The organism is Micromonospora sp. NPDC006766, assembly GCF_040636055.1.
Lineage (GTDB): Bacteria > Actinomycetota > Actinomycetes > Mycobacteriales > Micromonosporaceae > Micromonospora.
This window is the reverse complement of record NZ_JBEYIX010000035.1, coordinates 1-57,671: the sequence shown is the minus strand read 5'-3', so window position 1 is coordinate 57,671 and position 57,671 is coordinate 1. Positions and strand designations below refer to the sequence as shown.

Genomic DNA, 57,671 nt, shown 5'->3' with positions numbered 1-57,671 from the left:
ACCGGCCGACAGCCGCCCGTCCGGTCACGACACGCCCACCTGTTCCAGCCTCTTTTCGAGCCCCGGACAGTGCTTCGCCGTGTACTCCGACACCGGCGGCATCCCCGTGTCGAGCTTTTCCTTGACCCCCGCCCAGCGTGCAAAAGCCATGGGATCATCGGCCGGGCTCTTGCCGGCGGTGTCGATGACCACGGCGAAGAACTCGCTGACCGCCGCCACCTGCGTCTTGATCTCGGCCGGCGCCGCCGCCTTCAGGTCCTTCAGTCGGGCACGTGCCCGGTCCTGGTCGGCCTTCTCGACCTTGCCCGTCCCGATCAACGCCAGGGTTGCGTCACTCCACGCCTCAACCGCCTCACACCAGCGACCGCCGCCACCCGAGTTGCCCTGGCTTGTGCCGTCCCCGCCGCCGGCCTGGGCTGTCGCCTTCCCGCCGTCGGGCTGAGTGGTCGCGCCGGCCGAGCCGGCGCCGCTCGTCGCTGGTGCCGAGTCATCCGGCCCGCAGCCCGCCAACAGGAGCCCGACCGCCAGTGCGGCAACACTCCCCCGAATTCGTGTCATCGATCCCCCTCTGACGAGCGCGAACCGACCGCCGCGCATACGTCCGACCGCCATGACGATCCGCGGCCCCTGCCGGCAATGACCGGCAACGCGGCCCGCGTCCGTCCACTTGATCAGTCTGATCGGCCGGTTTCGGGAGCCGTTCAGGAATTGTTCAGGCGGACGGGCGCGCCCCGCTCGGGGAGGGAAACGGGGCGGGCTCAACGTCCATCTCGCGCATCCGCGCGACGTACTCGTGGTAGCGGCGGCTGGCCTCGCCGTGCCGCCCAGCAGCCGACAACGCGCCGATCAGCCCCAGGTGGGCCGGTTCGTCGTAGCCGTCCTCGGCGGTGAGTCGCAGATACCACCCGATCGCCGCCTCGGTGCGGCCCAGTTGCCGACACCGCCTCGCCAGCCGGTGGATCGCTTCCCGGTGCAGGTCGACCAGGACGGCACGGGGCCGCCGCACCCAGTCCGCGGCGGCCTCGCCGTCGTCGCAGAAATCGCCGGCGTACATGGTCACCACCGCCTCCAGGCGGCTCAGCAGCCGGACATCGCCGTCGTCGAGGGCGGCCCCGCCACCGGGCGCGGCACCTGCCGGGGTCGGGCTGCCGCTCGGCCGGACCCTCGTCGGGCTCGCGCCGTCTGCCGCGATGGCCGCGCGGGCCGCCTCGTAGAAACGCAGCGCGTCCACCGCGACGTGCGCCGGGTTGATCCGCACGGTGGCCGGGTCGGTCGCGAGGTAGCGGTCCGCCGGATGCCGCCGATCCGGATCGAGTACGCCCCGAACCGTCGAGATCAGCACCGACAGGCGGCGCAGCGCCACCTCGGTGCGCGCCTCCGGCCACAGCGCGGTGGCCAGGGACTCGCGAGCGACCGGCTTTCCGAGCTGCCCGACCACCATCTTGAGCAGGTCCCGCGCCTTGCGGGACTGCCAGCTGGCCACCGGCACGGGCACCCCGGCCAGCCGTACGGTGAACTGACCCAAGGTCTGCACCTCGACCTCGGGGACGGGCGTCGGCCCGATCGCCGCCAACGGACCGGCGACCTGCCAGGCTCCTTCCTGCACGCCGATCTGGCTGAGCCGTTCGTATGCCAGTTCCTCCGCCACCTGGTCGCCGCCCAGGCGCGCCTGCAGGAGGGCGTTGGTGGCGAGGGCGAACTCGTTGCCGAGTTCAGCCCAGATGGCCGCTGCCTCGACCAGGCTGGCGAGGAGACGACGCACCGCCCGGGTGGCGGCCTCCTCAGGGCCGGCCCGGTGGGAGGCGAGCACGGCGAGTTCCATGGCCTCGGCCAGCCCGGCGGCGTCCCGGCGGCGGCCGGCCTCCGCCCGGACCCGTTCGGCGTACCGCAGGGCGGTCTGTGGGTCACCGGAGCAGAGGGCGACCCAGCCCGCGGCCAGTTCGGCAACGGTGGGCCCGCCGGCGCTGGGCATGGCCAGGGCCCGCTCCGCGTACTGCGCCGCCGCCACCGGGTTGTCGGTGTAGCTGATCCGCGCGAGCCCCGCGCACGCCTCGACCAACACCTGGGCGTTGCCGTCCGGCTCTCCCATCGCCAGCGCCGCCTGGTAGGCGGCCATCGCCTGGCGAGCCGCGCCGCGCACCCGGTGCACCCGGGCGGTCAGCGTCAGCCCGAAGGCCGCCAGCGGCGATCCGACCCGCTGCCACCGGGCCAGGGCCTCGTCCGCGTCGCTACGCGCGCGGCGCAACTCGCCCAACCCCAACCAGGCCTCCGCCCGGTTGTGCAGCGCCAGCGCCAGCAGCGTCTGATGGCCGAGCAACTCGCCGAGGCGGACCGCCTCTTGGAGTTCCTCGACCGCCGGCCGGTAACGCCCCTCCTCCACCAGCCGTGAGCCGATGTTGCACCGGATGCGGAGCTGCTGGCCGAAGTCACCGGCTCGCTCGGCCGCCGCCAGCGCCCGGGCGTACGCGTACTCGTTGTCGGCCCGGTCGCCGTCGCCGAACGCGGCCAACGCCTGGGCCACGTACGCCGCCGCCACCGCGGCGTCGTCCCCGCTCTGCTCCGCGACGCGGACGGCCTCCTCGGCGAGTTGCCGGGCCGGCGCCTGGTCGCCTCTCGCCCAGCGGGTCGCCGCCCACCCGGCGAGCACCTGGGCCCGGTCCGCCAGCGCGGACGCCTGCTGGGCTGCCCCGTCGAGGGCCGCGCGTCGGTAGCAGGCGTCGGCCGCGTCGAACCGCCCCCGTTGATGCAGCAGCACGCCGAGACGCCAGGCCAGTGCCGCCGGCAGCGGCGCGTCCGCCGGCACCGCCGCGAGGTGGCGCAGGGCCTCGTCGTAACGCCCGTCCCGTACGGCCGCCTCAACCGGCCCGAGAACCCCGAGCATGTCAGGTCCACCCGTGTCGGTGGGCCTGGCACCGACGCCGCTCACCTGTCACTGGTCCTCGTCATCCGATCCGGGGTGAGGGTCTGACGCCCGCAGGGCGTCGCAAGCGATCGCAGGTCCCAGATGTCCGCGTGAATTCAAGCACGAAGTCGACATCCTTTCGCACCGACGGCGGAGCCATCGACCGCACCGACGCCATCTTCCGAACGTACTCCGCTTCGTCAAGCTGTCCGCGGGCACCGGTGACGGACACAAGGTGCGCGTATGCGGCATCGAGTTATATATCAGCTGTCCGTCGTGGATCGTGATCGACACGCTAGCCTCTCGACTGAAGCCGGGGGCCCGCGCGCTCCGTCACACCGGGGGAGAGAGATCAGGATGCGCGATGCCGCGACGACTCAGGTGAGTGAGCCGGTCCCGCCGCGACGCCGGGGCCGACATCGCGCACGCGGCCCGTGGAGGCTGATCAGTAGCCTGCTGACGCTGCTGCTGGCCGCCGCCGTGCTGGTGGCGGTCGCGCCGCTGCGCCATTCGCTGCCCGCTCCGACGGTCACGCGGACCGTGCCCGCGTCGATGGTCATTCCCGGCACGGCCCCGGCGATACCGTGGCCGAAGGACGGGCAGGCCGCCCTCATGGTCGAGGGGGTCGGCTCGCTGGGCACGTCGGGTGGACGCAAGCCGGTGCCGATCGCGAGCGTGACCAAGGTGATGACGGCGTACGTCATCCTGACCGGGCATCCCCTCCACCGGGGTGAGCAGGGGCCGAAGCTCACCGTCAGCGCGCAGCAGGCCGCCGCGTACCCGGCGGAGCTGGCCCGCGAGGAGTCGCTCGTGCCGGTCGTCGCGGGCGCGGTCTTCACCGAACGCCAGGCGCTCCAGGCGGTGCTGCTGCCGTCGGCGAACAACATGGCGCGGATCCTCGCCGCCTGGGATGCCGGCAGCATCGAGGCATTCGTCGCCAAGATGAACGACACCGCCGCCGCGCTCGGCATGACCAACACCCACTACACCGATCCGTCCGGGTACGACCCGGGCACCGTGAGCACCGCCGTCGACCAGGTGACCCTGGCCCGCGAGGCGATGAAACTGCCGGCGTTCGCGGAGATCGTGGCACAGAAGGAGGCGACCCTGCCGGTCGCCGGCACCGTGCGGAACTACAACTCGCTGGTCGGCCACGACGGTGTCGTGGGGATCAAGACCGGGTCCACCGACGAGGCCGGTGGCTGTCTCGTCTTCGCCGCCGTTGTCAAGGTGGCCGGTCGGAAGCTCACCGTCGTGGGCGCCGTCCTGGGACAGCCCGGTGCCGACACCCCCGTACAGCTGGACCGGGTGTTCCGGGCGACGCGGCCGCTGGTCCGCACCGCCGCCACCGCGATCGGGGTGCATCCGGTCGTCCGGGCCGGCGATCAGGTCGCCACGGTGCGGGGGCCACTCGGCGCCGGCACGACGCTCAACGCCGCGCAGGACCTGACGGTGGTGGGCTGGCCTGGCATGCGGGTACGGCTGGACCTCGACATTCCCACCGTGCCGCCGCGGCTGCCGGCCGAGGCCGAACACGGTCGGGTCACCGCGGTCGCCGGCGGCAGCGCCCCGGTCGCCACCGCGCTACGCACCGATGTAGGGCTGGAGCCGCCGCGCACCTGGGAGCGCATCCGGCGGCACCGGTGAACCGGCGGCACCGGCCGTGAGCTGGAGGAACGCGGCACGGGCGAAGGTTACGACTGGCTCCGCGCCGGCTTGCGGACAATGTTCCAGCGCACCAGGCTGCCGCCCTCTGGCGGGTCGTTGGGCGTGACGATGCCCCGAACATTTCCGAGCAACTGCCAGGAGGGCATGTCGTAACCGCAGCTGAGCCCGTCACGGCCGTAGATCAACGGGGTCGGTGCCACCGACCAGTTCACGGCGTCGGCGCTACGGGCGATGCCGACCACCGTCTGGGTGTCCGTACGGCCGCACGCGCCGCTGGCGCCCGAGAAGGCCTCGAAGGCGATGTACCAGTCGCCGTCGGGCTCGCGGGTCATGTCCGCCTTGCCCACCCCGAAATTGGCCCAGTCCGGGGTTGGCGACAGGTTGATCTTCTGGCGGGCGCCGGTGTACTCGCCGTTCAGCGCGTCGAGCCGAATCACCCCGCGCGTCTGCTTCATACGCCCCGTCGCGTCGTGGCCGTGGAACGTCAGAATGTAGCCGGTCCCGTCCTTTTCGATATCGGGTGTCCCGACCTCGTCGTCCCAATCGCCGACCGCGCCAGGTGCGAGCAGAAGCGTGCTGTTCGACCAGTTACGCCCGTCCGGGCTGGTGACATACCGAATGGAGTGCAGGCTGCGGCCCTGCCCGGGCGCGACGTAGTTCGGGTCGTGGTCACGCTGCTCGAACACCATGACGAGGCGGGATCCGTCGGCGATGACGTCCGGCGAGTAGACCCAGGTGCCTTCGACGCTGTCGTCGAAGCGGCAACTCTGCCCCCGCTGGACCGTCTGCAGGCCGGGCAACGGACGTCCGCCGTTGTCCGGTGTCCAGGTGGCGCCGCCGTCGCTCGATGTCGCCAACGCCACGCCCTGCGGAATGGAACAGGTTTCTCCCGTGAGGCTGATGAAGGTCCGGTAGTACATCAGGTATTGCCCGTTCCAGCTCACCGAGGTGCTCTCGGCGTGGCTCCCGATCGCGTCGGGAAACGGGGATCCGGCCGCCAGGGCCAGGGTCGCCGTCCCGTCGAAAAGATCAGCCGGCGTGGCCGGGGGCCCGTCGTGGTACGCGAAATCCGGGTCGGACACAGATTCGATTCTGGGCCACGCTGCCGCCATATTGATGCCGAACGGACGCGCACCCGTGATTCGGCCCACGATCGTCGTCGCGAGAAGCGCAACGAGCAGGAGAGCGACCGCGCCTCGCAACTTCCTGATCATGTGATTTCACACCGGGTCGGCCTTCGGGACATGGCGTGAAGGGTAGTGCGCGTACCCCTGGACCTGCGAGCGGGCGATTTCACCTGCGGGGGCCGTCACTCGACGATGGGTAGGGTGATGGTGAAGGTGGTTCCGACGTCGATCTGGCTGGCGACCTCGATGGTCCCACCGTGGTCGGTGACGATCTGCCGAGCGATCGCGAGCCCGAGCCCGCCACCACCGGTGTGCCGGCCACGAGCCGGGTCGGCCCGCCAGAACCGGTCGAATATGCGCGGCAACGCCGAAGGCTCGATACCGCTGCCGGTGTCGGCCACTCGGATCACGGCCGCCCCGCCGGTCCGGGTGACGTGCAGCGAGATGCTGCCGCCGGGCGCTGTTGCCCGCACCGCGTTCGTGATCAGGTTGCCGAGGACCTGCCGCAGCCGGTCCGGGTCGGCGCTCACCAACGGCGGCTCGGCAGGCGCGTCCGGAGCGGCCGGCGACTCGACGTGGACGGCCAGGGTCACTCCGACAGCCTCCGCCCGCGCCCGGTGCGCGGTCCGGCAGGTCTCCAGGAGTTCGGCCACGTCGACCGTCACCCGGTGGTAGGCGAGTGTCCCCGCTTCGGCCAGCGCCAAGACCTGAAGATCGTCGACTATCCGCTGCTGGAGCACGGCTTCCTCGTGCAGAGAGGCGAAAAGCTCAGGGTCGGGGGCGATCACACCGTCGGCGAGTGCTTCGAGGTAGCCGCGCAGATTGGCCAAGGGGGTACGTAGCTCGTGCGCCACGTCGGCGATCAGCCGCCGCTGTCGTTCCTCGCCGCGTTGCAGAGAGTCGGCCATCCGGTTGAACGAGCGGCCGAGGTTGGCCAGTTCGTCGTTGCCGTGCACCGGGACCCGGCTGTCCAGGTCGCCTCGGCCGAGATGCTGGGCCACGGTGGTCAGGGTCCGGATCGGGCGCAGCACCCGATGGCTCAACAGGGTGGTGACCAGGATGACCACGAGGGCCACGCCGGCGGTGGCGGCGAGCAGCGGACCGGTCGCCAGGGGGCGAGCCGTCTCGCCGCGGTTGCCGAAGTAGACCCGGATCGGCTCGGGCGACACGTCACGGATCCCCTCGGTGAACGCGCCGGCCAGGCAGCGTCGCTGATCCCCCATGATCGTTGGATCGACAAACGGTGCCCGCGGATGGAGCGGTAGGGGCGCTGCGACACCGTCCCCGGCATCCTGGGCCGGGAGGCAGGATCGCACCCGCTGGATCGCCTCGGCTTCGTCGCCGGGGACGGTGGCGTCCTGCTCGCAGCTGATCAGGGCTTGTTTGAGGTCCGGTGACGTCTGTGGCTCGGCGGTGAACTTCGGCAGGCCCAACTGGTCGGTCGAGCGGTCCAGCCGGATTTTCCAGGTGGTCAGGCAGGCCGCGTACCGTGCGGTGTGGCGGTAGTCGGCGATCGCTTGGGCGGTGACCTTCGGAGCGTCCCATCCCACGTCGATGAGCGGCAAGGTCGGCCGGGGATCGACGATGGCCCTGCTGCTTCCGACGGGGCGGGCCGTGCGGCCTTCCTCAGTGTCGGTATCGACCAACACCACACCGGACTCGGTCACCACGTGGATCCGTTGGCCGGTCTTGGTTCGCAGATCCCGTACCAGGTCGACCACCCCCGCCCACGTCCCGTGCTCCTGGCCGTAGCGGGACAACTGGTCGGTGACCAGGTCGACCTGCGTCTGATCGGCCGCCGCCGAGTCGAGGACCTGTTGGGACGCTTGGCGCAGGGTCAGCCAGGCGGTCGCTACGGTCGCGGTCACCGCGACGAGGACGACCAGCAGCAGTAGTCGCAGCCGGAAACTCACGACCGACGATCCGACCGCGGCCGAACCGACGGGCCACCGAGGTCGGCCGACGACAACTGCGGGTCGGGGCGCGGCGTCAGACCCGCCGAGCCGGAGTGGTCGGACCCCGACCGGGCAGCGACGAGCCGGTAGCCACGGCCGAAGACGGTCTGCACGTAGCGCGGCGACGAGGGGTCGGTCTCGATCTTGCGGCGAAGGTTCACCACGTGGGCGTCGACCGTGCGTTCCAGCACGAAATGGTCGAAGCCGAATGCTCGATCGATGATCTGGGCCCGGGTGAACGCCCGCCCCGGCTCCGTGGCGAGCACCTCAAGGATCCCGAACTCCTTGGCGGTCAGCGTGACCGGTCGGCCCGCCACCCGTACCTCGAAGCGGCCCGGGTCGACCTCCAGGTCACCCACTCGCAGCACCGCCTGGTTCCCTGCGGTGACGACACCGGCCCGGCGCAGCAGGGCACGCACCCGGGCGGTGAGCTCGCGCGGGCTGTACGGCTTGGCGATGTAGTCGTCGGCGCCGATGTCGAGGCCGAGCAGGACGTCGTCCTCCGTGCTGCGGGCGGTCAGCAGCAGGATGGCCACGTCCGATTCGGCGCGTAGGATCCGGCACACGTCGAGTCCGTCGACGATCGGCATCATCACATCGAGGATCACCAGGTCGGGACGGCGGGTCCGGGCGTGGTCGAGGGCGGTTCGCCCATCGTTGACCAGCAACACGGTATGTCCCTCGCGCTCCAGGTAGAGGCGAATCAGGTTGGCCTGCTTGGGGTCATCCTCGGCGACCAGAATCCGTCCGCCCATGTGTCACTCCTCCCGTCGGCCCCCTGAGATGGCCGGCTCGCCCGGGCGAGCCGGCCACCTGATCGTCACCGATGTGGCGCCGCTGCTGGTGTTCCGCGAGGCCGTCGCGCGGCCCTCGCGGCAGAGGGTAACCGTGCCTGCGACGTCAGCGGAGCCAGGGAATCTCCCGGTCGAGCAGCTGCCGTTGCTTGAGTTCGTGGCGCAGGGGAATCCCGTCGTCCACCTGGCCGTCCCAGTTGATGCCCCAGTAGTTGGCCGTGTGCTTCCCTTCGCCCAGCAACTGGCGCTGTACGGGCGTACGGGCCGCCCACCACGACCCCTCCCGGTCGACGTGCAGGTCGTCGAGAGGGCGGATCCAGCGGTACGTGTAGCCGACGAAGAGCATCTTGCGGGTGACGGCGGAGCGGTTGGTCGATCGGGAGTGCCACAGCCGGCGGTCGAAAACGAACGCGTCGCCGGGTTCGGCGGTGATCTCGACCGTGCCATCAGGGTCCGGATGGTGCACCGACACGTCGTCCGGCCGAGGCAGGGTGTTCCGCACGTGACTGCCGGGAAGAATCTTCGTGGCGCCGCGACCCGTCTCGGTGAGGTCGGACAGAACGTACGCCACCTTGAGCGAGAACATCGGCCGTGGCAGCTCCGGATCCAGCGTTTCCGGGTCGGAATTCTGCCGATAGCCGTCCTGATGCCATCCCCAGTACGGGCGCTCCGGCTCCCGCGCCGGTGGGGTCACGTCCAGATGATTGTGATGCGTGTAGATGTTCCAGCCGAGCAGCCCCCACACATAGGGAAACGTGATGGGATGGGTGAGCAGGTCACCGAAGAGGTCGTCACGCTCCAGAAACCCGAGCAGGTGCAGGGCCCCGTCCGCGCTGGTGCTGCCGGCGGCGGTCGCCCGCACGTGAATCCGGTCCACCGCCTCCTCCAGCGCCGCTCGATGTTCCTCGGTCAGCACGCGACGCAGCAGCAGGAAGCCCTGCTCGTGGAACTCCTTGCGGTCGACGTCGCTGATCGGCTCGTACCCCGTACGGCCGTCGTAGTCAAACATCCGGCTATCCCCATCGGCGTGGTTCCTGACTTGATGATCAGGAGCTAACCGGTTGGGTGTGAAGAAGTTGTGTGATTCGGATGGGTAAGCCGTGCCACCGCGACTTTGCGGACCCTGACCGGGTGACCGCAGGCGCGGGCGGACTGCCTCCGGTCACCGGGTGGGCGAGGTGAGCCGGTAGGCGCCGCAGGGATCCCAGCCGGCCTGCCACCCGGAGGCGAGCGCCTCCCGCAGCACGCCGCCGACGGCGTGCTGCCAGGCGCTGGCCGTGGCCGGGTCGTCCCGACGCAGCGTGGAGATGTCGGCCGGCAAGGCGACCAGCGCGGCGGGAGCGAGGGCCCAGGCAGGGTCGAGCACCGGCAGCCCATCGGCGGAGGCGACCGCCCACACCGGCTCGGCGTCGCCGTCGACGGGTACGGCGGAAGTGCCGGCGAGGTGCCAGGCGACGAGCAACCGGTCGTAGGGCAACGGGGTGGGGCTGGTGGCGTCGCGGAGGCCTTCGTAGCCGGGTAGGAACGCCTCCACGGTCGCACCGAGCCGGCGCAGGTTGAGGTTGGCGTTGACCGGGGCCATCGCGTCGAACGTCCAGCGGATCTCGGTCACGCCCCGCTCAAGCGCCCAGGCCCGCTGGGCGAGCTTCAACGCGATCGACACGCCGCGGCCGCGAGCGGTGGGCAGCACCGCCATCGGACCGGACTGCACCATCGGCCGACCGTTGGCGGTCCACCCCACCAACCCGAGCACCACGCCAACGGGCGTCTCGCCGTCCCAGGCCAGCAGCACCGGCGCGCCGGCCGCGAGCAGGTGACGCAGCAAGCTCGGCGGATAGAAGTGGTGTCCCGCCCCCGGGGCGAAGACCCCGTCGAGGACGCTGACGGCGGCGGCGACGTCGAGGTGCGTGTCGACCGGACGGATGTCGACGCCGGCGCGGGCGACGGCCGCGGCGGCCGGATCAGCCGGCTGCGGTGCGGGCGCCGGGCAGGTGAGGGCCGCGACCGGATCGGCCAGCGGGTCCGGTGCGAACACCTGCCGGGTCGCCGCCTCGACCAACTCGGTGATGACGGCTTCCGGCGCGTACGTGGGAAGGACGTCGGCGACGATCTCGGCGAGCGTGCCGGTGACGGGCTCGGACACGGCGGCCTGCCTTTGGCGTGCGACGGGACGATGTGGCGACGCCGGTGTCCGTGGGCCGGGCGTCGGACGGTCACTGTCCCGGTGCCAGACGCCGAGACCGTAACCGGCCGATGACGCCGCGATGAAGCTTTCGCCACCGGACGAACGTGGTACCGCGCTACGGCCGACTGCCGACAAACGTGCCGTTGGCTGCCTCCGTGGGGCAGCGGAGCCGAAACCGGCGTCCGGGCCCGGACTCCGCGCCAGCGGCCGGGTATACGTCGACACGATCCGGGGATATCAGGCGAAACTACGGACAAGGCTGGTTGGTGCAGGCAGTGGCGCACAGGGCGATACGAAGGGTGCTCGTCGTTGGTGCGCCCTTCGGCGACGGCCACATGCGGGCGGCCGAGGCCGTCGGCCGGCTGCTCCGTCAGTGCAATTCCGACCTCGACGTGGCGGTCGAGGACATCTGCGTCCACCTCTTCCGACCGTTACGCCTCGACCGGGCTCTTCGTGCCGCCTATCGATGGTCCACGAGCCGCTTGCGCGGTCATCCGCACCGCGGGCTCTACCGGGTGGCGAGCAGGTGGCCCGGCATCGTCTGCCGGCTGTCGGACCTCGCGGTCGGCAGATCGGCGGCACGCTGGCTACGGCGGATGTCGCCGGATCTCGTGATCGCCACCCATCCGGTGGCGGGTTACCTGTGCGTACGGCGACGAGCCGCCACCGACGTGCCGGTTGTTCAGCTGGTAACGGACAGCGGGCCGGTCAACACGATCTGGTTCCACGGCCGCTACGACCGACTGCTGCTGACCGATCCGGGCACCCGGGAGCACGCCGTCCGGCTGCTCGGGCCCGCGTCCCACGTCCGGGTCGTCGGCGCACCCGTCCTGCCTGCGCTACGGGCGCGTCGCCAGCAGGCCGAATGCCGGGACATGCTCGGCCTCGGCCAGCGGTTCACGGTGTTGCTCACGGCAGGCGGCGCGGGATTGGGACAAGGGGTGCTCGCGGCGGCCCGGCAGCTGGCCGGCAGTGACCTGGACGTGCAGTTGATCCTCAACGCGGGAGACAACAAGGCACTGCTGGCCCGGTTCCACGACCTCGCCGCCCATCGGCAATGGTTGGTGCGGGGGGCGTCCGACGACTTCGAGGTGCTGTTGGCGGCCTGCGACCTGGTCATCGGCAAGGCCGGGTGGTTCACCCTCAACGAGGCGGCCTTCAGCGGCCGGCCGACCCTCATCGTCGATGTGGTTCCTGGTCAGGAGGAATGGAACGCCGGCGCGGCCGAAGCGTTGGGGGTGGCCCGGCGCGTGCGGCCGTCCGAGGTCGTCTCGTGGGTACGCAAATACGCGGAGACACCTGCCCTGTTGCGCACCGACTTCGCCGTGGACGAGCCCGCCGAGTTCGTCGCCGGTTGGCCGCTGCGTCTGGCGCACGCACTCGGCGACCTGGTGTCGATCGCCGGTCCTACCACCGGCCTGGGCAGCAGTGCCGGGTAGTGAGGACGGCGTGCTGCAGAACCCGGCCGGCCGTCAGGAACCGACGGACTCGGGCTCGCGAGTCAGGCCGCGCCCCTTCATCACGTGCTGAAGCAGAGCGATGAGGACTTCCTTGCTGGACTCGCGTTTCCGGGCATCGCACAGCATGACGGGCACCTCCGGGTCGAGGTTCAACGCCATCTTCACCTCGTCGAGGCTGTATTTCCGAGAGCCGTCGAAGCAGTTCACGGCGACGATGAACGGCAGACCTTGGCCCTCGAAGTAGTCGATGGACGGAAAGCAGTCGGCCAGGCGACGCGTGTCGGCAAGCACCACGGCACCGAGAGCGCCCAGCGCCAGCTCGTCCCAGATGAACCAGAAACGGTCCTGCCCCGGGGTGCCGAAGAGATAGAGGACCAGGTCGTCGCCGAAGCTGATGCGCCCGAAGTCCATGGCCACCGTGGTGGTGGCCTTCGTCTCCACGCCGGAGATGTCGTCGACGCCGATGCCTTGCTCGGAGAGGACCTCTTCGGTGCGCAGCGGCTGGGTTTCGCTGACCGATCCGACGAGGGTGGTCTTGCCTACGCCGAAGCCACCCGCAATAAGGATCTTGACTGCGGTGGGCAGGATCGTCTGATCCCCCCGGTCAGAGTTCTCGTAGTCCATGGATGAGCGCCTCGAATACGCTGTCGTCGGGAAGAGTGGCAGGCGGACGGGGTTCGGAGATCTGCACCAGTTGGCGCGCGACCAGGTCGTCAAGCAGAACACGAACCGTGTTCAGCGGCAGTCGGAGATAGGCGGCGACCTCTGCCAACGCCAGCGGCTGCTGGCACATCTCGATGATCCGAGCGTGCTCGGGCACCAGCCCGACGTCGATGGGCAGCGCCGCCCGGGTTGCGGTCACGAGTGAGATCACGTTGAAGCCGTTCCTCGGTCTGGCCCGCCCGCGGGTCATGGCGTAGGGCCGCACCACCGGTCCGGCCTCGTCATCGACCCACAGCGGTTCTGCTTCAGGCCTCGTCATGGACGGCTTCTACCTCCTGGTGAGCTGGACGTCGCCCCGAGCTGGGGAAGCCAGGTACTTGCCCGCCCTCGTGACGACCATGGCCATCTCGTAGGCGACCAGACCGACGTCGGCGTCCTCGGCCGCGAGGACGGCCAGGCAGGCACCATGGCCAGCCGCCGTGACGAACAGGAACGACGACTGCAATTCGATCACGGTCTGTCGTACGGGCCCGCCGCCGAAGTGGCGTCCGGCGCCCTTGGCGAGGCTCTGGATGCCCGAGGCGATCGCGGCCAGTTGCTCGGCGTCCTCGCGGCCGAGCTGGGCGGAGGACGCCATCAGCAGGCCGTCCACCGAGAGCACTACGGCGTGTTGGGTCTGCTTGACACGGCTGACCAGGTCATCGAGCAGCCAGGCCAGATCGGACCTCGAAGAGTTCTGCTGCTGCACGTGCGTTCCTCTTTCTACCGATCGGTCCCACTCGCCGGCGAATCATCGGCGACCAGGGACTCTGCGTCTTCGTCGGTGAGCAGACGCGCGTCGTCGCGTCCACGGCGCGTGCCGGTCTGGTAGCGGCTCATGAGCTTGCGAATCTGTTCCGGCGACCTAGCCGTGGCGGTCTCCTCGGACGCCTCGGACGCTGGGTCGGCGTCGGCCCGCAGTTGTGGCGCGAGGCTCGCCTGCCGGACCCGCACGGGCAGCCCTTGTGGGGTGCGATCGGCGTTGGGCTGTGCGCGCTGTCTCACCTGGGTGGCGGCGCCAGTCGGCTCCGGCATCCCGGTGGCGGGGTCATCGGCGGCCCTGCGCTGCGGCTCTCGCGAGCCGACCGCCGGCAGTTCCATCGTGGGCTGGTGGCCGGGGAGCGGCTCCGTCAGCACGACCGACCCCTGTCGTTCCTCGGTGGCGGGCAGCCCGCCGCCGCGGCCGACACTGGGCCGGCCGGCCGACAGGCCGCCGACCTCGGGACTCGTCCCGACGGGGGCGTCGTGCTTGGTCACCAACTCCGACGGAATGAGCACCACCGCGGTGGTCCCGCCGTAGGGCGAGGCCTTCAGCTTGACGCTGATGTCATGCCGCTGGGCGAGGTGGCTGACCACGAACAGGCCCAGTTGCTTGGCGTTGGCCAGGTTGAACTCGGTGGGGCTGGCGATGCGGTCGTTGGCTTCGGCGAGTTCTTCCTCGCTCATGCCGAGACCGCGGTCCTCGACCTCGATGGCGAAGCCGCGCGCCACTTCCTGCCCCCGCACCTCGACCTCGGTGTTCGGGGGTGAGAAAGACAGGGCGTTCTCGACAAGTTCCGCCAACAGGTGGATGACGTCACCAGCGGCGCGGCCGGCCAGGCCAACCGAGCCGAACGGCAACACCGTCACCCGGGTGTAGTCCTCCACCTCCTGAGTCGCCGCGCGCGCCACGTCGATCATGGGCACGTCTCGGCGCCAGGCGCGCCCGGGCGCCGCACCGGACAGGACGATGAGGTTTTCGGCATTGCGCCTCATCCGGGTGGCGAGGTGGTCGACGCGGAACAGGTCCTCCAGCTCGTCGGCGTCGTGCTCCCGGCGCTCCATCGCGTCGAGGAGAGTCACCTGGCGGTGGACGAGGCCTTGCGTGCGCCGGGCGAGGCTGAGGAAGACATCACGTACGTTCCGCCGCAGCTCCGCCTGCTCCACAGCGGTGCGGACGGCCGTCTCCTGGACGCGGTTGAAGGCCTGGCCGACCTGCCCGATCTCGTCGGCGCCGAAGTCCAGCGGCGGCGCTTCGACGGCGATGTCGACTTTCTCGCCCCGGCCGAGGCGCTCGACCACGCTGGGCAACCGCTCGTCGGCGAGCTGGTGGGCGGCGTCGCGGAGCCGCTGCAGCTGGGCCACGAGTGCGCGCGCGGTGGTGATGGAGACGATGATCGAGGCGATGACAGCCAGCAGGCCCAGACCGGCGGCCAGGACCAAACGGACGATCACCCAGATGGCGACTGGCGCTGCCCGGTCCGCGAGAGCGTGGCCACTGTCGAGCACCATTTCCTGCAGTTCCGTCAACGCGGCATGGGAAACGCGGTCCCACTCCGCCACGGTGATGGCGGGCCTGCTCTGCTTGCGGTCGGCCGAGATGATCTGTTGTTCGAGACGACGCAGGTCAGCGAACGACTCACCCGTGATCACCTGGCGGAACAGCGTTTGTTCAGGTTGTCGCAGCTTGGCTTCGATCTGACTGGCGAGGTACCGCTGCACGGAGGCGAGCTGGGTGAATTGAAGGTATTCGTCGGTGGTGATCCCTCCGGCGACCAGAGCGCCCGAGAGGAGCGCGTCTTCCTGCGAGATCAGTTCGCGGACGCGGTACAGCTCGATCAGGTGTTGGCCGTCTTCTTTGAGATCCGGGTCATCGATGCTGCTCACGACGTCGTAAAGCTGAAACAGCGAAACTATGACCGCGCTGTAGGAGCTTGCGGCGGCTCCCCGGTCAATGGATCGGTCGTCAATGGACTTGCGGATGTTCGACAGGCCGTCCAGCGCAGCGACCGTCGCCTCCACGTGTTGTTCTGTCTCGGCGTCGCCGGCCAACCTGGCCCGCCAACTACGCGCTGCGGCCTTGAAGGAGTCGGCATCCTTGTCAACGGTGCTGCGGACCGCGTCGAATGCCTCGCGCCGGGCTGTCGTGGGCCCCGCGAGGTATGCCACGGCGAGGCGTCGCTCAACCTGCAACTTGAGGAGCAGGGGCTCGCTCGGCGACACGATCTGACTGTTGACCGCCTGCACCCCGAGCAGGTTCACCCCTTCCCGCAGAGTCACCCATGCGGCGAACGCCCAGAGGGCAACGAGTGATGCAAGAAGCGCAAAGACCTTGGTGCGCAAATTCGTACTGCGAGGCCGCATTTAACCGTCCCATGCCGGGCATGAAGAACTTGCCGGCGGTGCATGCCGAACAAGCCGTCGTGCAGACCGACGCACGCTAGCAGCTGTCGGACTATCGACTCAAGACCGCACATCTCCGGGCGGAAGGCGGCCGCAGGCCGTGGCCCAGCGGACGCTCACATCAGCGCAGGCCGGCCGCCAACGCGTCAGGCCGGGCGTCAGGCGAGGTGAACTCGGACACGGCGAGAGACAGCAGACGGCGACTCACCGGGCGCAGGGGTGCGGCGAGTTCGAGCTGCTGCGCGTCGCACCCAGGACGTTGATCGCCATGGCCGCGGCGAATCCGTCGCCAGGCCGGGTGGGGGTGCGAAAGCACGTTCCTAGCGTGTGGCGGATCGGTCGAGGGGCTTCAAAACCATTTCCACCCGGCGTGCGGGACGCAAGGACCCCGCAACCCTGATGTTCGGAATGCGGGAGTCGGTGAGGCTGAACCGGAACCGGTGCAGCAGCGTGGCCACGATAATGATCGCCTCCACGTTGAACAGGTGCTCGCCAAGACAGCGGTGCATGCCTACGCCGAAGGGATAGTGAGCGTAGCGGTGGCGTCCCTCGGCAGCCGCGCGGCCGGGGGCGAACCGTTCGGGGTCGAACGCATCCGCAGTGGGTCCCCACCAGACAGCCATGCGCTGGGTGGTGTACGGGGAGAGGATCACGGTGGCACCCTTGTCGATCCGGACCCCGCCGAGGACGTCGTCGGCTGCGGCGCGGCGCGGCACGATCCAGCCCGCAGGGTACAGGCGCAGAAGTTCCTCAAGGACCATCTTGGTGTAGGTCAGCTCGGGCAGGTGGTCGGCGCGGACGGGTCCGGCGCCTACCACGCGCTCGATTTCGTCATAGAGCTTGCTCGCCACATCGGGATGGTTGGCGAGGACCGGCCACAGCCAGGTGAGCGCCACATAGCTGGTTTCGGTGGCCACCGCGACCATCGACACCAGGTCATCGCGCATCTGCTTCTCGCTCAGAGGCTGGCCGTCCTCCCGTGTCCGGGCCAGCATGGACAGGAGGTCGTCCCCGTCGCCTGGCTCACGCAACGCGTCGCGCAGCACCGGTAGCAGTATGTCGTCGATGGCCTGCACGGCGCCGTGGAAGCGGCGGTCGCCGGGCATAGGGACCCACCACGGTACGAATGGCGCCAGGATCCGAGGTGCCATGGCGGTAACGATCGTGTCCTGCGCCGCCATGATCCGCAGCGCCTGCTCGACCGTGATCCGACCGGCGAAGAACATCCGCGTGATCGCGCTGCAGACAATCCTAGACAGCTCGTGGCCGACGTCGATCGGGGTTCCGGTGGCGGCCGAGGCGTCGAGCTCGTCGACCGCGGTGGCGACCGCGTCAATCATGGTGTCGACCATGGCGTTGATCCGGGCCGGCCGGAACAGGGGTGCCAGGGTTCGCCGGCTGGCCGCCCACGTCTCCCCTTCAGCAAGGATGCCGTCGCCGACGAGCTTGCGCACGGAGCGCCACATGGCGGTGTCGTCGCCTCGCGGGTAGATGGCAGCCTTCTGCTGCAGCACTTCCTGCACGTCAACGGGGTTGGTCACCAGGTACGGCCTTGAGACGCCGAGATCGATGCGTACGACGTCGCCGTCGGACCAGGCTCCGAGGTCGACGAAGGCTCGGTGGGTATCGCGAACCACGGCCGGTAGCGCCCGCCAAACGGGCATGGTTCTGGCTCGGACGCCTGTCACCGCTTCAGCCATCGAGACCCTCCACAGAGCTCTCCCCGCCCCTCGACGCACGGAGCGTCGTCGATCCGCGACCCTTACCTAAGCACCGCTCAGTGTCCTCTTCGCAACCGATAGGCCGCAATGTGTGATCAGCATCATTTCGGCGGCGGGGTTTGCGCTCCTCCAAGACGCTCGTCGCCGTTCTGGTCCCTCAAGCGCCGCTGATCATCGACTTATCGCCAGCCTGCCGCTGTTTCGGCACAGCGGTGGTGACCTCCGCTCTGGTCAGGTCCGGCCGCTGCCGCGCGAGGTGCAAGGCGGCGAGCAGCCCGGCGCGGACGATCGCCGCCGGGTGGTAGAGCTCCTTGCCGTACCACAGGGGAGGCGCAGGCCTCTGACCCTCCGCGCCGCCCAGATATGCGTAGCCGCGCCGCGCCGCCGCGCCAACCCCTGCAGCCCCCGGACGCGCCGTCAGGAGCACCTGCAGCGCGTACGCGGTCTCCTCGGCGGTGCCGCCCCACCGTCCCCACGACCCGTCGGACCGCTGCGTGGACAGGATCCAGTCGACGGCTTTCGTCACCGCCTCGATCGCGATGGACCCGTGCCCGAAGTCGTTGAGAGCCAGGGCGCAGCACATGGTGGCGTAGTACGGCGAGGCATGCCATCGGTCGCGCCACTGTCCGTCGGGCAACTGGTGCTCTCGTAGGGTCGCCGTCAACCGATTGATTGCGGCCACATTCCGTGACTCGGGATCGACGCTGTTGTGCACGTACTGGCCGACGGCGTCAAGGACGTGCGCGTTGGTGGTGACCGAGAAGCCATCCTCACCCGGCCAGGTGCAGAACCCGTCCTCGGTCTCGTACGTCCACAAACCTCGGAGGTTCACCGGCTGGCCGATCTGCCCGAGCGCATACAGCGCCACCGACGTGGTGTCCGCGTCGGCGGGAAGCCCCGGCCCGGTGGCCGTGCCCGTCGGGTCCATCGCCGCGCCCAGGTTTGCCACGATGCTCGGCGGCACCGCGAACCGCATGCCGACCCGGGCCAGCCCGCTCACCACCCACGCCTGTTCGAAAACGGTGATGGGAAACGGACACGGCACTGGTCCGTCGCGTCCGACGCTTGCCAGATAAGCCAGGGCGGGTTCGCTGGAGGTGGCCGAATCAGGGCTGCCGATCCAGGCGGCGGTTGCCGCCGGCGAGGCGCCGACCGTGCCGGGCCCCACCGGGTGGACAATCGCGGCGCGCCGGGCTGCAGAGCCCAGGACCTCCAGGAAATGCAGCAGCTTGCCGGGTAACTCAGCTCCGGCCGCCATCGCCTGTCGGACCTTCACGAGGCGAACGTCGTCGACGCCAACCGGCAGACCCAACCGCACGCCCTGCCACGGTTCGAGGCAGGGCACAGCCACTCGGTCGAGGTGCTGATTGATCTCTGCCACCAGGGACGGCACGATGAGGTCCGCTCCCGGCGTGTCCGGCACCTGCAGATCTGCGCGTAGCCAGTTGGTGAGCACCCGCAGGCCCCGGGCGGCCGCCGTGGCGAGGTGATCCCGCTGCGCCCCTGGCCCCATCGATCGGATCGTCCCGAGCAGCGCCTCGGTGGCGCTGAGAGTGGGAACCAGCGCATACCCCTGCGGCGGGCCCCACCCCCCGTCCGCCCGCTGGCTCTGCAATAGGTAGGTGATGCGCTCGGTATGCCCGCCGAGCCACGGTGACAGCGTCACGAGCCGCGCGGTCTCGTACACCGACGAGGCGACCCGGCCCCACGGCTCGGCCGCCAAACTGGCGATCAGGTCACGTACGTCGGCGTCGAGGTTGCCGTTCACGGCGCCGGTGTGCATGGTGCCCTCGCTGGTCACAGGCTGCCCCAGAAGTCCGACACCTGGTAGAAGCCGCTGGTGAAGGCGATCTGACGTCTCAGGAATGCGGCCTGTCGAGGGCAGGTTGTTTCCAGTGGCCGGATCAGATCGCGGCAGCTTGCGATGATCGTGGTGAGCCTGGCGGTCACGTCGGTGGAGTCGCTCACGAGCATGAGCGCGTTGAGATCTCCCCACTGAAGGTCGCGCTGATACGTCGCCAGGTCGTTGATCAGCCGGATTGCACGCTGCACCTCGCGGCTGGCGACTCTCAGGTCGTCAAGGTGGTCGAGGCTGTCCTGCGCACCAAGGTGGGCCCAGTGCGTCACACTGACCAGCACGCCCGCGACATTGTCCGCGTTGGCGAGGTACTCGTCGAGGGTCGGAGCAACACGTCGTGGGTCCGACGCTGCCTCGTACGTGGTCTTCCACCTCCACTCCTGCGCCATCGCTTCGAACATCCGCCCGAGTTCGTCTCGCCAGATCGGCTGCAGGGCCGCGAAGGCCGACGCCACAGTCAACTCGTCGCGAATCTCGGACAGCAGCCGCGCCAAGGGGTGCCCGTCGTCGGGTGGACCGCCGTCGGCGACTGCGAGGCAGCCGGCGATGACCTCCCGCACGTCGTCTTCCGTCTTTGCCAGATAATCGATCTGCCAGTCCGCCGCGAACACCCACAACACAGTGCGAGCCGTTGTCCGCAGTTGCTCGGCTGTGTACTCGGGCGCCGTGAAGGCCACTGACATCGCGACACTGCTGACGAGGGCCGGGTCGAAGGACCGGCCGACAAACAGGTCCTGGTGACGGGATACGACCTCGTGCAGGTCCCGTTCGAGCCTGACGGCCAACGCGCAGGCCCGTCCCTGCTCCACCGCGGTGAGCAGGTCGACGTCGGCGAGCGGTGCGTGCGGCGTTGGAGTCACCAGACCGAGGTGCTTCCGTGTGGCAGCAGCGATGCACCGAGCCGCAGCGTGAGGTCGGCTGGCCGCCCGAGCCGGAAACGGGCCCGGCTCAGCAGGGGGGCCAACGGTTGTGCGTGGTGTAGGGAAGCTGATCTAACCCGGCCGGCGATGGCCTTCGCCGCAGACATTGAGCTCCTCCACGATTTGTCGTTCACCCCGAGAGTCAGGGCGGCCGCACGGCCAGCTGGTTCCCGTGCGGCCAAGGACGCCGATGATCATCCCACGCCGATCCCCGTAACTCCACAGAATGGGCTGGCGGCCTCATCGGACCTTTGCGCAACATGGCGGGTCACCGTGGAATGCCACCTACCGGCGCGCGGCGCCGTCGAACGTCACAGTCGGGCGGGTGGGCCGCGTTCATTGGCGCGATCGGCCCTGCGCCGCTGGCGTGGCTCGGGGCCGCCGCCTGCTCGGGCGTTCCTCACGGCCGGCCCAGCTGCCGCGCACGTGGCCAATGTGCGCCTTGATCAGCCGTTCGAGGCCACGCCGGTCGTTCGCGGCGATGAGATCGAGCATCCGGAGGTGCTCCGCTGCCGAGGACACCAGCTCACCGTCGGCAGCGAGCCGGGTGAGGCCGTACAGCCTCGTCCGGGACCGCAACTCGCCGACGAGCGAGACCAGGTCCGCGTTACCCGCCAGCGCGAGCAGTTCCAGGTGGAACACGCGGTCCTGCTCGATGTACGCGATCAGATCCTTCTCCTGCGCCGCCTCGACGATCCGTTGCGCCATCGGCCGTAGTCGGGCCAGGTCATCGGCGGTCGCGACGCCCGCCGCCCGGACGGTCATCGGCACCTCGAGCAGCTGCCGGATCTCGGTGATGTTGTCCAGTTCCTCGTCGGTGGGCTCGGTGGCCCGGAAGCCCTTGTTGGGCACCGTCTCGACCAAGCCTTCTTTGACCAGATCCAGCATCGCCTCCCGCACCGGCGTGGGGGAAACACCGAACTGCGCGGCAAGGGTGGGCGCGGAGTAGATCTCCCCGGGGCGCATCTGACCGGCGACGAGAGCCGCGCGCAGGGCATGCGCGACCTGGCTACGCACGCTCCGCCGGGCCTCGAGCATCGGCAGATGCAACGATCGCGCCACTAGCGCACCCCCTCCGCTCGTAGGACAGTCGGACCGAATCCAACCGCTCGGCAACATCCGGATCGTCCCATGCTCATGCCCGGGGCGACCGCCGCGGTGACCGCGTGCAGGGCCCGGCGTACGGCCCGGCGTACGGCCCGGCCGAGGTCGGACTCGGTGGTCTCGGCCACGGTGGTGACCGGATCAGTGGGGTTCTGCGGAGATGCGGACTGGACGACAGACAACGTGGGCTCCAGGCGTGTCGCCACCGGCGGTCTGGTCAGAGCAGGAATCCGGCGGGAAACGGGTCGGTAGGGTCACGGAAGTACTGCGCGGTGCCGGTGATCCAGGCGCGGCCGGTGACCGCCGGTACCACCGCCGGCCGGTCGGCGACGGTGGTGGGTTCGAGCAACCGGCCGACGAACCGGCTGCCGATGATCGACTCGTTGACGAAGTCAGTGTTCAACGGCAGTTCACCTCGGGCGTGCAGTTGGGCCATCCGGGCTGACGTGCCGGTGCCGCACGGTGACCGGTCGAACCAGCCCGGGTGGATGGCCATCGCGTGCCGGGAGTGCCGGGCGTCCGACCCGGGTGCCGCGAGGTAGGCGTGATGACAGCCGACGATGCTCGGATTCTCCGGATGAACCGGGTTGAGCTGCTCGGTCACGGCGTCCATGATGGCCAGTCCGGCGTCCAGCATCCGCTGCCGGAGCCGGGCGTCCGCCGGCGTGAACGCGATACCGAGCTGGTCGAGCCCGATGATGGCGTAGAAGTTGCCGCCGAAGGCGACGTCGAGGGTGAGCGTACCGAGCCCGGGGACCTCGACCGTCGCGTCCAGCTCGTGCACGTACGCCGCGACGTTTCGCAAGGTGACCGACTCGGCGCGCCCGTCGCGGACCGCCACCTCGGCGACCACCAGGCCGGCGGGCGTGTCGAGCCGGATCCGGGTCACCGGCTCGGTGACCGGCACCATGCCGGTCTCCACCAGCACCGTGGCCACCCCGATGGTGCCGTGCCCGCACATCGGCAGACACCCGCTCACCTCGATGTACAGCACACCCCAGTCGGCGTCCGGTCGGGTGGGCGGTTGCAGGATGGCCCCACTCATCGCCGAGTGTCCACGGGGCTCGTACATCAGCAGCGTACGGATGTGGTCGAGATGGTCGAGGAAGTGTTGGCGGCGTTCGGCCATCGAACTGCCGGGGATGACCCCGACACCACCGGTGATCACCCGGGTCGGCATGCCTTCGGTGTGCGAGTCGATCGCGTGGAACACCCGGTTGGTACGCACGTGTGGCTACCGCCCTTCCGCTATCGGCATCCGGCCGCGATCGCCTTCTCGGTGGCCTCCTGGACGGCACGCCGCTGCTCGGCGGTGAGCGGCACCCGGGGCGGACGACAGTGGCCGCCGTACCGGCCGACGATGTCCATCGACAGCTTGATCGCCTGGACGAACTCCGTCTTCGAATCCCACCGCAGCAACGGATGCAGCGTGCGGTACAGCGGCCGAGCGGTGGCCAGATCGCCGCTGGTGGCGGCGTTGAACAGCTGCACGCTCGCGCGCGGCAGCGCGTTGCCGTAGCCCGCCACCCAGCCCCGCGCCCCGGCGAGGGCCACCTCCAGCGCGACGTCATCGGCGCCGATCAGCACGTCGAGGTCCGGGGCCAACTCGGCGATCTCGTAGGTGCGGCGGACGTCACCGGAGAACTCCTTGACGCCGACGATCAGACCTTCGCCGCTCAGCCGGGCGAGCAGGGCGGGCGTGAGGTTGACCTTGGTGTCGATCGGGTTGTTGTACGCCACCACGGGGATGCCGACCTTCGCGACCTCGCGGTAGTGCTCGACAACGGCCCGCTCGTCGGCGCGGTAGGCGTTCGGGGGCAGCAGCATGACGGCGGCGCAGCCGGTCTCAGCCGCGTCCTCGGCCCAGCGCCGCGCCTGCAACGCCCCGTAGGCAGCGATGCCGGGCATCACGGTGAAGCCGTCCGGAGCGGCGTCGACGGCCGTACGCACCACGGCGCTGCGCTCCTTGTCGGTCAGCGTCTGGTATTCACCCAGCGACCCGTTCGGGGTCACTCCGTCGCAGCCCTCGGCGGCCAACCAGCGGACGTGCTCCGCGAAACGATCGAGATCGACCGCCAACCGGTCATCGAACGGCAGCGCCGTGGCGACCAACACCCCGTGCCATGGTTTCAACCGCGCGTGCATCCGGTGCTCCTTGTCTCTGGTCGCATCCGTTCAGCCGAACCCGAACCCTCTGGAACCCGTCGCGTCGCTGCCGACAACACCCTGGCGAGGCGGCGTGTGCAATGTCACACTACAGCAGCGTAAGCGCAGGACTCCAGCCGCAACGCTGCCCCGAGGTGCACATGCCCGACACCCCAGACCTTGTCGTCATCGGAGCGGGAATCGTCGGCGCCGCCTGCGCCTACCACGCCACCCGAGCGGGCCTGTCGGTCACCGTCGTCGATAGAGGACCGATCGTCGGCGGAACGACCGGGGCCGGCGAAGGGAACATCCTGGTCTCCGACAAGGAGCTCGGCCCCGAACTCGATCTCGCGCTGTTGTCGAATCGGCAGTGGCGCGCCCTGGCCGACCTGCCGCTCGACGGCACGACGTTCGGCCGTACGGTGGAGCTCGAACCCAAGGGCGGCCTTGTCGTGGCAACCGGCCAGGCGCCTCTGGACGTCATGCGGCGGCTCGCCGGAAAGCAACAGGCGCGCGGCATCGAGGCGCTCGCCGTGCCGGCACACGACCTGAACGAGCACGAACCGCACCTGGCCGCCGACCTGGCCGGCGGTTACCTGTATCCGCAGGACATGCAGGTGCACCCGATGCTCGCCGCGGCGCACCTGCTGCGGCTCGCCCGGCAGCGCGGCGCGACCGTGCTGACGCACCAGCCGGTGACCGGCTACCTCCGCGACGGCGACCGGGTTGTGGGAGCCCGCACACCACACCGTGACATCGCCGCCGGGGCCGTGCTCAACGCCGCCGGACCCTGGGCCGGGGAGGTCGCCGCCCTCGCTGCCGTACACCTGCCCGTCGCGCCTCGCCGCGGATTCATCCTGGTCACCGAACCGCTCCCGCCGATCATCCGGCACAAGGTGTACCTCGCCGACTACATCGCCGACGTCGCCAGCGATTCCGCCGCGCTGCAGACCTCCGCCGTCGTCGAGGGCACCCGCGCCGGCACCGTGCTCATCGGAGCCAGCCGCGAGCGCGCGGGTTTCGACCACACGTTCTCGCTACCCGCGCTCCGCGCGCTCGCCCGCGGAGCCGTACGGCTGTTCCCCGGGCTCGAACGGGTCTCGACGATCCGCGCCTACCACGGTTTCCGCCCGTACTGCCCCGACCACCTCCCGGTGATCGGGCCGGACCCGCGCGCCCCTGGTCTCTTCCACGCCTGCGGTCACGAGGGTGCCGGCATCGGGTTGTCCATGGGCACCGGCCTGCTCATCGCCCAGGTGCTGGCCGGCGAACACCCCGACATCGACCTGCAACCGTTCCGGCCCGACCGATTCACGGAGTCCTCGACATGACAATCCCCGCCCTATTCGACATCACGCTCGACGGCGAACCGATCGCGTGCCGCGACGGCTGGACGATCGGTGCCGCCCTCACCGCGGCGGGTGTGGGGTCCTGGCGGACGACCCGGTATGGACAGCGCCCGCGGGGCCTTTTCTGCGGCATCGGCATCTGCTTCGACTGCCTGGTCACCGTCAACGGGCAACCCTCGGTGCGGGCCTGCCTGGCGCCCGCCCGGCCCGGCGACGACGTACGAACCGGCCGATGAGCGCCCGCAGCGTCGACGTCGCCGTTGTCGGAGCCGGGCCGGCCGGCCTCGCGGCGGCGCTGGCCGCGGCCGAGTCCGGCGCGAGCGTGGCCCTCGTCGATGCCGGGGTCCGCCCCGGTGGGCAGTACTGGCGGTTCCCGGCCCCCGGCGCCGGCCGCTTCACACCGGACACGCTGCACCATTCATGGCGCCTCTTCGTCGACACCAACGCCCGGCTGGACCACCTCGCCGGTCAGCAGAGAGTCCACCGCCTCGCCGAACACCACGTCTGGTCCGTCGAACGCGCCGACGGCGGGTGGGCGATCCACTGCCTGGTGGGCGCGGAGCCCCGGCAGCAGGCCGCACGGCCGCCGATCACCATCCAGGCCCGCCGCCTGATCCTCGCGACCGGCGCCTACGACCGGCAGCTGCCGTTCCCCGGCTGGGACCTGCCCGGCGTCATGACCGCCGGCGGGGCGCAGGCCCTGCTGAAGGGTCACCTGGTCGTCGCCGGGGAGACCGCCGTGGTCGCGGGCACCGGCCCCTTCCTGCTGCCGGTGGCCGTGGGCCTCGCCCGCCACGGCGCCCGGGTCCACGGCGTGATCGAGGCCAACACCCCGATCGGCTTCGCCCGGTCGCCCCGCGCGCTGCTCGGCGACCTGACCAAGGTGGGTGAGGCGTCAGCGTACGGGGCCCGGCTCGCCCTGCATCGGGTCGCGGTACGGCACCGACACATCGTCACGCGGGCGGTGGGGACCGACCGGTTGACCGGGGTGGTGGTCGCCCGACTCGGCCGGGACGGACGCCCCGAGACGCACACCGAACGGACGGTCGCCTGCGACCTGCTCGCCGTCGGGTGGGGCTTCACCCCACAGCTCGACCTGCCCCTGCAGGTCGGCTGCGCCACCCGGATGGACGTGGACTCGAGCCTGGTGGTGACAATCGACGACCACCAACAGACCACCGTCGACGGGGTCTGGGCCGCCGGCGAGTCCACCGGCATCGGCGGTGCCGACCTCGCGTCGGTCGAAGGCGAGATCGCGGGCCGCTCGGCAGCCGCCTCGCTCGGCGTCGCACCCGGACCGGCGGGACTCTCCCGGCTGCTACGACGGCGGGCCGCCCTGCGCCGCTTCGCCGCGGTGATGCACCGCGTCTATTCCGTACCACCCGGAGCGCTCGACAACCTACCCGACGACACCCTGGTGTGCCGCTGCGAGGAGGTGACCGCCGGGGCGATCCGCCACACCATCGACGACCTCGGCGCCAGCGACCCACGTACCGTCAAACTGCTGGCCCGCCTCGGCATGGGCTGGTGCCAGGGTCGGGTGTGCGGCTTCGCAACGGTCTGTCTGACCGCCCGCCACCTCCGGCGCCCCACGAGGGCGGAGGATCTGCGCGCCTTTGCGCAACGACCGATCGCCACGCCCACTCCCCTGGGCCAACTGGCGATGCCGCCGGCCGACGGCACCCCGGATGTCGCCGGCGGATAGCCCTCGTCACGGGTGGTGGGCCGGCGACTGCCGACCCAGTCCAACTCCCCTCTCTCGTGCCACTTCGTCACTTGCCGACGCGCGACCTGGCAGCCGCCGACACGATGGCCCCGCGCTGGTTTGACCGGATCACTCCCGCCCCGACGAGCTGGTCCACGACCTCGTTGACGTGCGTCACGAACTCGCCGTGGTTCGACCACCGCTCCCCGTCCAGGATGTGGTCGTTGATCGTGCAGTTGCCGGCCAGCGACTGGTTGGGCACGCCGCTGTCGACGCCGCCGATCACCACGGTCGCCCGGGTGTCGGTGGTCGCGCAGGTCGGCATCGCCAGCGGCCCGCCGACCACGGGCAGCCGCAGGGACGTCGCGGCCAGGTCGACGTTGAGCACGGTGCCCGGGGCGGGGTGCAGGGTGAACTCGTGGTCGGTGGAGAAGACCATCAGGCCGATCCGATAACCCGCCGGAATGACCTGGTCGTCCGGCTGCAGCGGCACGGTCACGTCGACGAACTTCCCGGGCACCAGCGGCTCGCTGTGGGTGAGCGAGTGGCGGTTCTGCGGGTCGGCCCAGCCACGGGTGATGATGCTCGTCGTGGTGCCCCGGGTGCTCGACTCGCACCCCGATCCGCCGGTCCACGGCAGCCGCACCAGGGCCACCGACAGGTTGGCCGCCGGCTTGCTAGCGCTCATCCGCAGCGTCACCGACGCCGTACCGGAGATGTGCACCGGCGCGGTGAGTTCCGGCGTCACGTAGAGCAGCCGCTGGTCGGACGTGGTGGTGGCCAGGGTGCCGGCGTTGCAGGCGGTGTTGCCGGCATCGACCAGTGACTCGACGCCCTTGCCGGGCCGCGCCAACGAGGTCAGCTCGCCGGTGGTGTTACCGCCGGGCTTCAGCACCATCGTGACGGGCGACGCGGCCGGGTTGGGGTAGTCCGCGTACGGGGTGAGCTGGCTGCCGCCGGTCTCGTTACGCACGATCCAGGCCCGCGCGTCGTTCTCGACACCGTTCTGGACGCCGTACAGGTAGCGGGTGAACCACCGGTTGCGCATGTCCAGCGGCGGGGCGCCCCCGTGCCCAGCCTGGTGGTAGTAGGCCTGCACCGGCGTGCCCTGCTTCTTCAACGCCTCAAGGATCCGCACGCTGTGCTCCGGCACCACGTTCCAGTCGTTGAACCCGTGTGCCATCAGGGTGGCGGCCTTGACGTTCTGGACGACGTTGAGATAGTCGCGGCTGGCCCAGAAGTCGTTGTAGTCGCCGGTCACCCGGTCCTGGAACCGGTTCAGCTCGCCGACCCGGACCTTCTCGATGCAGTACGCCCGACGGTCCGGGTAACCGCTGTTGATGTAGTCGAACAGGTAGTCGACGTCCTCGCCGGCATAGCCGCCGGGGTTCCGGACCAGGCCGTTGGAGCGGTAGTAGTGGTAGTACGAGGTGTTCGGCGCGATCGGGATGATCGCCTCAAGACCGTCGACGCCGGTGGTCGCGGCGGCGAGCGGCAGGGTGCCGTTGTACGACGTGCCGGTCATGCCGACCTTGCCGGTCGCCCAGCTGGTCGCCGACACCTCCTGATCCCCGTTGACGCTGGTGTAGCCCTTCGCTCGACCGTTCAGCCAGTCGATCACCGCCTTTGGCGCCAGCGACTCGTTGGACCCCCCGACCGTCGGGCAGCCCTGCGACAGCCCGGTACCCGGAGAGTCGGAGTGGACCACGGCGAAGCCGCGGGGCACCCAGGTGCTGACCTCGCTTGTGGACACCGAGGTCCGGTTCGGCTGGTGCGCGATCGCCGGCGGCGAGATCCGCGCCGGCGGCTGCTCGCCGAGTTCGTGTCGTACGTTCCAGAAGTACTGCGACTGGGTGGACGCCGTGCCGGCGTAGTACGGGCTGGTCTCGTAGACGACCGGCACCTTCAGGCCCTGCGCGGTCTGCCCCGGCCTGGTGACGTCCACGTGCATGCGATCGGGCTTGCCGTCGCCGTCGGAGTCGAACTCGGTCTCCACCCACAACTGCTGCCGGATCCAGCCGCTCGAGTTCGCGAACTCGGGGACGATCTGCGCCTGCCCGTCCACGAAAATCGGCCCGACGCCGTCGGGGCTGGCAGCAGCCGGTGTCGCGGTGCCCAGGGAAGCGGCCAACGCCGCCACACAGGACGCGGCCGTCAGGCCGGTGGCGCGTAAGCGCATCCATCGTCGCATCATTGCGAGTTCCTCTCCGTCGTCAGCTGGTGGCCCTCAGGCGGCGGTGTCGTTCGCGGTCATCGGTGCGGTACCGGACTCTGCCGAGCCGCGCAGGGAGGGTCGTCGGCAGGCGAGCGTCGCCTTCATTTACTGATGCCTTTCCGGCCACCCGACCGTAGTGGCCGCCTCGACGCGGAGGCACCAGACACCTGACGAAACTTCAATGGGGCTACGGCCATCCAACGTCGTAACCGCACCGCCCGGGCGCGGAGGCGGGAACATTCCCGCCTCCGCATTCGGTCACTCGGTCAGCTCGGCGACCTGCTCGGCCGTCAACCGGGGTGCCTCGGCAGCAGGTCCCAGCGTCCTGGCCGCAGCGGGCGGGTCGGCGGGCCGCCGCAGATGCCAATCCGTCGACGCCTGGTAGGCGGCCACCACCGACAACAGCCGGTCCTCGGCGTACGGCAGGCCGCCGAGGATGGTGCCGATCGGCACGCCGGCGGCGGTGGACCCGATCGGGAAGGCGATCTCCGGCAGACCCAGGATGTCGAAGGGCACCGGGTCGGTCTGCGCCACGACGTCGCACGCGTCGAACAGGTCGTTGAGCACCCGTTCCATCAGCAGCAGCTTGGCCCGCTGACCGGTGAGGAACTCGTTGCCGCCCAGCAACGCCCCCTGCAGCCAGCTGGTCAGCGTCACGCCGAAGCCACGCAGGTCGGTACGCAGGTACGGCATGAACGGCTCGCTGCGCTCGGCCAGCCGAATGTTGTTGAACGTGGTGCCGGTGAGCTGGCTCCACTCATCGGGCAGGGACACGTCCACCAGCGTGACGCCGGGGATCGCGGCAAGCTGGGCCAGGTACGCCTGGCGGGCCAGCGCGGTCGCCGAGGTGCCGTTGGTGAAGCCCGGCAGGACCCCGATCCTGGTGTTCCAGCGCAGCTTAACCCGGTTCTTCTGGTACACCGGGGTGGCCGCGTCGATGAGATCGGGCATGTCGGGCAGCCCCTGGCTGCGCGGATCCGCCGGGTCCTCCCCTGCCATCGCCGTCAGCATGATGGCGGCGTCCTTGGCATCCCGGGCCAGCGGGCCCGGGTGGTCGCGCGTGTAGGTGAGCGGGATGATGCCGGCCGCCGAGACGCGACCCATGGTCGGCTTGAGCCCGGTCAGGTTCTGGGCGTTCGACGGGGCGGTGATCGAGCCACCGGTCTGGGTGCCGATGCCGGAGGCTGCCATGCGGCCGGCCACCGCGGTAGCGGTCCCGGTGGAGGACCCGCCCGGGTCGGTGTTGCGGTTGGTCGGTGTCCAGGCGTTCACCGTGGTGATCACACCGGCCGGGGTGGTCGCCCGGGTGGTGGCCAACGGGCCCATCTGCGTCTTGCCCAGCACGACCGCGCCGCCGGCCTTGAGCCGGGCCACGGCGGTCGCGTCGTACGGCGGCACGAATTCCTTGAACAGGAAGGAGTTCGCGGTGGTGAGGACGCCCTCGGTGTAGTAGTTGTCCTTGACCACCACGGGAATGCCATGCAGCGCGCCGCGCCGGGGCCCACGGGCGGCATCGCGCGCCGCCGCCACGGCCGCGTCGGCGAGCACCAGGTTGAAGGCCTGATAAATGCCGTCGTACGCGGAAATGCGGGCCAGATACGCCTCGACCAACTGCTCCGGGGTGAGCTTGTTGGCGCGAATGAGCCAGGCCGCTTCGGCGATGGTCAGCTCGGTCGGATCGGCGACCGCCTCCGGCCGGGGCTTGACGTAGGCGTTCGGATGGTCCAACGCCCGGTTCTTGTTCCCCGCTGCGGGGCTCGCGAGCAGGGGGCCGCTCGCGACCGCCATCGTGGGCGCGGCGACGGCTGCGCCCGCGGCGGAGGCGACGGCCAGCGCGGCGGCGCGGGCCAGGAATGCCCGGCGATCGACCGAACGGTCCAGTGGTTCGACGCTCATGCCTTCCGCCATTCCGTGCTGTTCGCCGGGTACAGGATCGGAACGCGTTGCTGCGACAACGCCTTCTTCGCCTCGGGATCGGCGGCGCCGGCGGCGGGCAACTGGTACGCGGCCAGCGCCGTCACGGTGCCGCGCAGGAATGAGCGCAGCGAGGCGAGGACCGAGTCCCGTCCGGGCGCGCCCGTCAGCGGGTCGGCGGCGGTGCCGGGCGGAAGTTGGTCAAGGTCGATACCGAGAACGGCCAGCCGAGCCCGGATCATGACATTCAGATCAGCGTCGGTAGGCGGAGTGGGTGCCATGGGTGCTCCTCTCGCGGAGGCATGTCGCCGGGTTCCGTCAAAGTGAGCTGAACCTAGGTCGACCGCCGTGCCGCGCGAGGAGATCACTTATGGAAATTGAGGGATACTTGAGCCGGCTCCACGCGCGCCCCCGCGCTCGCTCACGACCAGAGCATCGACCCTCGACCGTGTGGTGGACGCGCTCAAGCTGGCCGCTCACTGGTTTCGCTTCGCAGCACGGGCAGAGCAAAGGCCGCCCAACCGGCATGATGAGTGAAAGCCGCCACGGTAAGGGAGGGACGGCCAATGAAGCTTGGCCTGCATTACTGGAACTTCACGACCCCCGCCGACCCACCGCAGATGGCCCCGGCCCTGGCGGAGACCGCCACGATCGCGGAGCAGGCCGGCGTGTCCGCGTTCACGGTCATGGACCACTACTTTCAGATGGAATTCACCACGTCGGCGGAGGAGCCGATGCTGGAGGCGTACACGACGCTTGGCTACGTGGCCGCGAAGACGGAACGGATGACGCTCGGTGTGCTCGTCACCGGGGTGATGTACCGCTATCCGGGCCTGCTCGCCAAGATCGTCACCACTCTCGACGTGCTCTCCGGCGGCCGGGCCCGGCTCGGCATCGGCGCGTCATGGTACGACCGCGAGCAGCGCGGCCTCGGCGTACCGGTCGTCCCGGTCGGTGAGCGCTTAGAACGGCTCGAGGAGGCGTTGCGGATCTGCCTGCAGATGTGGAGCGACGACAACGGCCGGTTCGACGGCAAGCACTACCAGTTGGCCGAGACGCTGAACGTGCCGGCACCGATCAGCCGACCGCACCCGCCGATCATGATCGGTGGCGGCGGCGAGCAGAAGACCCTGCGGCTCGTGGCCCGCTACGCCGATGCGTGCAACGTGTTCGGCAACAGCCCGGCCGAGGTCGCGCACAAGCTCGACGTGCTGCGGAAGCACTGCGCCGCCGAAGGGCGGGACTACGACAGCATCGAGAAAACCGTGATGGTCATGCGGTCGCCCCTGGCCGACGTCGACGCGTTCGTCGCCGAGGTGGCCGAGTACGCGGCGCTCGGCGTGACGGAGGTCCAGACGATGCCCGACCGGCACCCGGTCGAGTTCGCGCAGCAACTCGCCGAGCAGCGGATTCCGGCCCGGCTGGCCGAACTCGCCTGACTGCGGGCCGGCCAGCGGGTCACCCTACGGGGCGTGGATCGTCAGGGCAGTCCACGCTCCCAGGTAGATCGTGTCGCCGTCGTTGACCGGCACCGGCACGTTCGGGTCGATCGGGTTCGACGACGGGTCGTTGAGGTAGGTGCCGTTGGCCGACTCCAGGTCGACCACCGCCCACCCGTCCTCCTGGGCGACCAGGAGCGCGTGCACATGAGACACGCCGGGATCTTCGGGCGGCCCGGCCAGGTCGATGTCCGGATTGATGCCGCGCGACCGGCTGCGCCGCCCGATGACCATCTGCTGGCCGGTCAGCTCGAAGCGCCGCTCGGGCGCGAACTGCGGGAACGCCATCGCGCTGGCGTCTTCGCCGCCCATCGCCCTGACGACCTCGAAGTACGCCGAGTCCGGATGCACGGTGACGGTCCACCGTGGCGGCGTCGACCCGGACGGCGCCGGTTCGGAAGGCGCCGGTTCGGAAGGCGCGGTCTCGGACGGCGTCGGCTCGGTGGTGGACGGTGTCGAGGCGGCGGAGGATGCCCTGGCCGGGTCCGCCACAGGCGGCGAGAGGAGGAAGTCGTATCCGTCTTCCTCACAGAAGCGCCCGGTCTGGGTCGTACCGCACACGGGGCACACCCTCGCGTCGGGTGCGGCGGCCGACGGTGCCACCGCGGCCGGGGTGGCGGGCAGCGGCGGGGGCACGGCGGACGCCGCCGCCGGTGACGCGGTGCCGTCGCCCATCCGGGCGCCGCAGACGTCGCAGTAGTCCAGGGTGCCGGACTCGTGTCCCTTGGGGCAGCTGGCCATGTCAGCCCTCCTGCTTCTTCTTCACCCGTACCGTCTTGACGGACCGCACGTTGGTGAGCTCCGCGTCGACGCCGGCGACCTGCTTCTTGAGTCGCACGGTGCCGGTGGGCGCGTCGACCACGTCCACCACGCGGGCGAGCAGCTTCGCGGTGCCTTCGTGGCCGGACGCCGCGGCGAGTTGAACGGCCCGGCCGAGCTTCGCGGTGGCGGTCTCCACATCGCCGGCGTCGCGCGCCTTGAGTCCTTCCTGGATCACCGCGGCCAGCTCGGCCTGGCCGGTGTAGTGCGCGACCTGCGGGTTGATCTTCGTGGAGAGCGCGGTGTCGTCGGTCCACCGGGCCAGAACCAGCTTCTCGGTGAGCAGTTGCCCGCCGCTGACGAGGCTGACCCGCGCGGCGAGCATCTCCTCGCCGACCGCGTCCGGCTCGACCTCGATCGAGACGTGGTAGTCGCGGCTCTCCGCGCCCCACGCGCCGGTCGGATAGTCGCCGATCCGGCCGCTCACCTCCGCGCGCCGGCCGGTGAGGTCCTCCACCTGTGGGTACACCTGCTTGACGAACCGGATGGTGGCACCGGCCGGGGTCCACACCCGCAGCGACACGTCGGCGACCGTCTTGCCCATCGCGGCTGCCGTCATGGCCTGGAAGGCGGCCGGCAGTTCGGCCGGGTCTTCCAGGCCGTCGGCGGTGCCGAGCAGGGTGGAGGCGATCAGGCGCAGCTCGCGGGCCACCCAGTCGTTGCCGACGCCGCGGCTGTCGCAGACGAACCGGCCCTCGCAGGCGCTGAGCACGCGCTGGAAGTCCTGCGGGCTTTCGTGCTGGTTCTGCCCGTCGGTGAGCAGGATCGCGTGTTTCACCTCGGCCTGCTGGCTGGCGAAGAGGTGGTTCGCGAGGTCGAGCCAGCGGCCCATGGCCGTACCCCCGTCAGCGCGCAGTCGCGCCACGGCGGCCTTCGCCTCAGCCTTGGTCTGCGCGGACGCTGGGACCATCCGGGCGTCCGGCGGATAGACCATGTACGCCGAGGTTGTGCCGGCGACGACGGCGAACGCGACCCCGTCCCGGATGGTGTCGATGGCGATGGCCGTGGCCTTCTTCGCCTCGGCGATCTTCTGGGCCGGCATTCCCATCGATCCGGAGACGTCGACCATGATGACCTCCGCCGCGCTGGGCGCGATGCCCGCCTCGCGTAGGTCCCCGCCCTGCGCGGTCACGGTGACGATGGCGTCGACGACGCGCCCACCCTCGGGCAGGTATTCGTTCTGGTCGACCTCGGCGGAGAACTGTGCGGTCATGAAGGTGTGCCTCCTGAGGCTGCAGAGGAGAGTACGGCGACGGTGACGTTGTCGTGACCTCCGCCGTCCAGCGCGATGGCCGTGAGACGCCGCGCCACGTCGATCAGTTGGCCGGACGATGCCGCCGCCAGGGCGCCCGGGTCGGACAGATAGTCGTGCAGCCCGTCGGAGCAGAGCAGCAGTCGTCCGGGGCCGGCGGGGCGCAGCGAGACAACCTGTGCGTCCCTGTCGTCCGCGTCGGCACCGAGCCAGCGGATGAGCGCCTTGGATGCGGGGTCGGCGTCGAGGCCCGGCGGGAGCGGACGGCCGGCGGCGAGTTGGCCGGCCACCGAGTCGTCGACGGTGAGGCAGGCGGGGTCCGGTCCCAGCCAGTACGCCCGGCTGTCGCCGATCCAGCCGACGGTTACCACGTCTGCGGTGACGATGCCGGAGACGTAGGTGCAGCTCGGCGGTGAGTCTCCGGGATCCGGCCCGGCCGTGGCGCGGGCCGCCGCCGCGGCTGCCCGCGCGCCGTCGAGGGTGGCCCGGGTGGGCTCGGTGCCGCCGGCGAGCGCCGCCAGAAGGGCCGCGAGGCCGGCCTCGGCGGCGGCGTACGCGGCGGTGTCGGGGTGGGTGGAGGTGGACACCCCGTCGCAGACGACGGCGGCGGTGACGTCGCCGGTCCGGCCGATTGCGATCGCGTCCTCGTTGCGGCGGTGACGTCGGCCACGGTCGGTCACGCCGGCGACGGTGGTCAGGTCCAGGTCGGCGTGATCCCGCCCGACCGGCCTTCTCCGTCCGCAGTGGTCACAGTAGCCTTCGTCGCCTGCGTAGGCCGTGCCGCAGCTGGGGCAGGTCGGGTCGGCGGCCCGCGACGACAGCCGCGTGGTGGCCACCGGCTGGGGTGCGGGCTCGCCGGTGATCAGGTTGCGACCGCACACCTCGCAGAACCGGTGGTCCGGCTCGCTCGGTGGGCCGTGGTCCGGGCAGCCGATCATACGAAGGTCCGGGGTCGGACGGTGTTGGCCCGGTCGACGAGCGCGATCCGGGTGTCAGTGTCGCGGGCCAGCTGCGCCATCGCCCGGTACGCCTTTTCCAGCCCGAAGCGCAGCCCCCGCTCGGTCAGTTCGTGGCCGAGCACCCGGGCCTCGGGCGGCGGGCGGTGCCCGGATGCTCGGGTCGCGGTGAGCCAGGCAAGGGCCGCCTCCAGTACCTCGACGGCGAGCCGGGCGCGGCGCTCGACGTCGAGGGTGAGCCGTTCCAGCCGCACGGATGCCTGCCGCAGCTCGTCGGATTCGATCGGGTGGTCCGCGGTGGCGTGCAGACTGGCGCGCACGGCGGCGACCTGGGCGGCGACGTGCAGGCTGGAGCTGTCCGCCACCTGGTCGAGCACGGTCAGCGCGCCCGACCGGTCGCCGGCGGCCAGCCGGATCCGGGCCAGTCCGAAGGCGGCGCTGAGGTAGCCGTGGTCGACCCGCCACACCCGGTGGTAGAGCCGCTCGGCGGCGGTCGGGTCGCCGGTGCACTCCATCGCGGCGGCCAGCGCCAGCCGGGCAGCCGGCTCACCCGGCAGCTCGTGGTAGACCGCGTCGAAGGCGACTCGCGCCGCTCCCGCGTCGTTCGCGGCCAGCGCGGCGAGGCCCCGGTACCAGTCGATCCGCCAGTCGAACGGGTCGGCCGCCGCCAACTCGTCGAGGCCGGCGTGCGCGCCGGCCAGGTCGCCCTGCTCGATGCGCGCCCGGACCAGCCGCAACGCCACCTCGACACTCTGCATCGGGGCGGACGTCAGCTGCCGGACGACCTCGTTCGGGTCGGTGACGCTCAGCGTGGCCAGGAAGCCGGCCCCGGGATCGAGGACGTCGACCTGCGGCAGCGGCAGTGCGGCGGCGACGCTCGCCGGCCGGAGGTCGGCGACCACCGTGTCGCCGATCTCGCCGGCGCCGGTGCCGAACGCCCGCCGCTCGGCGGTGAACCGGTGGGACAGGGTCGGTCGGGGCACGCCGTCGGCGGTCGACAGCACCTCGCGGAGCACGCCGAGCAGCTGCTCGCTCAGCTCGGCCGCGGACTGGAAGCGCCGGGCCGGTTCCGGGTGCGTGGCCCGGCACAGCAGTCGGTAGTACGACTCCTCCTCGGCCAGCAGCGGCACCTCCGAGCGGTCGGGCAGCCGGTCGGCGTACGTGCTGGAGAACCCGCGGAACTCGAAGCTGAGCACGGCGAGCGTCCGCCCGACGGTGTAGAGGTCGGAGGTGACCGACGGGCCGACGCTGGCCACCTCGGGCGCCTGATAACCAGGGGTGCCGTAGATGGCGCTGACCTCGTCGTCGGCCCGTCGGACGCCGCCGAGGTCGATGAGCTTGAGCTGTTCCTCGGCGTGGATGACGTTGTCCGGCTTGAAGTCGCAGAAGATCAGGCCGCGATCGTGCAGGTAGCCCAGCGCGGGAAGAATCTCGATCCCGTACGCGATCACCTCCGGTAGCGGCAGCACCCGCGTGCCCTCGGCGCGGCGGGCCACCAGAATGTCCCGCAGCGACTGGCCGCCGACGTACTCCATGACGATGTAGCCGACCAGCTCGCCCGTTTTCGGGTCCGGGTGCTGCACGAAATCGTGGATCTTGACGATGTTGGGGTGGTCGATCTCGACCAGGAACCGCCGCTCGGTCACCGCTGACGCCATGGCGTCGGGGTCACCGGTGTTGATCAGCCCTTTCAGGACCACCCAGCGGTCGCTGACCGAGTCGCTCACGTTGCGGTCCCGGGCGAGGTAGATCCAACCCAGCCCGCCGTACGCGAGCGCGCCGAGCAGCTCGTACCGGTCGTTGACGAGGTCGCCGGCGCGCAGTCGCGGGAGGAACGAGAACGGGTGGCCGCAGTGGGGGCAGAAGCCCTCGGCCCGACCCGGTTTGCCGTCCCGCCCGCGCCCCACCTCGGCCTCGCACTGCGTACAGAAGCGCCGCGACTCGGCCACCTTCGGGTCGCTCATGACCGCCGTGGCCGGATCCCGCAGCGGTACCCGCGGGACGTCGATCAGCCCGGCGCCGAGTCCACCGCGCGCCGAGGGCCGGCTACGCCCGGACCTGGTGCGTACCGAGCCGGCGCTGGCCGTGGCGACGGAGGGCAGGCCGGCTGCGGCGGTCGCCACGCTGACACCCGGGGCTGCGGCGCCGGCGCGCGAAGCCGGGGCTACGGCGTTCGGGGCTGCGGCGCCGGCGGGCGCTCGGCGTCCACACTCGTCGCAGTAGCCCTCGGCGCCGTAGGAGCCGGGGCAACCGGACCGGACACACCTCATTGGTGCCCCCTCTCCGTAAGCTCGTTGAGATATCGCTGGTAGGCGACCACCGCGCGGGTGGCCGCCGGCAGGTCGCAGGGGCTGGTAATGAGCAGGTCCTGCGCGGTCCGGTGCAGGTGGGCGAGCGCGGCGTGCTCGGCCAGACCGAATCGTCCCGCTCGCGCGCGATAGGCGTCGAGCCGGCCGCGTAGCTCGGCCCGGCGGTCGAGCAGCCCTTGAGCTGCCTCGCGCAACTGCATCGCGTGCTCCCGCGCCTGCGCCACGGATCGCTCGACGGTGCTCAGCTCGTCGGTGAGCCGGGGCCAACGCTGTTCGCGGTGCAGTTGGTCGAGCTGGGCCAGGTGCGCCCGCAGCGCCGGGACCGTGTCGGGCGCCGGCGGCAGGCCGGGGTTGGCGATCTTCGCGGTGGCGACGGCGTACGCCCGGGCGGTCTCGGCCTCCGCCTCGGCCACCTCGTCCACGGCTGTCCGCAGCCGCTGCACCCGGTCCGGGTAGGCGTCGCGCAGCTGGCGCAGGTCAGCCAGCCGGGCGGCGAAAGCGTCGATCTCGGCGGCCAGCGCCGGTGGTGGTCCGACCGTTTCCAGCAGGTCGCGCATCGCGTCGAAGGTCGCCTCGGCCAGCCGTGCGTCAAGACGCTCCACGTCCGCACCGGTGGCGGCGTAGCCCAGCGCCTCGGCGGCCGTCCGGGCCCGGCCCAGCGCCCTGGTCAGCGGCTCGAACCGGCTGGCGACCTGCGCGTACGCCGACTGGACGCCGTCGAGGGTCCCGGTGACCTCGGCGGCAGCCCGCTCCAGCTCCTGCCCCAGACTTATCGCGGTCACCCAGTTCGGCGGCGGCCCGGCCAGCGGGTCGTCGACCACCATGCCGTCGGGTGCGAGCGGCAGCACGGGACCGCGCAGCAGCGTGGTCAGCTCGGACAGTTCGTCGTCGCCGGGCTTCGACCGTGCGCCGCGTACCGCCCGCACCCGGTCCAGCACAGACCCCAGCGCGGCGAACTGCGACCACAGGACATCAAGCCGCGAAAGGGTCTCGGTGGCGACCCGGCGGGTCTTACCGCGCAGGTCGTCGCCGCGCAGCACGACGAGGCCCGGATGGGCGTCCAGCGCGTACATGGCGGCGGAGATCCGGTCGTGCGCGGCGACGAGCCCGACGATGGCGGCGTCGACCTGGTTGCGGCCCATCGGTGTCGGTGTTGCCACGGTCAGTCCCGGTAGCGGGCGGCCGGTGGCTGCGGGGTGCTGCCCAGCGCGGTCAGCCACGTGTGGTGGAGCCGGGCCCAGGTGCCGTCCGCGCGGAGCCGTTCGAGCACCGCGTTGACGAAACGCACCAGGTCGGGCGACTCCTTCTTCATCGCCATGCCGTACGGCTCTTCGGTGAACCGGTCGGGCAGGACCGTGGTGCCCGGGTCCTGTGCCGCGAAGCCGGCCAGGATCGTGTCGTCGCCGGAGACCGCGTCGACCTGGTTCTGCTGCAGCATCACCAGGCAATCCAACGCGTCGGCCGCCGACACCGGCAGCGCCTGCGGAGCCTTGGTCGCGACGTTTCGGATCGACGTGCTGCCGGTGGACGCGCAGACCTTCTTACCGGCGAGACCCTGCAGGCCCTTGATCGGCGATCCCTTGGCGACCAGGATGGCCTGACCGGCGCTGACGTACTCGGTGGAGAACGACACCCGCTGCCACCGGTCGCAGGTCATCGTCATGCTGCGAATGACGATGTCGACGGCGCCCGACTGGACCGCCTGCTCCCGTTCGGCGGTGGTGACCGCCCGGAACAGCACCTTGCCGGGGTCGCCGAAGATCGCTCGGGCGATCTCGTGCGCCAGGTCGATCTCGAAGCCCACCAGGTCCCCGGTGCCCGGGTCGCGGTATCCGAAGCGGTAGTTGTTCTGGTCGACGCCGACGACCAGCCGGCCTCGCTCGGCGATGCGGGCCATCGTCGAGCCGCCCGGCATCCGCCCCGGCGCCGGCAGGGTGCCGGACGGCCGCAGGCTGGCTCGCGGATCACACGACCCGGGCGGCGCGGCGGCCCCGCTCGGGATGACCGCCGGATCCTGCGCGCCGACCGGGCGGGGCGCGGCCACGTCGACCCGCGCCTCGGGCAGCGGCCGGGCCGCCGTGCAACCGGCTAGACAGAGGACGGTCAGCAACGCGAGGGCAGGTCGTCTCATCGGTACTCCGCCAATCGCCGCTGGATACCGAGCGCCGCGCCGACGATCAGCAGCGCCGCCAGCACGGCGACGCCGAGGTCCGCGCCGGCGAGTGCATCGGCGGCGCGGCTCACGTCCTGGTCGAACCGCTGCCGGTGGTGTTCGATGGCGTCGGCCAGGTGCTCGTCGAACTGGTTGAAGATGCTGGCCGTCGACTCCGGGCCGGTGCCGACGGCTGCGGCGACCGCCTGGGTGTACTGCCCGCTGTCGTCGAGGGCGCGCAGTTTCTGGTGGGCCGCGAGCCACTTGCGCGCCTCACCCGCCGCCGCGTCGACCGTGTCGCTGGTGGTCGCGTCCGCGCCGGACAGGGCCGCCAGCCCGGTGACGCTCTCCATGGCCCGGGCGTAATCCTCTTCGAACCGCGCGCCGTTGCCCCGGGCGATCAGCGTGTGTGCCTCGTCGGCGCGGGCCTGCAATGCCGCGATGCGCACCCCGACCAGCTGCGCGACCGGGGTCGAGCCCTGCTCACGGCTCGCGTCGAGCCGTTCGGCAGCCAGCGCCGCCGAAACCCCGAGCCACACGACCAGGACGGCCGTCGCGGCGGTGGCGGCCACCAACCCGAGGTTGAACAACCGGTTGGTACGGCGGGTCAGGTAACGCTGCACCACCACAAGCGCGGCGATGGTCAGCAGCCCGAGCAGCACCGCGAACCACGGAAACCCACCCGCCCGGTCGCGGGCGTCGTCGAGCTGGACAGAGGTGGCCTCGTAGAGCGTCTGGACCGCGGGCAGCAGGCGCTCGCGCATCAGGCCCGACGCCTCGCGCAGGTACGCGCCACCGATTGGCACGCCCTGCCGGTTGTGCACCCGGGCCGTCTCGACAAGGCCGGTGTAGACCGGCAGGTCGCTGGTGATCTGCGCGACCGCCACCTCGCCCCGGTCGCCGCCCGCGCGCCCCGCGGACACCTCGGACAGCGCCGCCGCCGCGTCGGCGATGTCGGACTGATAGCGCTCGCGGAGGGCCACCGGCTCGACACCGCCGGCGAGGAAGGCGCTTGCCGCGGTGGCGTCGGCGTCGGAGAGCGCACGGTAGAGCCGCTGCACGGCGACCGTCAGGTCACCGCCGCGGGCGGTGGCACCGTTGACGAGGTCCATCCGCTGGCGTACGCCGAGCGCCCCGGCCACGCCCGTGGCGAGCCCGAGCACGACGAGCACGGCGGTGGCGAGCGTCAGCCGCCCCGGCGTACGACGAAGGCGCCGCTGGACGCCGGGAAGCCGCGTCACACCGGTTGCCGATCCACGAACAAGAGTCACGCCTACCACCACCCCCGGGCGTTCAAGGTAGTGGACGACCGCAAGCGGAAGATCAGCTTGTTGTTCATTGTCTTCGGCCGGTTCATCCCAACAGTGCTGGGATGGGCACTCGCGCCAGCTCAGCGGCGTCCAGTTCAGCGGGTACGCTCCGGACTACCGCAGGCCGGGCTGCCGCCGAACAGGAAGAATCAATCGGGTGAGCCCCCAGACGACGTCGTTGTTCGTGCTCGCCGCCGTCGCGGTCATCGTCGTGGTGCGATGGGTGGCGACGCGCACGGGCCTGCCGGCGGCGGCGCTCCTGCCGCTCGTCGGCATCGCCTACGCGCTGCTCCCTGGGCCCAACATCAACCTTGATCCCGGCATCGTGCTGACGGTCGTGCTGCCACCGCTGCTCTACAGCGCGGCTCTGGATTCATCGCTGCTGGGCATCCGCCGGAACCTCCGTATCGTGGTCAGTTTGTCCGTGGTGCTGGTGCTGCTCACCGCAGTGCTGGTGGGGCTCGGTTTTCACCTGTTCGTCGCCGGGGCCACCCTGGCCGCGGGGATCGCGATCGGCGCCGCGATCGCGCCGCCGGATCCGGTGGCCGCGCTGGCCGTGGGCCGGCGAGTGAACCTGCCGCCGAAGCTGGTCACGATCATTCAGGGCGAGGGACTGCTGAACGACGCCACCGCCCTGACGATCCTCAAGGTCGCCGTCGCCGCCGCCGTCGGCGGTGGGTTCTCGTACGCATCCGCCGCCGGCCAGTTCGTGCTCGCGGCGGCGGGCGGGGTCGCGGTCGGCGGGATCGTCGCTTGGGTGGTGCGCCTGGCCCGACCGCTCACCACGGATCCGCTGCTGGCCAACGCCATCTCACTCGCGACGCCGTTCGTGGCCTACCTGTCGGGCGAGGAACTGCACGTCTCCGGGGTGCTCGCCGTGGTGATCGCCGGGTTGATCGTCGGTCACCACGCCCCCCGGCTCGCCTCCGGCGCCAGCCGGCTGCAGACCAGCGCGGTGTGGCGGCTGGTCGACTTCCTCCTCGAAGGCTTCATCTTCCTGCTGATCGGCCAGCAGCTGCTCAGGGTGGTCCGGGGCCTGCACCGGTACGACACCTCCACCATCGTCGCCGCCGTCGCGGTGTCGGTCGGCGTGGTGCTGCTGCTCCGCCCCGCGTGGCTGGTGCTGACCCAGTTGCTCCCCCGGTCGCTGCACACCCGGCTGGGCGGCGCATTCGAGCAGGACGACCCCGACGAACGCGGCAACTCGCGGCAGGCCGCGCGCGAGGAGCGCAACGCCCGGCGGCTCACCGGTCGCGAGGTCGGGGCGCTGAGCTGGTCCGGAACCCGTGGGGTCATCAGCCTGGCGGCGATCTTCACCCTGCCGCTGGCCACCGACAGTGGGGCGCCCTTCCCCGACCGCGACCTGCTGCTGTTCTGCACCTTCGTGGTCGTTCTCGTGACGCTTGTCGGGCAGGGCCTCACGTTCGCGCCGCTGGTGCGGGCGTTGGGCCTACGGGCCGACGAGACCGACCAGGCCCGGGTACGCAACGAGGCCCGGTCGGCCGCTGTCGAGGCGGCCCTGGACCGCCTCGACGAGGTCGCCACCGACGAGCCGGAGAACGCCGTGGCCGTCAACACCACCCGTACCCAGTTGCTGGCCCGGCTGGCCCGCTACCGCGGTCGGTTGGACCTGCTGGAAAACGCCGAGTCCGCCGAGATGCCCACCTCACCGCAGTATGAGGCGGCGCTTCGCATCCGGCGGGCCGTGATCGACGCCCAGCGCGAGGAACTCCTGCGGTGGCGCGACGCCGGTCGGCTGCCCGACGCGGGGCTCCGCATCCTGGAACGCGAGCTCGATCACGAGGAGCTGCTCCTGCCACGGCGCAGCTCCGGCTGACCGTACGCAGGCAGTCCCGACGCGACTGTCCGTGGCCGCACACCATCAGCCTATTTGCGTCTCAGCGCAAGTATGTGGCATTGTTGCCGGTGGCTGAGGCCGCTGTGTCGAGATGAGGGAGGTGGCCAGCCATGTCGAGCTGTGATCCTCCTTCGAGTACCAGCCCCCGGTGCGGACGGCGCTGAGCGCCTGCCGCCAATGATCCGGGGTTCCCCCTGGGCCGAGGCCCGGTCTTTCCCTAGGTTCATGCCGTCTGGTGTCGCGCCTGCGGTGCCGCCCCGACGTGGCGAACTCTGATCTTTCTACCCCAGCATGGGGGTGCACCGATGCTGCCCGTAAGAAAAGCGTCCGGCCGGGTCGGCCGGCGACTGTCGATGCTCCCGGCCCGGCTGCCGTGGGTGCGGACCCAGGTCGGCTGGGCCGACGTGGTGGTGGCCGCCACAGTGCTGGTGGTCTTCTATGTGGCGATCCGCGTCGGCGCCGGCGTCGCGGTCTCGTTCACCCCGAGCCGGCCCCTGCACATCGACACCGACCCGGCCAAGCTGCCGTACTACGCGATACGCAGCCTGCTCCGCATGTTCGCCGCGCTGGCGGTGTCCGTGCTGTTCACCCTTGTCTACGGATACGCGGCGGCGCGCAGCCGCCGGCTGGAGCGGGTGCTGATTCCCGCGTTGGACATCCTGCAGTCGGTGCCGATCCTCGGCTTCCTGACCATCGCGGTGACGACGCTGGTGGGGCTGTTCCCGCACTCGCTGCTCGGCCTGGAACTGGCCGCCGTGTTCGCGATCTTCACCTCGCAGGCGTGGAACATGACGTTCTCGTTCTACCACTCGTTGATCACGCTGCCACGAGAGTTGGACGAGCTGTCCCGCAACCTGCGGCTGACCCGGTGGATGCGGTTCTGGCGTATCGAGGTGCCGCACGCGGCGATCGGGCTGGTGTGGAACGGCATGATGAGCTTCGGCGGCGGATGGTTCTTCCTGGTCGCCTCTGAGGCGATCACCGTCGCCAACCACGAGTACTCCCTGCCGGGAGTGGGCGCCTACGCCGGCACGGCCATCGCCAACGGGAACCTGGCCGGGATCGGGTACGCGATCGCCACCATGACGATCATGGTCGTCACGGTGAACTTCATGTTCTGGCGGCCGCTGACGGCGTGGGTGGAGAAGTTCAAGCAGGAACAGTCCGAGGCCGTTGACGTACCCCGGTCGCTCGTGCTGGACCTGCTACGCCGCTCCCACTGGCCACAGTTCATCGCCCCGGCCAAGCGGGCCGTGGCCGAGGCGTTGGGCCGAATCGGCCGCGTGTTCGGCACCGACGACCAGGCACTCTCGACCCGCCCGGTCCGCCGCCGGGCCGGCGATGTCGCGTTCAACGTCGCCATGGTGGGGCTGGTCGCGTGGGGTGTGGTGGAGGTGGTCCGCTACCTGCACGGCAGCGGCGAGGGCCTGGACGTGTTCACCGAGCCGCTGCTGCTGGGCCTGCTGACCCTGACCCGGGTCGTGGTGCTGATGCTGCTGGCCACGGTGGTGTGGGTGCCCATCGGGGTACGCATCGGCTCGAGCCCGCGGCTGGCCCGCGTCGCCCAGCCGGTGGTGCAGGTGCTGGCCAGCTTCCCGGCGAACTTCCTGTTCCCGCTGGTCACCTGGCTGTTGGTACACACCGACATCACCCTGGACGTCGGTGGTGCCCTGCTGATGGCACTGGGCGCCCAGTGGTACATCCTGTTCAACACCATCGCCGGCGCTCAGGCCATCCCCACCGACCTGCGGGAAGCCATGACCGACCTCGGCGTACGCGGCTGGCAGCGGTGGCGACGGCTGATCATCCCGGCCGTCTTCCCGTACTACGTGACCGGTGGCATCACTGCCTCCGGCGGGGCGTGGAACGCCTCCATCGTCGCCGAGGTCGTCACCTTCGGCGGCACCACGCTCACCGCGCACGGCCTCGGCGCCTACATCGCCGAGGCGACCACCGCGGGCAACTATCCGAAAATTCTGGCCGGCATCGCCGTCATGTCCCTGTACGTGGTGGGGTTGAACCGGCTGTTCTGGCGCCGCCTGTACGCCTTGGCCGAAACCCGCTACGCCCTCTGATCTGAGCAGCCGAAGGAACACCCATCATGACCAATACCACAACCACCGCATCGGCCAGGAGCGGCGAGGTGCTGCTGGCCACCGAGGCGTTGACCAAGTCCTACGCCGGCGCCGACGGAGAACTGCCCGTGCTGGCCGGCATCGACCTGACTATTCGGGCCGGGGAGATCGTCGCCCTGCTGGGCCGGTCCGGGTCGGGCAAGTCCACCCTCCTGCGCTGCCTGGCCGGGCTCATCCCACCCTCCACCGGCACCGTCACCTACAAGAGCCGGCCGTTGACGGGTTCCAACCCCGGCACCGCGATGGTCTTCCAGACCTTCGCGCTGCTGCCCTGGCTGACCGTGCAGCAGAATGTCGAGCTGGGCCTGGAAGCCCGCAACGTTCCCCCGAAGCAGCGCACCGATGCCGCGCTGAAGGCCATCGACCTGATCGGCCTGGACGGTTTCGAATCCGCCTACCCCAAGGAGCTGTCCGGCGGGATGCGGCAGCGGGTCGGGTTCGCCCGCGCGCTCGTGGTCGAGCCGGACGTGCTGCTGATGGACGAGCCGTTCTCGGCCCTGGACGTGCTGACCGCGGAGAACCTGCGCGGCGAGCTGGTCGAACTGTGGGAGTCCGGCCAGTTCCCCACCCGAGCGATCGTGCTGGTGACACACAGCATCGAAGAGGCGGTGCTGCTGGCCGACCGGATTCTGGTCCTGGGCTCCCGGCCCGGCACCATCCGCGCCGAGTACCCGGTCGGGTTGCCCCGGCCCCGGCTGCGCGACAGCAAGGCCTTCGAGTCGTTGGTCGACACGGTGTACGCGGCGATGACCGGCCGCGAGCGCGACGTCGCCCCCGAGGTGCCGCCGCTGCGGCGGACCCCCGCCAACACCCCGCTGCCGCCCGCCAGCGTGGACGGGCTGTCCGGGCTGGCGGAGATCCTCGCCGAGCATCCCGACCCGATCGACCTGGGTGACCTGGCCGACGAGTTGGGCCTGGAGGTGAAGAACCTGCTGCCGCTGGTGGATGCGTTGGAGCTGCTCGGCTTCGCCACCGCCGACGCACGCGGCGTCGCGTTGACCGACCCGGGCTTCGAGTTCGCCGCCGCGGACGTGCAGACCTCCAAGCAGCTGTTCGCCGCCACCATGCAGCACAGTCCGCTGGTGCGTACGATTCTCACCAGCCTGCAACGCACGGACGACGGCGTCCTACGCGCCGGGTTCTTCCGCGACCTGCTCGCGCACAACTACACCGCGGAGCAGATCACGGCCCAGCTCGATGTCGCCACCGACTGGGGCCGGTACGCGGAGTTGTACTCCTACGACGCCATCACCGAGGAGTACCGGCTCGATCCCGCCCAACGCGCCGCCAGCATCCCGGCGGAAGGTTAGCCCTGGGCCAGCCGCGGTCGGGCGGCGGCCGCCGCCCGCTGCGGCGCGGTCGCCGCCGGGCGAGTGGCGTCGGCGCGAAGCTGCTCCGGCGCGGCCGTTTCCAGCCGGGTGGCGGTCAACACCACCTCTTCCAGCAGCCGCGTCACCTGGTCGGAGGCCAGTCGGTAGAAGATTCGAGTGCCGTCTCGGCGGCTGGCCACCACACCTGCCTCACGCAACCGCGCCAGGTGCTGTGACACCGCAGCCACCTGCGCCCCGGCCAGCTGCGCCAGCCGGGACACCGGCATCTCCTCCTTGGCGAGGGCCCACACCAGCCGCAGCCGGGTCGGGTCGGCGAGAACCTTCAACAAGGTCAGCGACGGCTCGAACCCCGGCCCCTCAGCATCTGATATTTGCGCCTGCACGCAATAATCCTACCGCCGGGCCGGACCACCCGCCACAGCGCGGCGGGCACCGTGGCCCGCCGCGCCGCAGGAGGTCAGCTGGTGCTGCCGGTGACGGTGCTCCCCGACTTGGTGACGTAGTAGGTGACCTTCGTTCCGCTCCAGAAGTGGAACGTCAACGTCACCCGTCGGCCGTCGTTGACCTCGGCGAAGAACTCCGGCTTCAACGTGATCGTGTTGCCGCTGTAGTTCGGCGCGAACGTCACGTCGAACTCCTTGTACGAGGTCCAGTTCTGCGGGCCGGCGTTGCTGCCGTCGGCGTACTTGGCCTCCATGGTGGCGAGTTGGTCACCACGGAACTGGGTCGGCAGGTTGAACGAGCCCGTCGACCCGGTGGCGTTGGAGAGCACCGGCGGGTCGTACGAAATGATGCTGATCCGCCACGGCACGCCGGCGGAGAAGCGGGCCTGGATGGTGGCGTTCACCCCGTACGCCCGGGAGCCGACCAGCCGGGTGACCGCCGCCGCGGTGAGCGTCAGCGTGCTGCCGGAGATCGTGTAGTCGGCGCCGTTGGCCAGGTCGGTGCTGCCCTGGCGCAACCCCTGGAAGGTCGTCCCGTTCAGGTTGAGCGTCAGGCTCTTGCTGGTGATCGAGCCGGCCCGCGGCACGTACACCTGGTCGCTCGACGCGGTGCCGGAGCGGGTGGTCCAGCTCGACTTGATCTGGGCGAACAGCTCCGGGTCGCTCCACTGGAACGACGTGCGGCCGAAGTGCTGCCCGTTGTCCCACAGCTGGGTGGTGATCTTCCGGTTGCGCGCGTAGTAGCCGAGGAACTCGAAGAACTTGAGCTTCTCGCCCTGCTCGATGGTGCCGGTGTGCCGGTCGAAGCCGAGCAGGCCGTACTCGCCGATGATGACCGGGATGTTGCGGGCGACGAACGCGTTGTAGACGCGGTCGAACTGGTCGGTGAGGTCCTGCTGCACGGTGGCGTCGAAGCGGGTGCCACCGGCGATGTTCACGCTGAACGGCCAGTAGCCGTAGAAGTGCACGGTCGCGATGAGGTTGGCGTCCTTCAGGGTGTTGAAGGTGCTCACCAGTTCGTCCACCCGGGGCTGGTCGGCCGACGTGTACAGGGTCGGCAGCACGAGGAGTCGGGTGGCGTTGCCGCCGCCGGACTGGCGCACAATCCGCTGGAAGGACGTGTTGAGCTCGTTCAGCAGGGTCGCGTTCTGGGCGTCGCCGGAGCTGCCGGTGAACTGTGGCTCGTTGACGCTCTCGAAGACGAGCCGGGATGAGGAGTCGCGGAAGGCCGCAGCGATCTGCGTCCAGAGCGCGTTGTACCGGTTCAGCACGTTCGTGCGGTCGGTGGGCATCGTGTTGATCCACTGCCACGAGTCGTGATGCAGGTTGATCACCACGTAGAAGCCGTCGTCGAGCCCCCAGTTGACCACTTCGCGCACCCGGTTGAGCCAGGCCGCGTCTATGGTGTAGTTCGGCGCGCCGCCGTGGTGGTTGCTCCAGGTGACCGGGATTCGGATGCTGTTGAACCCCTGCGCCCGAACGTTGTCGATGAGTGCCTTGGTCACCCGCGGGTTGCCCCACGCGGTCTCGTCCGCGCCGACCGCGTCGAACGAGTTGCCCAGGTTCCAGCCGGGCTGCATGGCGGCGACGGCGGCCATGGCGTTGCCGGCCGGCGGCGGTGAGGTCGGTGGCGCGGTGGTCGGCGGGGTTGAGGTCGGCGGCGCGGTGGTCGCGGGCGGGGTGGTGCCGCCGACGCTGCCGGTGCAGGTGACGCCGTTGAGCGTGAACGAGGTGGGCGCGGTGTTGGCCCCGGACCAGGAGCCGTTGAAGCCGAAGGAGACGGTGCCGTTGGTGGCGATCGCGCCGTTGTAGCTGACGTTGGTCGCGGTCACCTTCGCGCCCGAGGAGGTGATGTTGGCGTTCCACGCCTGGGTGACCTGCTGCCCGGACGGGAACGTCCAGACCAGGCTCCAGGCGTTGAGCGGATCGCCGAGGTTGGTGATGCTGACGTCGGCGGTGAAGCCGCCGGGCCACTCGCTGCTTTTTACGTACGTCACCCGGCAGCCGGCCGCCGCCTGGGCGCTCGTCGCGGTCACCAGGCCGGCGCCGGCCACGAGCGCCGCCGTGGCCGCCGCGACCATGCCGATCCGCCATCGGATTCTGCGCGCTGTGCCTCGCAAGCCGGCCATGCTGCTCCTTCAGGTGTCACGCGGGTTGGGGCCCCGCGGTGGGCAGGCCGCGCGAGGGTGCCACCCCGCGCGCCGCGAGACTAAGTTTAAATCCCCAACTTTGTCAATTGCCGCCTGTCGATGCGGGACGGGCAGCGGCCAGCGACTACCAGGTAACCGACACCGCGAGCGCGGCCGCGACGACGGCGGCGACGATCAGGTCGGGCCATTCCACAGATCGATACAGGTGGAGATAACTTTTATCTATGCCCTGCGGCTACCGGCGGGTGACTCGGGAGGACAGGTCGAGGGCAGCCCGGATCGGGTCGTCCGACCAGCGGCTGGCGAACACGTCGTAGAGCCGCCACCCGGCCCGCAGCAGGGCCCGCTGCCGTTCCACGTGCGCCGCGACCCCGTCCGGATGCACCCCGCAGATCAGCCCGACCGCGTGCTCCGCGCCGCCCACGCAGAGGTCGATCCGCCACCGGCCGACCGGGTAACCCGGCCGCACCGACAGCCCGAGCCGACGCAATTGCTCGGCGAGCGCGGCCGGCCAGCCGTCCGCCGGCTCGCCGTCCGGGGCGGCGGACGGTGGTTTCCCGGCGTACGACAGGTAGTCGCCGATCAGGCCCTCGGGAGACCGTAGGGAGGTCACCACGGTCAGGCGTTCACGGGCCCGGGTGATCAGGACGTTGAACAGGTTCGGCTCGGCGACGAACCGCTGCCGGGACGGCGGATCGGCGTCCACCAGCCCCAGCGAGGCGACCAGCACGTCGGCCTCGCTGCCCTGGAACGCGTGGACGGTACCCGACCGCAGGCCGAGACGCTCGATCTCGTCAACGTCGAAGGCGGCCAGCAGCGCCGCCTCCAGGGCGTCCGCCTGCGCCCGGAACGGACTGACCACCGCGATCCCGCCGGCCGGCGGGTCGGCGGCGATCCCGCGGACCAGGTCGAGCGTGGCCTCCACCTCGGCCTGGTTGACGCCGTCGACCACGCCCGCGTCGGGCACGGTCACCACGTCGATGACGTCGGCGCGCTCGTTGCCGGGGTGCCGGGTCACCAGTTCCACCCGGTCGCCGTAGAAGCGGTGGGCGGAGAACTGGATCAGGTGCGGGGCCGAGCGGTAGTGCTCGCTGAGCCAGGTGACCGGCGCGGCGCCGGCCGCCACGTCGAAAGCACTGGATCGGCGTACGTCGAGCCGGTCGCCGAAGTGGTCCAGGCCGTGCCGGCGCAGCGCGGCGGCGACGTCCAGGTCGGCCACGAACGACACGAACCGCAGCTGCCGCGGGTCGCCGGCGACCAGTGCGCGCCGCGCTCGGGCCAGCACCGGGGCGGCCCGGAGCTGGTCGATGTGCGCCGCCTCGTCGAGCACCACCAGGTCGAACATGCCGGCCACCGGGGGAAGCAGATCTTCCACGTCGGCCACCGTGCCCACCCACAACGGCAGCGCGCGTACCAGCGCCTCGGCATCCAGCTCGGCCAGCAGTTCGCGGCGGCGGTTGCGGCCGGCCCGCAGCGCCACGCCGAGGCCGCTCGCGGCGCGCCGGGCCGCGCCGGTCCACCGGCCGGCGCTGGTCGAGCGGTGCAGCATCGCCGTGCCGACGGCGGTGGCCAGCGCGGCGTCCGCCTCGGCCAGGCCGCGCCAGGCCGGTGCCAGGTCGGTGCCGCCGGCAGCCGCCAGCCGCGCCGCGGCCTGTACCGCGCTCGCCGCCACCACCGCGGCCCGCAACCGCTCCACCGGTACGTTCCGGCCGGCGCCCGCGCGTCGCCGCAGCCGCCAGTCGGCGTACGCCCGTCGCCAGCGTCCGCCGTCGGCCCTGGTCGCGGCGGCCAGCGCGGCCCGGACGGCGGTCAGGTCGGCGGCCGGGGCGAACGTGCCCGGCGCGTCGTGGGCCAGGGCCGGCAGCAGCGGCTCCCATCCGGGCAGGGTGGCGGCGAGCGCTTCCTCGTCGAGTGCGGCGACGAGCACCGCCAGGATTTCCGCCACCCGATCCCGGGCGGCGGCCACGGCAGCGGCGTCAGCCCGCAGTGTCGCGTCGTCCGCACCCGCCGCCGCCCCACCGGCCAGTTCGACGGCGATCGACTCGCGGCGTACGGCGTCACCGAACAACACCGGCGTCGGCCCGGGATGGCGATGCAGCAACTCGCCCAGCACGTTGGCGGCGTGCGGCGACTGGGTGGCCACCAGCACCGACCCGCCCCGCTGCACCGTGTCCAGCGCGGCGGCGACCAGGCTGTGGCTCTTGCCGTTGCCCGGTGCGCCGGAGACCACCACGACCGGTTCGGCCCGGACCCGACGCACCACGTCCCGCTGCGCCGCGTTCAACGGCAGGGGCGACAGCACGTCGTCGCCGTCGCCCGGGCCCTGCGGGCTCACGTCCGACTCCTCGGCCGCTGCGGTGGAGTAGAGCCGGGCCAGCGCGGTGCCCGCCAACCCAGGCCGGCTCGCCCAGTTGAGCAGGGTGTCACGCAGCCCGCCGGCGAGCACATCACGAGCCAGGAAGAGCGCCGCGGCGGCGACGCCGGTGAGGGCGGCGTCGTCGCGGCTGTAGGGCGGTTCGGTGACCACCGCGTCCAGCTTCAGCCCGGCCGCCCCGGCGGCCGCAGTGATCCACGCCGCGGTGCCGGGCGCGCCCAGCCAGCCCCTTCCGGCCAGCCCCGGCGCCGCCTCCAGCCGGGCGGCGAGGTCCCGGTCCTCGATCAGCGAGGTCAGCTCCAGGTCCCCGGCCGGGACAACCCGATAGCCGCGGCCGGTGCGCTGCAGGCGGACCGGCTGGGCCAGCAACGGCAGGCGGATCCGCCGCCGGCTGCCGTTGAGGTCCGTCGCGCCCAGGACGAAGGCCAGGCCGCGGCGCAGGATCCGCTCGTCGCGGTGCAGCGCGTCCAGGGCGGCGAGACGGTCCAGCTGGGAGCTGCGCGGTCCCCGGTCGACCTCCGGCAGCCAGACCAACGGGCGGCCGGTGCCGGACACGTCGAAGGCGTGCTCGGCGCCGGCCGGGGCCAGGTCGGCGAGCGCGGTGAGGATTCTCGCCGTCTCCATCGCCCGCCGATTCTGCCGTACCAGGAGAACGCCGACCGTTGGCCCGGCAGCGGTGACGCGGCGGCCTGGGTGGCCGCCGCGCCATCTTCCGGGCGTACGGGCGTCAGCTCGCGCTGCAGGAGACCGTCGGCCAGGTCCAGTTGCCGTTGTGTTGGATGGTGACGCCCCAGTTGTTGCCGCTGCCGTTGGGCTTGGCAACCAGTTGCTGGGCGGTGGGGTAGCTGGCGCTGATGTTCCAGGTGGCGATGATCTTGGCTGGGGACGGAACGTTCATCGTCACGGTCCAGTTGTTGGAGCCGGACACCGAGACGTTGAGGTTGTACCGGTCGCTCCACTGCTGACCCGCGGACAGCGCGGCGGTGCAGCTGCCGCCGCCACCGCCGCCACCCCCGCCACCGCCACCACCACCGGAGCCGCCCAGCGTGATGTTGGAGTTTCCGCTGCTCTGGTATCCCTCGGTCGCGAGAATCATGTAGTCGTGGCTGCCCAGACTCATTCCGTTGCGGGCCCAGGCGTCGAAGTGGTTACCCGTGGTTATAGTGCCACCCGTCAGGCACCGCCGACGAGCATCCGGATGCGACCGCGTCTGCGGCCCTTCTGGTGAACGGGGGAATCTTTCATGTGCGTTTCCTCCTCACAAAGGCTGGCCGGCAGCGTGAGACGACCCGGGTCGCGGCGACGACCCCGGATCAACATCCGTTGAAATCAGTCGATGGGGAAAAGCGTCAGTCCGCTCCGTTGACCTGTCAACGACTTCCGGAAGGGTTTCGGAATGCCGACCCGGGACCGGATAACTGCCGGCGGCACCAGCGAGCTGACCAAGGGTGCCGCGCTGCCCGTCCGCTTGGAGATCGCGTGGCGCGCCGCCCATGCGTACGGGGTCGCTGCTGTCGGGAATTCTCGGAACAGTTTCGGGTCAATGAGCGGGACATGACGCCGAGAATGCCGGCGGTATGCTGGCATCCCCCCTGAGGAGTGATCACGCCGTGTCGTACGCCCCACCGAACGCCGGGCGGCCGTCGCCAGGCCGCGCATCGAAGTCGTCCTCCCGCCACGCGAGCCGCGCCACTGCGCCGGCCAGGAAGAAGCGGCGGCGCCGCGACCCGCTGTGGGCGCGGCTGCTGGTCATCATCGGCGCGACGGTGATGACCATCAGCGGGTTGACCGTGGTGGGCGTCAAGGGTCTGGTTGGTGCGGCGACGAGCAACGTCACGCAGCAGAACCTGATCGGCGCGGCCAACGCGGAACGCGGGCATGTGAGCATCAACGGTGCGAAGACCATCCTGCTGGTCGGTCTGGACGGCCAGGGCGGCATGATGCGGTCGGACTCGAACATCCTCCTGCACATCCCCGCCAGCCACGACCGTGCGTACCTGGTCTCGCTGCCGCGTGACAGTTACGTACGCATCCCCGCGTACGAGAACGGAAAGGTGCCCTATCGCGGCGGTGAGAACAAGCTCAACTCGGCGTTCGCGTACGGCAGCCGGGGCCTGACCGGCGATGAGGCCCTCGCGCACGGCTTCGAACTGCTCAGCCTGACAATCAAGGACCTGACCGGGATCACCCCGGACGCCGGCGCCATCATCGACTTTGACGGCTTCAAGAAGGTCGTGGAGGTGCTGGGCAAGGTCTGCATGTACGTGGACGAGGACACCACCTCCATTCACATCGGCCACACCGCCGACGGCAAGAGGGCAGCACCCTACAAGATCAACCCGGACGGGACGCTGCACCACAAGAATCCCGGGGTAACGGCGAACTTCTACGCCAAGGGAAACCACTGTTTCACCCCGTCGCAAGCGCTGGACTTTGTCCGCCAACGCGACCTGCTGGCGAACAACGACTTCGACTACGGCCGCCAACGGCACCAGCAACAGCTCATCAAGGCAGTGCTCAAGCAGGTCGTGAACGACGGTCTCAGCTCTCCGAGGAAGCTGCCCGGCCTGCTGTCCGCGGTCGGAAAGACCATGACCGTTGACGGTGGCGGCATCTCCCTGGAGGACTGGGCCTTCGCGATGCGGGGCATCAACCCGGACGACATGATCACCATCAAGACCAACAACGGCAAGTTCAACAGCCGGTCGGTGCCGGGCGTGGGCAGTGCCGAGATCCTCAGCGACACCAGCATGCAACTGCTGCAGGCCGTCAAGGACGACACCGTGGACAACTTCGTCATCGCCCACCCCGACTGGGTCGCCACCAGCTGACCTCGACCCGCTACCGCTGGCGGCTGCGGCGTAACCGGGCCGCTCCCACCACTCCCACGACGAGCAGGCCCAGGCCGACAACTGCCGCCACGCCGGACAGCGAGGTCCTTTCCCGATCGTCGGGTGACCTACCGGTGGCAGCGGCGGTGGGAGTGCCCGTGACCGCACGCGCGCTCGGCGGGGTGATCGCCGGCACGGGATAACGCAGGATCGTGGGCTTCGTCCCCGGCGGTTGATCGGCGGTTTCGGAGACCGTGAGCAGGAACTGTCCGTCGCGGCTGTAGGTGATCGATTCCCCCTGGGGCTCGTCGGGCAGCGGCGTGATCCGCGGTGTCCCGGTCGTGAGGGCCGTGATCACATCGCCGTTGACGACATCAAACTCGAACGCGTCGGCGTAGGTGCGCAGCACGACGCGACGCCGGTCGGGTGCCGTGGCGGCGCCGGTGACCACCGCCCGGCCGAGAAAGGAGAACGGGTTGCGGGTCGTGGTACGCGGCAGACGCACCTGTCCGACCCGCTTCAACGGCACCGTCGCGCCCGGCTTCAGGTCGACGGTGGGGGTGTACAGGCCGGCGGCGCCGCCCTGCTTCGTCACGATGATCGGACGGCCGTCGCCGGCGATGAGCAGCGCCTCGGCGTCGTGCGGGCCGTCCGGGTACGTCATGCGGTGCAGCACGGGCCGGTCGCTGCGCGGTGACAGTTTCCACAGCGCGACCGTCTGGCGGGTGCGATCGTTGTCGCCGATGTCGGCGACCCAGAGCGTTCCGTCGGCGTCGACGGCCAGATCCTCGGTGTCTCTGGGGCGGGAGGGATAGCGCACCGTCCGTACCACCGCGCAATTGGCGTCGAGGAAGAAGATCCGACGGCGTGGCTCCTCGTCCGCGCTGTCGTTGACCACGACGAAGCCGGTCGTGGTCGCGACCATCCCCGAGATCTCCGTCAACCGGTCGTCCCGCACCTGGCACACGGGCTTGCCGTGGGACGCCTCAGGCGTGGTCAGGGGAGACGGGCTCGCCGCTGCTCGGCCCGGCACGATCGCCACCGCCAGTACGACAGCGGCCACGCTCCCCGCCCGACCGAGGATTGTCCCACCGAGTCCCGCCATCTCTTTCGCCTGCCTCGATCGCATGTCCGATCTCCTCCCCCCGTCGACCCGGTCGCAGCTCCTGTCGGCAAGGTCGACCGGCATTGACGTGCCTTCCACGGGCGGCGATAGTACGACCATGGCCAGCATCGCAACGGGTGGGCCAATCATCTTGGACGCGGCGGAGCTGGCCGCCGACCCGGATCTCCAGGCCCGGTTCGTGGAGTCGGCCCATCGGATCCTGGCGGACCTGGTCCGCGATGGCGCGGCGCTCGGCTGGGTCGCGCCGCCGTCCCGCCCTGACGTGGCGGAACTCCTCGGCCAGATCCTCCGTGCGGTGCGGGCGGGCGACAGCGCCCTGCGCGCCGCCTACCTCGACCGCCGGCTGGTCGGGCTGGGATACTGGCTGCGCTATGCCCGACCGACTCATCGGCCGCACGCCGATCTGGAGAAAATCGCGGTGGATGCTGCCGCCCAGGGCTGCGGCGTCGGCCGGGCGTTGACCGCTGCCTTGATCGCTGACGCTCGACGGGCCGGCATCGAAGTCCTCACCCTGGACGCCCGTGGCGACAACAGCGCCGCCCTGCGTCTCTACCGGTCGCTGGGCTTCACCGAGTACGGCCGCCTGCCCGATTTCGTCGCGGTCGGCGAGCACCGCTACGACAAGGTCTGCTACCTGCTCGACCTGCGCCGACAGGGCTGACGCCTGCTCGGCAACCACGCCCGCGCCACCCTCAATCGAGATTGCCCGCCGTTTCGCGTAACGCATCGACCGGCTCAAGCGTCTGTATATAGAGGCGGTCCACGGGGGACCGTCAAGGAACGGGGAGGCACATGCGATCCAGCAGAAGCACAAGAGCGGTACTGGCCGGGGGGATCGTCGTCGCGCTGCTGACGGGCGCGCCCGGCACCGCCGTCGCCAGGCCGGCGGCCGCACCACAGGCGGTCAAGCCGGTGATCACCACCGGCGAGTCGACGACGGTAACGCTGATCACCGGTGACCGGGTGACCGTGGCCGGCGACGGCCGGCTCGGCATCACGCCGCGTAAAGGCGTCACGTTCCACAGCTACCGCGCCAAGGGTCACCGGTACGTGATTCCGTCTGATGCGGTGCCGTTGCTGCGGGCGGACCGGCTCGACCAGCGGTTGTTCGACCTGACCGAGTTGCTGGCGGTGCAGGCCGCGCGTCCGTCGTCGATGCCGCTGGTCGTCTCCGGCGCCACCGCCGCGCCGGGTCTGACCGTGGCGCGGCGGCTGCCCGCGGTGCGGGGCTTCGCCGCCGAGACGCCCACTCAGTCGCTGGCCGCCCGCTGGCCTGCGACTCGCAGCAAGCTGACCGAGGGCAAGATCTGGCTCGACGCCGTGCGTAAGCCGGCGCTGGACCAGAGCGTGCCGCTGATCGGCGCGCCGACGGCCTGGTCGGCTGGTTTCGACGGCACGGGCGTGCGGGTCGCAGTGCTCGATACGGGCATTGACGCCACGCACCCCGACCTGGCCGGGAAGATCTCGACGCGGCGGAACTTCACCGAGGGTGAGGAGGACGACCGTGACCTGGTCGGCCACGGCACCCACGTCGCGTCGACCATCGCGGGCAGCGGCGCCGGTTCCGGCGGGAAGTACAAGGGTGTCGCGCCGGGCGCGTCGCTGCTGGATGGCAAGGTCTGCGTCCAGTTCGGCTGCATGGAGTCGTGGATCGTGGCCGGCATGCAGTGGGCCGCCGAGTCCGGGGCGAACGTGGTCAACCTGAGCCTCGGCGGGCCGAACGGCCCCGAGGTCGACCCGCTCGAGGAGGCGGTCAACAGCCTGACCGCGCAGCACGGCACGTTGTTCGTCATCGCGGCGGGCAACGACGGGGACGACGAGACGGTCAGTTCCCCGGCGACGGCGGAGGCGGCGCTGGCGGTTGCGGCGTTCACGAAGTCCGACGAGCTCGCCGACTTCTCCAGCCGAGGCCCCAGCGCCGACGGCTGGGCGGTGAAGCCCGAGATCGCCGCGCCGGGCGTCGACATCGTCGCGGCACGCGGCAAGGACGGCTTCCTCGGCGCGCCAGGTCAGCTGTACATGCCGTTGAACGGCACGTCGATGGCGACCCCGCATGTGGCGGGCGCGGCCGCGCTGCTGCGTCAGGCGCACCCGGGGTGGGCTGCGGGGCAGTTGAAGGCGTCGCTGATGGCCTCGGCGAAGCCAGCCAGCGGGGTCGGGGTGTTCGCGCAGGGTGCGGGTCGGGTGGACGTGGCCCGGGCGATCAGCCAGCAGGTCACGACGACGCCGACGTCGGTGAC

At 70.6% G+C, this 57,671-nt stretch carries 45 protein-coding genes; 12 read left to right on the top strand and 33 right to left on the bottom strand.

Annotation, left to right across the window (positions count from 1 at the left end):
• Positions 1-24: 24 nt before the first annotated feature.
• The gene (locus ABZ671_RS23670) at positions 25-612 is read right to left on the bottom strand and encodes a hypothetical protein (RefSeq protein WP_357861857.1); all 588 of its coding nucleotides are present in this window, start codon (positions 610-612) and stop codon (positions 25-27) included.
• A 100-nt stretch (positions 613-712) separates the two neighbouring features.
• The gene (locus tag ABZ671_RS23665) at positions 713-2,881 is read right to left on the bottom strand and encodes a BTAD domain-containing putative transcriptional regulator (protein ID WP_357861855.1); all 2,169 of its coding nucleotides are present in this window, start codon (positions 2,879-2,881) and stop codon (positions 713-715) included.
• A 402-nt stretch (positions 2,882-3,283) separates the two neighbouring features.
• Here ABZ671_RS23665 and ABZ671_RS23660 point away from each other — a divergent pair, with 402 nt between their 5' ends.
• Entirely contained in the window at positions 3,284-4,549 is a 1,266-nt protein-coding gene (locus tag ABZ671_RS23660; RefSeq protein WP_357861853.1) for a D-alanyl-D-alanine carboxypeptidase, read from the top strand.
• Positions 4,550-4,596: 47 nt separating this feature from the next.
• Here the strand turns inward: ABZ671_RS23660 and ABZ671_RS23655 are convergent, their stop codons facing one another.
• From ABZ671_RS23655 to ABZ671_RS23635, 5 genes are all read right to left on the bottom strand, one after another.
• Positions 4,597-5,784, bottom strand: a complete 1,188-nt coding sequence (locus ABZ671_RS23655) for a hypothetical protein (RefSeq protein ID WP_357861851.1) — start codon at positions 5,782-5,784, stop codon at positions 4,597-4,599.
• Positions 5,785-5,879: 95 nt separating this feature from the next.
• Positions 5,880-7,610 (bottom strand): ATP-binding protein, encoded by a 1,731-nt coding sequence (locus ABZ671_RS23650; protein WP_357861849.1) that lies wholly within the window; start codon positions 7,608-7,610, stop codon positions 5,880-5,882.
• Positions 7,607-8,407 carry a response regulator transcription factor gene (locus ABZ671_RS23645; RefSeq protein WP_357861847.1) on the bottom strand — a complete coding sequence of 267 codons (801 nt, stop codon included), beginning with the start codon at positions 8,405-8,407 and terminating at the stop codon, positions 7,607-7,609. Before ABZ671_RS23645 ends, ABZ671_RS23650 begins: the two co-directional genes overlap by 4 nt.
• A 145-nt stretch (positions 8,408-8,552) precedes the next feature.
• The gene (locus tag ABZ671_RS23640) at positions 8,553-9,455 is read right to left on the bottom strand and encodes a phytanoyl-CoA dioxygenase family protein (RefSeq protein ID WP_357861845.1); all 903 of its coding nucleotides are present in this window, start codon (positions 9,453-9,455) and stop codon (positions 8,553-8,555) included.
• A gap of 153 nt (positions 9,456-9,608) precedes the next feature.
• On the bottom strand, positions 9,609-10,589 hold the full coding sequence (locus tag ABZ671_RS23635; RefSeq protein WP_357861843.1) for a hypothetical protein: 981 nt from the start codon (positions 10,587-10,589) through the stop codon (positions 9,609-9,611).
• Positions 10,590-10,930: 341 nt separating this feature from the next.
• Between ABZ671_RS23635 and ABZ671_RS23630 the strand changes: the two genes are divergently transcribed.
• Positions 10,931-12,070 carry a hypothetical protein gene (locus ABZ671_RS23630; protein WP_357861841.1) on the top strand — a complete coding sequence of 380 codons (1,140 nt, stop codon included), beginning with the start codon at positions 10,931-10,933 and terminating at the stop codon, positions 12,068-12,070.
• Positions 12,071-12,103: 33 nt separating this feature from the next.
• Here ABZ671_RS23630 and ABZ671_RS23625 read toward each other — a convergent pair whose 3' ends face one another.
• From ABZ671_RS23625 to ABZ671_RS23580, 10 genes are all read right to left on the bottom strand, one after another.
• Entirely contained in the window at positions 12,104-12,715 is a 612-nt protein-coding gene (locus tag ABZ671_RS23625; protein WP_357861839.1) for an ATP/GTP-binding protein, read from the bottom strand.
• On the bottom strand, positions 12,696-13,073 hold the full coding sequence (locus tag ABZ671_RS23620) for a DUF742 domain-containing protein (protein WP_357861837.1): 378 nt from the start codon (positions 13,071-13,073) through the stop codon (positions 12,696-12,698). The genes ABZ671_RS23625 and ABZ671_RS23620 overlap by 20 nt, the downstream gene beginning before the upstream one ends.
• A 9-nt stretch (positions 13,074-13,082) precedes the next feature.
• A complete protein-coding gene (locus ABZ671_RS23615; RefSeq protein ID WP_357861835.1) occupies positions 13,083-13,502 on the bottom strand; it encodes a roadblock/LC7 domain-containing protein in 420 nt (139 codons plus the stop codon).
• A gap of 14 nt (positions 13,503-13,516) precedes the next feature.
• Positions 13,517-15,916, bottom strand: coding sequence for a nitrate- and nitrite sensing domain-containing protein (locus ABZ671_RS23610; RefSeq protein ID WP_357861833.1), 2,400 nt, complete (start codon positions 15,914-15,916; stop codon positions 13,517-13,519).
• 359 nt (positions 15,917-16,275) lie between these two features.
• Positions 16,276-17,619 (bottom strand): cytochrome P450, encoded by a 1,344-nt coding sequence (locus ABZ671_RS23605; RefSeq protein ID WP_357861864.1) that lies wholly within the window; start codon positions 17,617-17,619, stop codon positions 16,276-16,278.
• A gap of 214 nt (positions 17,620-17,833) precedes the next feature.
• Positions 17,834-19,363, bottom strand: coding sequence for a prenyltransferase/squalene oxidase repeat-containing protein (locus ABZ671_RS23600; RefSeq protein WP_357861831.1), 1,530 nt, complete (start codon positions 19,361-19,363; stop codon positions 17,834-17,836).
• A gap of 110 nt (positions 19,364-19,473) precedes the next feature.
• Entirely contained in the window at positions 19,474-20,394 is a 921-nt protein-coding gene (locus ABZ671_RS23595) for a terpene synthase family protein (protein ID WP_357861829.1), read from the bottom strand.
• Between the two features lie 396 nt (positions 20,395-20,790).
• On the bottom strand, positions 20,791-21,492 hold the full coding sequence (locus ABZ671_RS23590) for a GntR family transcriptional regulator (RefSeq protein ID WP_357861827.1): 702 nt from the start codon (positions 21,490-21,492) through the stop codon (positions 20,791-20,793).
• Positions 21,493-21,775: 283 nt separating this feature from the next.
• Positions 21,776-22,786 carry a proline racemase family protein gene (locus ABZ671_RS23585; protein WP_357861825.1) on the bottom strand — a complete coding sequence of 337 codons (1,011 nt, stop codon included), beginning with the start codon at positions 22,784-22,786 and terminating at the stop codon, positions 21,776-21,778.
• Between the two features lie 20 nt (positions 22,787-22,806).
• Positions 22,807-23,703 (bottom strand): dihydrodipicolinate synthase family protein, encoded by an 897-nt coding sequence (locus ABZ671_RS23580; RefSeq protein WP_357861823.1) that lies wholly within the window; start codon positions 23,701-23,703, stop codon positions 22,807-22,809.
• A 161-nt stretch (positions 23,704-23,864) separates the two neighbouring features.
• Between ABZ671_RS23580 and ABZ671_RS23575 the strand changes: the two genes are divergently transcribed.
• The 3 genes from ABZ671_RS23575 to ABZ671_RS23565 are packed head-to-tail and all read left to right on the top strand — an operon-like array spanning position 23,865 to position 26,757.
• Positions 23,865-25,034 carry an FAD-dependent oxidoreductase gene (locus tag ABZ671_RS23575; protein ID WP_357861821.1) on the top strand — a complete coding sequence of 390 codons (1,170 nt, stop codon included), beginning with the start codon at positions 23,865-23,867 and terminating at the stop codon, positions 25,032-25,034.
• Positions 25,031-25,288 carry a (2Fe-2S)-binding protein gene (locus ABZ671_RS23570; protein ID WP_357861818.1) on the top strand — a complete coding sequence of 86 codons (258 nt, stop codon included), beginning with the start codon at positions 25,031-25,033 and terminating at the stop codon, positions 25,286-25,288. The genes ABZ671_RS23575 and ABZ671_RS23570 overlap by 4 nt, the downstream gene beginning before the upstream one ends.
• Complete coding sequence (locus tag ABZ671_RS23565) at positions 25,285-26,757, top strand: FAD-dependent oxidoreductase (protein WP_357861816.1); 1,473 nt, start codon at positions 25,285-25,287, stop codon at positions 26,755-26,757. The genes ABZ671_RS23570 and ABZ671_RS23565 overlap by 4 nt, the downstream gene beginning before the upstream one ends.
• A gap of 67 nt (positions 26,758-26,824) precedes the next feature.
• Here ABZ671_RS23565 and ABZ671_RS23560 read toward each other — a convergent pair whose 3' ends face one another.
• The 3 genes from ABZ671_RS23560 to ABZ671_RS23550 all read right to left on the bottom strand — a co-directional run bounded on the left by ABZ671_RS23560 (position 26,825) and on the right by ABZ671_RS23550 (position 31,167).
• Positions 26,825-28,951 carry a Xaa-Pro dipeptidyl-peptidase gene (locus ABZ671_RS23560; protein WP_357861814.1) on the bottom strand — a complete coding sequence of 709 codons (2,127 nt, stop codon included), beginning with the start codon at positions 28,949-28,951 and terminating at the stop codon, positions 26,825-26,827.
• A gap of 279 nt (positions 28,952-29,230) precedes the next feature.
• Positions 29,231-30,868 (bottom strand): amidase, encoded by a 1,638-nt coding sequence (locus tag ABZ671_RS23555; protein WP_357861812.1) that lies wholly within the window; start codon positions 30,866-30,868, stop codon positions 29,231-29,233.
• Positions 30,865-31,167, bottom strand: a complete 303-nt coding sequence (locus ABZ671_RS23550; protein WP_357861810.1) for a hypothetical protein — start codon at positions 31,165-31,167, stop codon at positions 30,865-30,867. The genes ABZ671_RS23555 and ABZ671_RS23550 overlap by 4 nt, the downstream gene beginning before the upstream one ends.
• Before the next feature lie 285 nt (positions 31,168-31,452).
• Between ABZ671_RS23550 and ABZ671_RS23545 the strand changes: the two genes are divergently transcribed.
• A complete protein-coding gene (locus ABZ671_RS23545; RefSeq protein WP_357861808.1) occupies positions 31,453-32,325 on the top strand; it encodes an LLM class F420-dependent oxidoreductase in 873 nt (290 codons plus the stop codon).
• A gap of 24 nt (positions 32,326-32,349) precedes the next feature.
• On the opposite strand, the gene ABZ671_RS23540 is transcribed toward ABZ671_RS23545, so the two are convergent.
• The 7 genes from ABZ671_RS23540 to ABZ671_RS23510 are packed head-to-tail and all read right to left on the bottom strand — an operon-like array spanning position 32,350 to position 41,114.
• Positions 32,350-33,126, bottom strand: a complete 777-nt coding sequence (locus tag ABZ671_RS23540) for an FHA domain-containing protein (RefSeq protein WP_357861806.1) — start codon at positions 33,124-33,126, stop codon at positions 32,350-32,352.
• A gap of 1 nt (position 33,127) precedes the next feature.
• Positions 33,128-34,417 carry a VWA domain-containing protein gene (locus ABZ671_RS23535; protein ID WP_357861803.1) on the bottom strand — a complete coding sequence of 430 codons (1,290 nt, stop codon included), beginning with the start codon at positions 34,415-34,417 and terminating at the stop codon, positions 33,128-33,130.
• Positions 34,414-35,394 (bottom strand): protein phosphatase 2C domain-containing protein, encoded by a 981-nt coding sequence (locus ABZ671_RS23530; protein WP_357861801.1) that lies wholly within the window; start codon positions 35,392-35,394, stop codon positions 34,414-34,416. Before ABZ671_RS23530 ends, ABZ671_RS23535 begins: the two co-directional genes overlap by 4 nt.
• A complete protein-coding gene (locus tag ABZ671_RS23525; RefSeq protein WP_357861799.1) occupies positions 35,391-37,682 on the bottom strand; it encodes a tetratricopeptide repeat protein in 2,292 nt (763 codons plus the stop codon). The genes ABZ671_RS23530 and ABZ671_RS23525 overlap by 4 nt, the downstream gene beginning before the upstream one ends.
• On the bottom strand, positions 37,679-38,881 hold the full coding sequence (locus tag ABZ671_RS23520; protein WP_357861797.1) for a hypothetical protein: 1,203 nt from the start codon (positions 38,879-38,881) through the stop codon (positions 37,679-37,681). Before ABZ671_RS23520 ends, ABZ671_RS23525 begins: the two co-directional genes overlap by 4 nt.
• Before the next feature lie 2 nt (positions 38,882-38,883).
• Positions 38,884-39,852, bottom strand: coding sequence for a glutamate ABC transporter substrate-binding protein (locus ABZ671_RS23515; RefSeq protein ID WP_357861795.1), 969 nt, complete (start codon positions 39,850-39,852; stop codon positions 38,884-38,886).
• On the bottom strand, positions 39,849-41,114 hold the full coding sequence (locus ABZ671_RS23510) for a hypothetical protein (protein ID WP_357861793.1): 1,266 nt from the start codon (positions 41,112-41,114) through the stop codon (positions 39,849-39,851). Before ABZ671_RS23510 ends, ABZ671_RS23515 begins: the two co-directional genes overlap by 4 nt.
• A 226-nt stretch (positions 41,115-41,340) precedes the next feature.
• Here ABZ671_RS23510 and ABZ671_RS23505 point away from each other — a divergent pair, with 226 nt between their 5' ends.
• The 3 genes from ABZ671_RS23505 (at position 41,341) to ABZ671_RS23495 (ending at position 46,486) form a co-directional block, all read left to right on the top strand.
• Positions 41,341-43,020: a cation:proton antiporter gene (locus ABZ671_RS23505; RefSeq protein WP_357861791.1), complete on the top strand. Its 1,680-nt coding sequence runs from the start codon at positions 41,341-41,343 to the stop codon at positions 43,018-43,020.
• 326 nt (positions 43,021-43,346) lie between these two features.
• Positions 43,347-45,116 carry an ABC transporter permease subunit gene (locus ABZ671_RS23500; RefSeq protein WP_357861789.1) on the top strand — a complete coding sequence of 590 codons (1,770 nt, stop codon included), beginning with the start codon at positions 43,347-43,349 and terminating at the stop codon, positions 45,114-45,116.
• Positions 45,117-45,142: 26 nt separating this feature from the next.
• The gene (locus tag ABZ671_RS23495) at positions 45,143-46,486 is read left to right on the top strand and encodes a nitrate/sulfonate/bicarbonate ABC transporter ATP-binding protein (RefSeq protein ID WP_357861787.1); all 1,344 of its coding nucleotides are present in this window, start codon (positions 45,143-45,145) and stop codon (positions 46,484-46,486) included.
• Here the strand turns inward: ABZ671_RS23495 and ABZ671_RS23490 are convergent.
• The 5 genes from ABZ671_RS23490 to ABZ671_RS23470 all read right to left on the bottom strand — a co-directional run bounded on the left by ABZ671_RS23490 (position 46,483) and on the right by ABZ671_RS23470 (position 53,230).
• Complete coding sequence (locus ABZ671_RS23490; protein WP_357861785.1) at positions 46,483-46,890, bottom strand: metalloregulator ArsR/SmtB family transcription factor; 408 nt, start codon at positions 46,888-46,890, stop codon at positions 46,483-46,485. The genes ABZ671_RS23495 and ABZ671_RS23490 overlap by 4 nt on opposite strands.
• A 74-nt stretch (positions 46,891-46,964) precedes the next feature.
• On the bottom strand, positions 46,965-49,079 hold the full coding sequence (locus ABZ671_RS23485; RefSeq protein ID WP_357861783.1) for a cellulase family glycosylhydrolase: 2,115 nt from the start codon (positions 49,077-49,079) through the stop codon (positions 46,965-46,967).
• 256 nt (positions 49,080-49,335) lie between these two features.
• Positions 49,336-52,098 carry an AAA domain-containing protein gene (locus tag ABZ671_RS23480; RefSeq protein ID WP_357861781.1) on the bottom strand — a complete coding sequence of 921 codons (2,763 nt, stop codon included), beginning with the start codon at positions 52,096-52,098 and terminating at the stop codon, positions 49,336-49,338.
• A gap of 103 nt (positions 52,099-52,201) precedes the next feature.
• On the bottom strand, positions 52,202-52,651 hold the full coding sequence (locus ABZ671_RS23475; protein WP_357861862.1) for a glycoside hydrolase family 11 protein: 450 nt from the start codon (positions 52,649-52,651) through the stop codon (positions 52,202-52,204).
• Between the two features lie 426 nt (positions 52,652-53,077).
• Positions 53,078-53,230 (bottom strand): hypothetical protein, encoded by a 153-nt coding sequence (locus tag ABZ671_RS23470; protein ID WP_357861779.1) that lies wholly within the window; start codon positions 53,228-53,230, stop codon positions 53,078-53,080.
• Positions 53,231-53,243: 13 nt separating this feature from the next.
• Between ABZ671_RS23470 and ABZ671_RS23465 the strand changes: the two genes are divergently transcribed.
• Positions 53,244-54,305, top strand: a complete 1,062-nt coding sequence (locus ABZ671_RS23465; protein WP_357861777.1) for an LCP family protein — start codon at positions 53,244-53,246, stop codon at positions 54,303-54,305.
• Positions 54,306-54,315: 10 nt separating this feature from the next.
• Here the strand turns inward: ABZ671_RS23465 and ABZ671_RS23460 are convergent, their stop codons facing one another.
• Complete coding sequence (locus ABZ671_RS23460) at positions 54,316-55,368, bottom strand: hypothetical protein (RefSeq protein WP_357861775.1); 1,053 nt, start codon at positions 55,366-55,368, stop codon at positions 54,316-54,318.
• Positions 55,369-55,528: 160 nt separating this feature from the next.
• Here ABZ671_RS23460 and ABZ671_RS23455 point away from each other — a divergent pair, with 160 nt between their 5' ends.
• Together ABZ671_RS23455 and ABZ671_RS23450 are read left to right on the top strand one after the other, a co-directional pair.
• Positions 55,529-56,092, top strand: coding sequence for an N-acetyltransferase (locus tag ABZ671_RS23455; RefSeq protein WP_357861773.1), 564 nt, complete (start codon positions 55,529-55,531; stop codon positions 56,090-56,092).
• A 131-nt stretch (positions 56,093-56,223) separates the two neighbouring features.
• Positions 56,224-57,671 (top strand): S8 family serine peptidase (locus tag ABZ671_RS23450; RefSeq protein WP_357861771.1); only part of this gene is annotated, 1,448 nt, incomplete at its 3' end.

What these genes read in the sequence shown, in the direction of transcription:
- ABZ671_RS23670 (WP_357861857.1), bottom strand. Translation starts at nt 612, where the DNA reads ATGGCGGTCGGACGTATGCGCGGCGGTCGGTTCGCGCTCGTCAGAGGG.
- ABZ671_RS23665 (WP_357861855.1), bottom strand. Translation starts at nt 2,881, where the DNA reads ATGCTCGGGGTTCTCGGGCCGGTTGAGGCGGCCGTACGGGACGGGCGT.
- ABZ671_RS23655 (WP_357861851.1), bottom strand. Translation starts at nt 5,784, where the DNA reads ATGATCAGGAAGTTGCGAGGCGCGGTCGCTCTCCTGCTCGTTGCGCTT.
- ABZ671_RS23645 (WP_357861847.1), bottom strand. Translation starts at nt 8,407, where the DNA reads ATGGGCGGACGGATTCTGGTCGCCGAGGATGACCCCAAGCAGGCCAAC.
- ABZ671_RS23640 (WP_357861845.1), bottom strand. Translation starts at nt 9,455, where the DNA reads ATGTTTGACTACGACGGCCGTACGGGGTACGAGCCGATCAGCGACGTC.
- ABZ671_RS23625 (WP_357861839.1), bottom strand. Translation starts at nt 12,715, where the DNA reads ATGGACTACGAGAACTCTGACCGGGGGGATCAGACGATCCTGCCCACC.
- ABZ671_RS23620 (WP_357861837.1), bottom strand. Translation starts at nt 13,073, where the DNA reads ATGACGAGGCCTGAAGCAGAACCGCTGTGGGTCGATGACGAGGCCGGA.
- ABZ671_RS23610 (WP_357861833.1), bottom strand. Translation starts at nt 15,916, where the DNA reads ATGCGGCCTCGCAGTACGAATTTGCGCACCAAGGTCTTTGCGCTTCTT.
- ABZ671_RS23605 (WP_357861864.1), bottom strand. Translation starts at nt 17,619, where the DNA reads ATGCCCGTTTGGCGGGCGCTACCGGCCGTGGTTCGCGATACCCACCGA.
- ABZ671_RS23590 (WP_357861827.1), bottom strand. Translation starts at nt 21,492, where the DNA reads ATGCTCGAGGCCCGGCGGAGCGTGCGTAGCCAGGTCGCGCATGCCCTG.
- ABZ671_RS23580 (WP_357861823.1), bottom strand. Translation starts at nt 23,703, where the DNA reads ATGCACGCGCGGTTGAAACCATGGCACGGGGTGTTGGTCGCCACGGCG.
- ABZ671_RS23575 (WP_357861821.1), top strand. Translation starts at nt 23,865, where the DNA reads ATGCCCGACACCCCAGACCTTGTCGTCATCGGAGCGGGAATCGTCGGC.
- ABZ671_RS23570 (WP_357861818.1), top strand. Translation starts at nt 25,031, where the DNA reads ATGACAATCCCCGCCCTATTCGACATCACGCTCGACGGCGAACCGATC.
- ABZ671_RS23565 (WP_357861816.1), top strand. Translation starts at nt 25,285, where the DNA reads ATGAGCGCCCGCAGCGTCGACGTCGCCGTTGTCGGAGCCGGGCCGGCC.
- ABZ671_RS23560 (WP_357861814.1), bottom strand. Translation starts at nt 28,951, where the DNA reads ATGATGCGACGATGGATGCGCTTACGCGCCACCGGCCTGACGGCCGCG.
- ABZ671_RS23555 (WP_357861812.1), bottom strand. Translation starts at nt 30,868, where the DNA reads ATGAGCGTCGAACCACTGGACCGTTCGGTCGATCGCCGGGCATTCCTG.
- ABZ671_RS23550 (WP_357861810.1), bottom strand. Translation starts at nt 31,167, where the DNA reads ATGGCACCCACTCCGCCTACCGACGCTGATCTGAATGTCATGATCCGG.
- ABZ671_RS23545 (WP_357861808.1), top strand. Translation starts at nt 31,453, where the DNA reads ATGAAGCTTGGCCTGCATTACTGGAACTTCACGACCCCCGCCGACCCA.
- ABZ671_RS23540 (WP_357861806.1), bottom strand. Translation starts at nt 33,126, where the DNA reads ATGGCCAGCTGCCCCAAGGGACACGAGTCCGGCACCCTGGACTACTGC.
- ABZ671_RS23535 (WP_357861803.1), bottom strand. Translation starts at nt 34,417, where the DNA reads ATGACCGCACAGTTCTCCGCCGAGGTCGACCAGAACGAATACCTGCCC.
- ABZ671_RS23530 (WP_357861801.1), bottom strand. Translation starts at nt 35,394, where the DNA reads ATGATCGGCTGCCCGGACCACGGCCCACCGAGCGAGCCGGACCACCGG.
- ABZ671_RS23525 (WP_357861799.1), bottom strand. Translation starts at nt 37,682, where the DNA reads ATGAGGTGTGTCCGGTCCGGTTGCCCCGGCTCCTACGGCGCCGAGGGC.
- ABZ671_RS23515 (WP_357861795.1), bottom strand. Translation starts at nt 39,852, where the DNA reads ATGAGACGACCTGCCCTCGCGTTGCTGACCGTCCTCTGTCTAGCCGGT.
- ABZ671_RS23500 (WP_357861789.1), top strand. Translation starts at nt 43,347, where the DNA reads ATGCTGCCCGTAAGAAAAGCGTCCGGCCGGGTCGGCCGGCGACTGTCG.
- ABZ671_RS23495 (WP_357861787.1), top strand. Translation starts at nt 45,143, where the DNA reads ATGACCAATACCACAACCACCGCATCGGCCAGGAGCGGCGAGGTGCTG.
- ABZ671_RS23485 (WP_357861783.1), bottom strand. Translation starts at nt 49,079, where the DNA reads ATGGCCGGCTTGCGAGGCACAGCGCGCAGAATCCGATGGCGGATCGGC.
- ABZ671_RS23480 (WP_357861781.1), bottom strand. Translation starts at nt 52,098, where the DNA reads ATGGAGACGGCGAGAATCCTCACCGCGCTCGCCGACCTGGCCCCGGCC.
- ABZ671_RS23470 (WP_357861779.1), bottom strand. Translation starts at nt 53,230, where the DNA reads ATGATGACCAGCAGCCGCGCCCACAGCGGGTCGCGGCGCCGCCGCTTC.
- ABZ671_RS23465 (WP_357861777.1), top strand. Translation starts at nt 53,244, where the DNA reads ATGACCATCAGCGGGTTGACCGTGGTGGGCGTCAAGGGTCTGGTTGGT.
- ABZ671_RS23455 (WP_357861773.1), top strand. Translation starts at nt 55,529, where the DNA reads ATGGCCAGCATCGCAACGGGTGGGCCAATCATCTTGGACGCGGCGGAG.